Source organism: Cupriavidus sp. 01L415 (assembly GCF_056400065.1).
Genome location: NZ_JBFTSP010000038.1, coordinates 1 through 42,994, shown reverse-complemented (window position 1 = coordinate 42,994; position 42,994 = coordinate 1). Strand labels below are relative to the sequence as shown.

Below are 42,994 nucleotides of genomic sequence, written 5' to 3'. Positions count from 1 at the left end.
GCCGCCCACAGCGACGGATGCTCGCTGCGTTGCTCTTGAACCAGGCGTACGGCTCTCTCTCGGACCTCGGGGGAAAACTTGGTTTGCTTGCTCATGGGCTCCATTCTCTCAAGAATTGGAGCCTCCACTAAACCCGGGGCGGTTCATACCATAGCTGGCCTTTTACAAGAGATGTCTTCAAGACTCAAATTTTAAAGATGCCAACACGATCCCCTGACGATTTCATCGCGCATTTATAGATAAATAGAGGGCTCGTCGCCCCAATTGGAAATTGCTCATCTGGCCTCAATCGTCGCAGGTAGCAACACTCGAAGCTCGTCAATCAGCTTGCTACCAGGGGCAGAGTTCGGTCATCCTCCCCATCAGCGCAGCCCCTATGTTACTTGGAAGTAAATTTCCCTCTACACTGGACCTCCGCCAGCCAATCGCTGTCCCTGTCCGTCTTTCACAGATTTTTATGTTCCTATTAAATCGGGCGATTCGCCGGAACGCAGCGTGTGTGCGGCTTGGCGGCGGGGCAACGATAGTACATATCGGCTTCCCCCGTGCATAACGGACGGACCAAGCCTATTAATTATTCAGTTAGGCCCCAAGGGAGAAGTTGGCATGCCACATATCGTTCCGCCACTTGTGGCCGAGATGGTCGCGGAAGTCTCTGAGTCAGCGGGTTCAGACGTGTCGCCATTCTGGCTGTGTGATAGCGAAGGCATCCCTGAGGAAGGGATGTACCGGCTTGCCATGGAACTCGATGTTGAGAACGCTGATTATCTTCTCGATCGTCTTCCGTTTGGCTATCGCATAGTTCACTCTGTCTTTCTGTGGGAACAGAGTCGCGCAGGCGAAGGTTTCGGAACTGGAACAGTGAACTCCGGCGAGAACTGGGTGCTCGCCGCAGCCGTCGGCTACGAGCGCGTTGGTATGTTTGAAGAGGCAGCGGGGCTCCGGGCAATGCTTGAGCAGTACGCCAAGACGCCAAATGACTACGAGCTCGTAGAAGGCGCATACAACAGCGTGCCAAACCCATACAAGGACGACTGGGATCGAATTCCTCATTTGGTGAGGCTTCTTTGCAAAGACGCCTATGGGTACTTCTGCGTTGAGGCCTAACCCCTCCATCAAGCGGCAGCCCAAAAGCTACGCTTTTGGGCTGCCGCTCATGTCGAATGTTGAGCGACCGCTTACGGGAAGCGTCTACTGCCGACTTGGGTCGTTCTGCGCCCTTCAGTCGACCGCCTGCGGGTGGACGGTAGCGCTCAAGGCTGGCTGCATCGCCCCCTCCTCTGTAGCGTACGAAATAGTACGCCACAGCTTTCGATATCATAACTTCCTGATTTCGTTAGAAATTATGCGAAATATCGCCCCGAACTTGGGCTCGAGCCTTTACCCCATGAGTAGGGCAGACGTCACTCATAGAGCACAAGACAATAGTTCACATCGCGATTGAACCCGCGACTTGCAGTCCCAGCCCGCGTGCACCCCGCCGCGGGCTTTTTTTCCGCCCAGACTTCGCTATACTGTATATCCATACAGTATTCGGATTTCGCCGAGACCATGCTTCCAGAACCAGCGAATTGCCCGTTGTGCGGCGCCGCCGCGGAACGGATTCGGTCGCCCCAGCTCCGCGGGTTCCATTACACCTGCCCGAGCTGCGGCTCGTTCGGGATTGAGTCAGCCGCTCTCCCCGGCCTGATTGCACCCGCCTCGACGCGACAAGACCTCGCGAGACTGCGAGCGTATGGACATCTGCCGCATATCCAGCGCGACAACCAAGGCGTACGCGTTGGGCCTGGCCGTACTTGAAAAATGAAGGCCTACGCCGGCAAATGTCGGCAGGATGAGGAACAGCACATGGGTAACCGCCGCCTGGCAGCAAAATGCCATTTGTCTGGGGACGCTCCAAGCCAGCCATCTGCGCCTGGGGCAAATGGCATTCTTGGACGCATCCAGGGCGAGTACGTGTCAGCAGCGATTTTGGCGCTGCCGCCTGCGGCATCAACTTCGGAGCAACACCGAGAAGTCGATATAGACGCAGGACCGGATGGGCGTGTCCGATTCTTCGCAGAGAGGAAAAAGACCAACCATCACAGGCACTCGCACTACTTCTGGTCGGTGTACCGGGCTGAGCCGGTGCGATCAGACGATATGCTCTGAGTCGAGGGGCAACCAGGAAGCGGAAGCGCGCGGCGATCTACAACGGGGGAGCGTCCACATGATGACGCACGATGATTGGCAAGAGCGATTGGTAGACGCAGGCAACCACGCTAAGCCCGGCTTGCGAATCTGCCAACATCAAATTGGGTGCTTGCGCGATGGACGCCAATCAAAATGGCGTGTGACTACCCTACATCAGGGGCACGCGCGGCATGAAACCGCCTTGTGTATGCTTGCTCGATCCCCTGCACAAGGCCCACACCCTTATACCTCTTGAATCGCTGGACCCGACTTCTCGCTCAGGCTTTTGTTACTACAACCATCATCGTAGTGCTCGCGGTCGTATCGCGTGGAATCTATCTTTTCGTTGCGCAACCGCCCGCAGCAGAAATGGAGGATGTGGGCGACTTCGACCGTCCGGCGCCGGATTGCCCCGCGCCGCGTTGGGAGCAAAAGCCTCAGCTAAATCAAAACTCTGAGCATGGGGTTGCCAAGGCCCCTGGCTGTCTCGAGTCGTAACGAGATTTTTGGCCTCGCTACCGCCCCGGTTGGCGGTGCATTGCGATCGTGCAGCTCATGTGTACGCAGTTGAGCTATACCGAGGATGCAAAGACATCCTCAATTTCAAGCTCAACAAGAAGGCTCGCCTGCTTCCGTCTTCACGGATGCGTTCAAGTTGGCGGTGCTCGGTGATGCCATTTACTGCGACCCGCCGTACGTCAACTTGGACGATGCGCCGTCTTTCACGAAGTACACCTCTGAAGGCTTCCCCCGAGAACGCCAACAGGAATTAGCAGATTTAGCCCGTGCTACCGCCGCACGAGGCATTCCGGTTGTCATCTCTAACCACCTGACCGCCGAGACGCGAGAACTGTATCGCGGAGCCGAATGCCATGAGGTCGCCGTGCGGCGTAGCGTCGCCGCCGCAGCACATAGCAGGCGAATGGTTCCCGAGGGAATCTTCGTGTTCAAAGGCTAGTCCAACGTGCGCCACATGAAGGATGGCTCAAGAGCAACTTCCTCGCCAACTTCAGACTGACCATAGCTGGCGAGGATTTTTCTCATGCCGCAGAGTTCGACTCCTGCTCTCGAATCAAGGTCCTTAGAGCTTGCGCATCAGCCAACAATCAGAGACAGGAAGAACGTTGCAATCCAAACCCAGAAGTATGCGGGGGATTGTTGCAGGGCTGTCTTGCGCTTCCACAGATACACGGGAACGAGAAAGGCGAAACGCTCAATTTGGTTAACATCCGCGCCGGTCTTCTTAAGCTGACGGACATCAAGTAGGCTGAGACCGACATTAAGTACGAGCGTGATCCACCAAAAACGATTGAGCTGGCTCTCGCTAACAAACTCGCCGTATGCGACGCCGGCGACAAACCCTTGTAGGAGGAGCCCAAGAATTGGCGCGATTGCCAGGGTCCACACTAGACCGTTGTTAATGCGGTGGCCGGGTAGGACCGGTGGCGCGCTCACGTTGCCAAGGTGCATCGCAAGCGGCGTCTGGGACAGGGGTTTCCAGTCATGAAATCCGGTCTGCCAGACAAGCGTTTGGCTGTTTATCGCACGATCTCCGACAAGCCTTACGATGTCGGTCTCGGATACGGGGCCGAGGCGCTCGCCGTTTTTTTCATAATGCCACACGGTCATTCATGAACTCCTATTTCGTGGTTATCCGATGATCAAATTTGGAAGAATGTGAAAGCAGGATTTTGTCGGTCAAGATAGCCCTGCTAAAGTCGACCGCCCCGCCCCGGGGCGCGCATCGCTACGCGCCAGCCCCGCAAACACACCTATTGTCGGCAGTTCGTAAGCGTTCAATACCAGACGTCGGAGGGGGTTGCGAAGGGTGCAAGACGACCGGGTGTATATCTCTGGTCGGGCTGTTCGGTAACTTGAAGGGACTATCGAGATCCCGGAAGCGTAGGGGCCCGTTGTACCGCGGAAGCGGCCATTGAAGTCGCATTAGGCCGAAGGGCTGAATCGGGTCGTTCAGCGAGCCTCAGTCACTTTGCAGATCGGCGATGAACCCCAAAAAACAGTTATCCTGAGCTACGGTTTTTCTCAGGCGACGAATATCGAGGCGGCAGGGAGTTCTAGCGTCTGTCCTTGACAGGTGGCTGATTCAGGACTGCGTCGGAGTTTGCCACAAAGAAAAAACGTTCCGCAAACTCCTCGCCCGCGCATGGGTGGCCAAAGTAGTAGCCTTGCTGAATGTCGACATTCAACTCGCTAAGCAAGACGCTTGTCGCTTCATCCTCGACGCCTTCCGCTACCGTGCGGAACGACAAGGCCTTGGCCAGTTGCACAATGGCCTGCAGTATCCGCAACCCATCCGGCGTATGAGCGCGCCGCACGAAAGATATGTCGATCTTCAGCTCTCCGACGGGCAGTGCATGCAATTGCGATAGGGAGGCGTAGCCAGTTCCGAAATCGTCGATGGAAAGCGTGAAGCCGGCGCCGACAAGTCGGTGCAGTTTGTCGTCGGCGCCCTCCACTTCCATCAATGCGATCGATTCAGTGACTTCCAGGACCAGCCTGTTGGTCGGAACCCCGAACGTCACGCAGTCTTCGAGCATTGAGCTGCAGAAATCCGGCGCAACCAACTGACGTTTGGAAATATTCAGGGATAGATGCAGACCGGGACGGTCTGCCATCCATTGCCGGAACTGGGCGAGCGCTTTTCTTCGCACCAGACGGCCAAGTTCACCGATCAGGCCGAGGTTCTCTGCCATCGGGACGAAGCTGCTAGGAGGGATCCAGCCGAAGTCGTCGTCTTTCCAGCGTGCCAGGGCTTCCACCCCTGTCAGGTGATGGTGTTCGCCGAAGGCCACGCCGCGAGCGCTCACCTGAGGCTGGAACCAGACCGTAATGCGTTCGTCTCGGATGGCTTGGGCAAGACGAGCCTGGATGTAAAGCTCCTTCTTCCCAAGCCCTCTTTCGGTCATGTCAGAAAAGAGCTGGAAGTTGTTGCGCCCCTGAGACTTAGCGTAAAACATCGCCCGATCGGCATGCGTCAGCAACGCATCGACGTTGTCTGCGTCGATGGGGTAAAGGGAAACGCCCACGCTGAATGTCGCATTGACACTTTGCCCGTTCGATTTGAAGGACTGACCCATGACGTTGACCAGCCGGCGTGCCACCTCCCGCGCGGCGTCGAGGTCAGCAACGCACGGGAACAGGACGACAAATTCATCACCGCCCCAGCGCGCCACCGTGTCGCCTTCCTCCAGACAAGTCGCCAGCGCGCTGGAAACCTCGCGTAGTAGGCCATCGCCCGTCTTATGCCCATAGGCATCATTGATATTCTTGAAATGATCCAGATCGACAAAGCAAACTGCGACGATCTCGTTGTGACGCTTGGCGGATTGGATGGCCTTGCTGATGCGGTCTTCCAGCAATATCCGGTTGGGTAGCCCGGTAAGTGCATCGTGGTGCGCCATATGGGCAATGTGGCGCTCCTGAAGATACGTCTTGGTGATGTCGCGCAGAACGCCTCGGACACCGAGGATCTGCCCCCGGTCGTTTCGTTCCGCAAGGAAACGGCAGTCCATCCAGCGTTCGTGGCCGGCGTCGGCGATGAAACGGAAGCGTCCGTGGAATTCGTCCTTTTGCCCGGATTGCAGATGTTCAAGGCACTTCAGAAACGCAGGACGGTCCTGGGGCTGGATCGATTCATCCAGAGAGGCGTTGGCAGACAGCGTATCGGCCAGCCGTCGCCACCCCGTGTTGGCATGGATAATGATTCCACCCGGACTAAGCTCCACCACGCCCTCCTCCAGCATGTCCAGAGTCCGCACCAGTGAATGCTGTTCCGCCGCATACTGCCTTTCCTTCAGCAGCGCCGCATTGAGGTCGCGGAACGGCTGACGCACGCTATCGATGAATACGGCACGAAATATCAGCAAGAAGGAAAGGATCTTGAACACATGGCTGGCAATATTGAATGTATCGCCGACTGATCCGTAAAGCGTGGCGCATAATTCTGACAGGCACGTGATGGAAGCGGCGGCGAACAAGTCAGCCCGATTGAAACCGGCCTCCAGGCGAGCCTTGCGATAGAGGGCAACAGCAGCAATGCTGTACATCAGAACTAGCGAATATTCGATCCAGATCTTCAGCGGGGTCATGCCGCTTCCCCGGATGAAGAAATGCGGCACAGCCTCCGGGAAGAACAACTCACCGGTGTAGATCGCCGCAACGTAAGCCAGAACCAGCGCGAGAGCGAGATAGCGCCCGCGCCGACTCAGAACCGGCTGCCAAGGGCGGAAAGCAACGATGAGCAATCCGATTGCTATCAGAAATCGGGCGGCGAACCAAAATGTGATGGCTTTTTGTGGGCTTTCAGGGGTCACGAAATCCGGCATGCCGCCGGACCCCAGCATATGCGCGAAGTCTAATAGCGCCGAACCTAGCAGCACTACGCCAAGAAATATGACGCTACCCGGACGGGACTCCGCGTGGGCATTCCAGGCAATTCCGAAAACTAGCGTAGCCGCAACAATGGCTGCGGTTTCCATCGCAAGGTGCAATGGCACGTAGTTGGCAAGCCCAATATCTACTCTGATGTCCTTAATCCACAGTATCCCGCAGAGAACGAACAGGAAGCCAGCGAGGAGGGTTAGGCGCCTTAGATACGCTTCAACAGTAGGGGCAGGCAGAGGGGATAAGATGTGTTTCATGCCAAAGGATCAGCTCAATACGAGGTCAGGCAACGCCTGGGGACTCCCAGGAGTGTAGTCATACAACGAGTGCGTGGCTTTCCCCGGCACGCATCAAGTTTAGCTGGTGCCGCACCTCGAAAGAGTACCGACGCACTTTTCCCCAAACATCGACATCTACTTGTCGACCCAAATCGGCGCGAGATGTACTCCTTCCTTCGGGGGGGCATAGCCGGATGCCATGCCCTGCCTCTGCGGCTGGTGTCGATCCGGACATCATGGGCGTAGGTCCTATTCCTGCCACGCAAAAGTCGCTTGCACAGGCGTCACGCGATGTCAGCAAAGTGGGTATCGTGGAAATCAATGAAGCCCTCGCATCCCAGGCTATCTCCTGCATTGCGTGACCTGGAACTCGATCCCGCCCGCACGAACCTCGATGGCGGCGGCATCTCCATTGAGCATCTCTGGGTGCAACCGGGCACGGATCACCGCCAAAGCAGCGGCATTGCTGAAACGAAAGGACCGTCGCCTTGCGCTCGTAACGCAGTGCATCGGTGGGGGTTGGGTATCGCCACGATCCTGGAACGGGTCTGAGATCTAACACTTCACGCAGGCTTCCGCCTGTTGCCAGCAGCAACCGTCTAGGCGCTCGGGGATTGGAAGTTGCATCCATGTCAATGTTTTGAGTGCACTACTTGGCGGACTACGATGCGTCCAACTTTTCAGCGGACGCCATGGCGCCCAGGAGACCCCTGAACTCCTGGCCGGCCTGAGCACTCAGCGTCCCGCCCGGGGCGCTGAGCGAAGTTGGAAACCTGGCCGGGTCTGCAATTCATGCGTATCTCACACAAGCCGCCGCAAGGACCATGGATGGCGTCACTCTTCTGCAAGGTCGCTCTAGCCGCCATTGGGGCGAAAGGAGGTTGGAAACATGGAATTGAACGCCACCACCATCCTCGCTACGTTCGCGGGTGTCTTCCTGATCTGCTTCATGAAGGGCGCCTTTGGCGGGGGCTTCGCCATCGTCGGTATTCCCATGCTGTCGCTCGTGATGACCCCGTGGCAGCGGGCGGCCATACTGTGACCGGCAGATAATTTTGCAACGCGACGAAAAATACTAAAGCAATTAGGAAGCATCTCCGATATTCCGGAAAACCCGTGCACCGCCTATTTCCGGTACTTGTTTTAGTAGAACGCCCCCATGAATCACCTGACTCTGCGTAAGAAACTTTGGATACCTCTCGTGCTGGCCTGGCTCGGCCTTTTGCTGCTGACTGTGACGCATGCTTTCCAGACCAGGCAATTGCAGTTGGCCGACCGTCGCGGCGAGCTGGCTAACGTGGTCGACATGTCACTGTCACTAGTCCGCGACTACGCCGAACAGGCGCGCCAAGGCAAGATGAGCGAGGAAGACGCCAAGGCGCAGGCCACGGCCCGCATCGCCGCTCAGCGCTATGGCAAGGATGGCTATATCACCATCGTGGGGGCGGACTCGGTGGTGGCCATGCACCCGACCAATACCAAGCTCAACGGCAAGAACATGCGCGATTTCAAGGATGCCAAGGGCTATCCCTTGTACGTGGAGATCGCCGCCCGCGGCGCCTCGCCCGAGGGCATGGGGCACATGGAATACTGGTGGCCCAAGCCGGGCAGCGACCAGCCCAGTCCCAAGATCGGCTATGTGGCGCGGTTCAAGCCGTGGAACTGGGACCTTGTAGCCGGCACCTACATGGATGACATAGAGGCCCAGTTCCGCAGTTCGCTGTATCAGTCTATCGGTCTGCTAGTACTGCTCGGCATTGCGATCTCGGTCGTGGCCACGCTGGTGATCCGCAGCATTCAGCAATCAGTCGGCGGTGAGCCCCCGGTGGCGGCCGCGCTGGCACTGCGCATGGCAGGCGGCGACCTCACCGTGCGCGCGCAGACGCGGCCCGAAGACCGCACCAGTTTGATGTACGCGATCGGACATATGCGCGACCAGCTCGCCGGCACCGTGGCTGGCATCCAGCAGTCAGCCGACGCCATCAACGCGGCAGCCCAGCAGATCGCGGCGGGCAATACCGACCTGTCAAGCCGTACCGAGCAGCAGGCCGCGTCGCTGCAACAGACCGCCGCCAGCTTAGAACAGATCACCGCCGCCGTGCGTCAGAGTGCTGACAATGCGGCCGAGGCAAACCGATACGTGGCCGACGCAGCGCAGATCGCCGAACGGGGCGGCAGCGTGGCAAGCGAGGTGGTGGACAAGATGCGCGGCATCACCGCCAGCTCCCGCAAGATCAACGATATCATCGGGGTGATCGACGGCATTGCCTTCCAGACCAACATCCTTGCGCTCAACGCGGCTGTGGAAGCGGCCCGCGCCGGCGAGCAGGGCCGCGGCTTCGCCGTAGTGGCCGGCGAGGTGCGTAACCTCGCGCAGCGCAGTGCGGGCGCGGCCAAGGAAATCAAGACGCTGATCGTGGAATCGGTGAACGAGGTAGACAGCGGTTCCTTGCTGGTCGAGCAGGCTGGCCAGACCATGGCCGAGATTGTCAGCGCCGTGGGCCGTGTGACCGCAATTATGGATGGCATTGCCACAGCCACGGCCGAGCAGCGCACCGGCATCGAGGAGGTCAACCGTGCCGTGTCTGCGATGGACCAGATGACCCAGCAGAACGCTGCTCTAGTGGAGGAGGCCAGCGCCGCCGCAGCCTCGCTCGAAGATCAGGCCGGCGCGCTATATCATGCGGTGTCGGTGTTCCGCCTGGCAGCCGCCTGAGCCAGTTCCGCCGCCGGATTCCACAGCCGGACATACCGAAGCTGTTCTGATGCCCTGCGCTTTCCAATGGCTATTCGCCTTCAGCAACAACTGCAAAAAATACCGAGCTCCGAGCGAAAATTTTCGCCTAAGGCATTCACAAATTGATCTTCCAATGGAAGGCGTCCGGAGCCGTGTACCGTGGGAAAGTGCCCGAATCTGCCGGACTGGTCAGGCTGGAATAGGTCGCCTTGTTTATTCCCAGGATTCAACTGGTCGCGACAAGTGATTCAAGGCGATGCATTATTAGTACCACATGTCACGCCGGGCCAACCAGGCGTCGGTTGAAGCCGGCCCAGTCGAGGCTGAGCATGGTCTCGTGGGCGCCGCCGGCAGGATCGTCCACATCGAAATATCGGATCGATGATGCTTCAACCTGCGGCACGCCATCGCGATACTCGATGAAGATGCGAAAAATCGCGGCAAGTTTGCCGTAGCGCAGGAACGCCTTGGCAAGTCCGCGAAAGAACTCCACGTCGGTCTCCGGCAGCGCGGCAAGGGCCGACTCCAGACGCTCGATACGCAGGTTAGGCTGCCGGGCGAAGCCGAATGACGCGGAAGTGGCAGGCGCGAGTACGTAATAACAGAGGCCTGCGTCGTACGGCTTCGGAAACGGGAACGGAATCGTGAAATTGCCTGCGTTGGTATAGGAAGTGCGCGCCTGCATATGCCTGAGCGTGTCTCTCGCTAACTGCCCCGATGCGCGCAAACGCCGGCCCACCTCTTGAGCGGAACGGGCAGTCACGCATGGTGCGCTAATACCTTGACCCTTTGCATTGGGCGATGCATCTTATTTGAACTTGTGCCACTGCCGCGTGCGCTTTTCGCGCGTCATCACGATTATCGGCGACCGTGTATCCACGCTAAGCCCTCGAAGAGAGGGGTGCGTTGCGCGGATTAACTATGGTAGTGATAGTTGGATCGCGCCTATTGCCCTCACCATCCGTTGCGCGCCGCGTCCGCTTCCGGAATGTGGACCAGCGCAGCATACGGAACGCGGTAGTCGAGTCCGACGAACGGTGGGCTGGCGTTAGCCGTTGCCCAGCTCAAACCTGCCGTTCATATTCCGCGTGTTCGGGCAGCCGCTCAGGGTCCGGGCCTTGCTTGGGGCCGTACGCACGAGTCACGCTGTGGGCCTTTCAGCTTCCCGCAGGGCATTAGTGTGGGTCGATACCACATCAGCCCATAGTCGGGTTCGGATGCCGTTCCTTCCGGCTCGTTTGGCTTCGTAAAGAAGCGTATCAGCAGCAGCAAACAATGCGCCTTCCGTTACCTTGGCGTCGCCGGCCGAGAAGTCAACTGCAAGGACGCCAATACTGACCGTCGCGCATATCCTTTTGCCATTAGGTCCGGGCACTTCGCTCTCGGCTACCGCGGCACGCATATCCTCGGCCAGGCGCGCTGCAGTGACGAGGTCCGTCCGTGGCATGATGACCAGGAATTCTTCCCCCCCGTAGCGCACGACACTGTCCCGTCGCTCATGAACGCGTTTCTGGAGCTGCGTAGCCACGTGCACCAATACCGCATCGCCGCTTTGATGACCGTGGTCGTCATTGACACGCTTGAAATGATCGATATCGCAGACCATCAGCGTAAGCCAGCAACGCTCGTCTCGAGCCTCTCGTAGCGCTTCTGGCAGGAGTGTCACATGCAAGTAGCGCCTATTGAAACAGGCGGTGAGGTGATCACGAATGGAAAGCACCCTTAGCGAATAGAGCGCCCGATACTCATCACGCCACAACCGATGATAGCGGCGCGCCGCAGTGATACCGAAGCTGTTGGCTAGCAGCAGTAGCATCGACATCGTGACTTCGTCGGAAAACCGTAGGTCACCTCTCATCACTGCCATAGCGATGAACGCAGCGGTCGCAGCGAGAGCGATGCCGTTCGCAATGATGAGGCGATTGGGGATAAAGACATAGATGACGATCAACATGATGCACAGCGACATTGCGTGCCACGGCAACTCATCTGGACGAAACCAAACGATAAGCATGAAGACTGTCATTCCAACGATCTCCGCCGCACTTGCCACTAACCAGTGTGCGAGCACTGATTCGGTTCTCCGTCGGATAAGGTACAGACCCCCGCAAGCGGTTAGCGCGACAGAAAATCTCCCCGCCAGTAGCGTGAACACGGACGCACCATATCCGAGCGCGGCGAGATCGGTCAAAGCAAAGGCTATGTAGAACAGCGAACAAAACACCAGGGTAATATGCAACGACGCACGGGTATGCCGCAGGTGGTGATGTTGAAACTCCCGTTCAATTCCCGGATCCGAGAACTCGACGCGAACGGGATCAACAGTGAAATTCACTTCGACGTCTGCGTTGGGCATAAGCACGTGCTGGACCTATCGGGCCGGCGATCATTGAATGTGCGCTATTGTCTCTTATTGGCGTCGCGTCCGCCTTCCGTCCGAGACCAATTTCGTACGCTCGATAATCGTCGCCCAATACTGCTCTACCTACTACCAGGCCATCCATCGACGGCATGGGCTGACCTGCTCCATGACCGACGGCTACGACTGTTACCAGAACGCCATGGCCGAGCGTATCAACGGCATCCTCAAGGGCGAATTCCTGCTCAATCGCCCCGCCGACCTGCAGCAAGCCAGTCGTATGGTCAGGGAGTCCGTGCGGATCTATAACCGGGAAAGACCCCATCAGGCCCTGAAATACAAAACGCCCGATGAAGTTCATCGGGCGTCGGTTGCCTTGGCGGGCTAGGCGCCCTTAGGCGCCGTCAAAACCTGTCAACCTATGTCAGGACTTGACAGTCCTTAGCTAGCGACGGGAATCAAGAGCATCCAAGCCAGAGAATGCCAAATGCGAAGGGGGCCGTAGCCCCATTTTTATCACCGGAAGCCGTGCACCTTACAGCGCCGCGTCCTTCAGCTTCTTCAGCGGACGAACCTTGACCTTCACGGATGCCGGCTTGGCGGCAAACCACTGATCCTGGCCAGTGAACGGATTCTTGCCGAAGCGCTTCTTCGTGGCGGGAACCTGGATGGCCGACACCTTGAACAGACCCGGCAGGGTGAATTCGCCAGCGCCCTTCTTGTGAATCGAGCCCACGATGGTGTTCTCGAGGTGAGACAGGACGGTTTGCACCGTTTTCTTGTCCAGCTCAGTCTGGGCAACCAGGTGGGCCAGGAGGCTCGACTTGTTGAACGTGTCCTTCAGCGGCTTTGCTACGGGCGCCGCTGCTGCCTTCTTTGCCGGCGTTGCTACGGCCTTCTTCGCTACGGGCGCAGCCTTCTTTGCCGGCGCAGCCGCTTTCTTTGCCGCAGTCTTCGTGGCAGCCGTCTTCTTCGTTACCATGTGGCTCCTGTTGCAGAACTACTGGCACTATTGCCGGAATTCGCGCAGCATAGCGGAGATTCTTGCGCGTGTGCAATGGGGAACGGTACCCACGTTGTATCGGCTGATTACGCGGCGGAGCCCACGTTGTCGAACGGTTGAATCTGCAACCGCCTACGTACGCGATTGGGGGACAGCCTCAGCAACCTCCGTAGTTTTTCCGGCCGCTTGCAGTAATTGTGTAAGTGCCGCCGCGAGGCCCCGTGTAGCACGTCCGCCCCCCGCCCGCGCGAGGCTGCGCCGCGAACGAATTCACAGCTGTGCTAGGCGACGTCGCGACGAGGCCTTGGCTTGACGAGGGCGCCGACACTCGTCCGCCGCCTCGATGGCAGTGGTACTCCCCGGTCTTGCGGTTCGTGTGACAGCCGTCGGCATCGAGGCTGCCGCCATGTCCGTAAGCCACCCCGGCTACCAGCATTGCCCCGCAGAAGGCCGCACTGCTCCGAATCCGTCCGAAAAATCCTGCCCAATCCGCTTGCACCATGCGACCGTCCCCTGATTGTTCTGATGTGCGATCGGCATTCCGTGCGAGCGAACCGAGCGCTTGTGGTGCGATTGTCAAGCCGCCCAGTACGACTGAAAATACCGCCGGAGGGGTACGCAGTCCTTCGGGGGCGTGAACGACCGGAATGCGGCGTCCGCAATCCCGGTTGCCCTATTCAGTATCAACGTCCTGCTAGTTGGGTTAGCTCTTGCAGGATCACGCCCTTGAAGTTCTCGAACACGAGCCAATTCTTGTATTCGCGCCTCCAGTAACCTCTTCCCCTACAGATCGGCTCGACCAGTTCTCGGACCGGCTCGCAGATTGAATGTTAGACCGTGATGTTGTTTCTCGGCAATTCACGTACGAATACCAGCACGCCGTGAATAGAGAGCGTCCATACTCCGTCTCGCTGAAACATTTGACCTCCTGCTTGAAGGTGAGGCCAGCCTAGGCAGCGGATCGCTGGAGAAACGGTCACCAGCTACCGCCCATCTGGACCGCAGTCCCCTCGCGCCCCGCGGAACCTCCGAACAGATGGGTTGAGCTGATTGACCTTGAATCGAAGCTACGTGAGTTTGCATCCCAGCACGTAGCACATCTTATGGATGTGAAGGCGGTGTTCCTGCCCTGCGAAATTCATGCCAGCCAACTAGCCTAAGTAGGGCGGACCAGGGCGCGCGCGTGCCTGGCTCGATGAGACAATACGACTTTGGTATCCACACCTAGAAACTTTCATCGTGCCTAGCATGTTCACCCCAGTTCGCAGAGCTTGGCTGCGCGTCAAGCAGGCTTTATCTAAATCTTCGCCTCAACCTGGCCCCGGTGTTTCACAACGAAAAATACCGCTAAGTGCGGAAGAAATTCAACGAAATGCCTACCTACACGAGGCAGGTCATGCGATCGTAGCGCTCGAACTGGGCCTTGTCGTGCATAGCGTTGTCTGCGACGGGTATGAGGGCTTTTGCGACGCAGAGCAATCGCAGGCTTGCCAAGCTGCCATACAAGCAATGTATCAGCAGCCGATAACGACGACTGCCGCTCTCAAGAAGATATTGGATGCTTACTTTCCCAAGCTCGCAACGTTGCTCGGCGGAATAGCTGGAGAGAGTCTGGAACTCGGGCGGCCTATTTTTTCCACCCGCAGAGCAGCGGATGACTTTTCATCGTTCTTCGGTGTCATGGCATTGATCTCGAAACGCCTAACACCCCAAGAATCCGATCCAATCTGGATGGCAACCTATAGTAAAGCCCAAGACGACGCATGGCGCGTCGTCTCTGAGCGGGAAGCTGACGTGCGACGGGTCGCAGCAGAGTTGGAGCGGGTCGGCACGATCTCAGGCAGCAGACTGCTCGGCCTAGTACGACGGTCGCCACCAGCCCGTTAGTTGCTGGCAGCGCTGTTTTTGAACCTCATCCCTTGAGGTCTTGTTGCCGCCTAGCGAAATGAGTGGCGGCAGCCGAAATCGGCCTACCGTTCAACGCCGAGCATCCCAGCGGATGGATCTAGCGTCCAGCCACCAAGTTCTTGATGAAGCGCCAGATGCGCTTACCAAGAGACCGTTGTGCGCGGCGTTCCTTTTCACGTGCGGCGAAGTACTTCTCTCGGCGGTGATGCTCGCGGCGTCGGCCCGCTTGAACCTGGGCTTCCGTCCAGTCGCCATGCCATTCGACCTCTCCTCGCCAGATCCAATAGTGAGACCGGCAGGACTGCTGCCAATTGCCCACAGACGGACTCAGACTTGGGCCGTCGTGGGTGTCTTCAAGCCTCCATTCAGTGGGCCCCTAGCGGCGTGCGGATTTTCGCCCCACACCCGCATGCGCACAGGTGTGCCGCCGCCCCAAATTCCTCCGAAGCGTACAGCACGCCGGGGTCGAGGACCTTCGGCATGTAATGAACACGCCCCAGGCGCAACCGCTCAATCTTCGCCATCGGATGCAATTTTAAGGTCGCGGATGTCAAAGAGCAGATTATTGCCTTGGACATCATCCACATAGAACCCGCGCAACTGCTTGAACCGAATGACGGCGATGGCAGCGTTCAGGGCGTTGAGCTCGACGAGTTGGATGTTGGTTCGATACACGTCTTCGGGCGCATCCTGCGTCTCGGCGTGCCCCAGGGCCACGACATCAGCCGCCTTGCCCGGCGGAAAGTATGTGGTGCGCAGCATCCCTTTGATGGCGCCTTGCTTTGATAGCGATGGCCCCATGCCGACATCGATGAAAGGAATGCCTTTCTCCATGAGAGTCTTAAAGATCTCGGCTCGCGCGGAGCCCTTGTCCACACAGACGAATGCAAACGTTACGCCGTCGAAATCACTCCCCGAAGTGCTGTCCAGCATCTTGGACTGGAATGCCAGCCCATGTCGAAAATTGTCGTAGCGATCCGCATACACCTCGGCTTTGGACTTGTCCAGCTCGCTCTCGACAAGTCGGCCCGGCGAGCGAAATGCGTTGTGGACATGAAATGCGTCGAGGTCAAATGCTCGGATCTCTTTGACCGGAGTCTTGACGATGTAGTCCAGCACGAAGCTAGGCTCAACTCTGCAGTCGGCTCTGCGACCGGAGCAAAGCCCGGCGACCCCGACCGAGGAAGGCTAGGTTGGAACTACACTTGATGTGGGGCTCTTCGCCGGGGCAGGACGGAGAACGCAAGGCGGCCCCACAGGACGAATATCTGCCTTGGCTCGTCTTCGGCACATGGCTATAGGTCGGCCAACTGAAGCCCTGAGACTCCATCGCCTAAGGGACCTCCTTCCCCGCCTGGCGAAGTGGCAACTCGGAAAAGGATGCGAGATATGGGAGCAGATTCGTGCAACGCGGCCTTGCGGGCGAGTCCCCGAAAGCACCAGCAAGCCATCTGCGTGAATACATTTCGCAAGCACTTTAATGTTTTGCAAGATCTTTAATGTGCAAGGTCAACATTCCCCCAACCCGACCTATACTGCATCCGTTCCTTCATCAGACAATGAACTATGGAATACGCACCTGGCATCAGCCAGCTGGCCGGACTGCTGGCCGACCCCGGGCGTGCAGCGATGCTGTGGGCTCTCATGGACGGCAGCGCGCGGCCCGCGGGTGAGTTGGCGTTGATCGCTGGCTTGTCGGCATCCTCGACCAGCGGCCACCTCGCGCGCTTGTCCGAAGGCGGTCTGCTGGCCGTGGAAACTCGCGGGCGCAATCGCTACTATCGGCTGTCTGCGCCGGAAATCGGCGTCGCCATCGAGGCACTTGCTTCCGCATCGCTGGCCAGCCAGCCGCCCCGCGTGCGCGCCGTGCCGGTGTCGCGCACTGCGCCGCCCGCCCTGAAACAGGCACGCACCTGCTATGACCACCTGGCCGGGGAACTTGCGGTGGGTCTTTTCGAACGAATGTCGCAGGCGGGCTGGCTGGTGGTGGAAGGCACCGCCGTGGACCTGACCGGAGACGGTGCGCAGGCCATGGCCCAGTTGGGGATCGACCTGGGCGCCGCGCGCCGCAAGCGCAGGCAATTTGCGTGCACGTGCCCGGACTGGAGCGAGCGCAAGCCGCATCTGGGCGGCGCGCTCGGCGCCGCGTTGCTGGAGAATCTGCTGGCACGTGGCTGGATCGAACCCACCGCGACATCGCGCGCACTGCGCGTGACGCCACGGGGACAACGCGAAATCGAGAAGGTGGCGGCATGAGCCGCAAAGGAGGAGCAGATGGCCATTGAACTGGAGGACGACGCGCAGGACGCGGTAAGCCGGCTGTTCGCGCTGATCAATCTTGGTGACGCGGCACAGACGAGCCGCCAGCTTTCCTTGTTCGAGGAAGCGTTGGAAGACGCGGAGGAGGACGAGGCCAGCGCGGCGGAACTACTCTGGCAGATCAAGGACGTGATCGACTGGGAGTCAGGCTTCCATGTCGACTGGAAGGATGCGGAGTCCTTCATCGGCTGCCTGAACCAGCTGTGCGAGCGGATCGACCTGGAGATCGACTGGGGCACCGACGACACGGAGGACGAGGATTTCCTGGAGGGCACGAGCGTGCCCGAGCTAATGGAGATCGCGACCAACCAGCTGCGCGTGGCGGGCTATACGCTGTGGAACTGGGACGCCGGTGACGACGCCTACGCGGGCTGGATCACGCGCAGCGAAGACGATGAAGAGATGATGGAAATCGCCGATACGCTGGGCTTCGACCTGAAGACCGGCGACCAGCCGTTCTGAGCCGCACGCCGCGCCAGGATCTTCTTGAAGCGAGCGCTTAGTCGAGGCTGATGACTGTCGGCGAGCCTTCATCGCCATCGGAATCCGCAGGCGATGTGAGCGATGCAGGCGTCGCGCGCGGGCGCGGCGCCGGACGGCGTGTCTCCGGCACGCCCAGCGTTTCCTCCAGCACGGTCAGCAAGGCGCGCACGCTGGCGGGCATCAGCTTGCGCGCGGGCATCAGCACGTAGACCTTCAGCGGGGACGACGTATAGCCCGGCAGCACGCGTACGAGTTGGCCCTGCACCAGCTGGTCATGCACGAAGCGCGGCGACAGGCGAGCCGCGCCCAGTCCGTCGATGGCGGCCTTGAGCCGGACTTCGGCATTGTGGGTGCAGATGCGTGGCGCCACGTCCATCGCAAACGTCTGCACGCCATCCCGCAGGAATTCCCATTGGACATCGTCGATATTGCCCAGCGTCGGCCAGCCCTGCAGGTCCTGCGGCACGCGCGGCAGGCCGCGCTCGCGAATCAGCGCCGGGGCCGCGTAGAAGGCCCGCTCGATCAGCACCACGCGCTTGCTGGCAAACGAGCTGTCGTGCAGGCTCGTATCGGTCATCACGAATGCCAGGTCGTAACCGTGGCGGATCAGGTCAGGCTGGTCCCAACTGACGTCCAGCTGCACGCGCAGCGAAGGGTGGAGCTTGAGCAGGCGTGACAGCGACGGCGACAGGTGTTGGGAGCCAACTTCATAGGGCGTGGCGATGCGGAGCGTGCCGCCGACCTCCTCGCTGACCGATGCGGCCTCCGCGCTGATCTCGCGCAGTTCGCCGAACAGCGGAGCGACGCGGTCATAGAGTTGCTGGCCGCGCTGCGTGACGCGCACCCGACGCGTGGTGCGCTCGAAGAGGCGCACGCCGAGCTGCCCTTCCAGACGGGCCACCGCCGCGCTGGCGGACGACTTCGGGACCTCGGCCAGTTCGGCGCCTTGTGTGAAGCCGCCCCCTTCCACCACGCGGCAGAAGATTTCCCAGTCCTTCCAGTCGATCGATTTCATGCAATACCTTCAGTCAGCCAGCGCCCGGTGAGCGCGCCGCGATTGTCCCACAGCACGGACAATGATGAAGTCCACGTTTCGCGTGTGGGCAATGCGGAAAGTCGTGACTCGGGTCAACGTTGGGGAAAATCATAGTTGAGAATCGATCTCATTTAAGGCTAGCATTCCGCTGTCGCCCGGAACCGGGCTTTTTGTCGGAGAAGAAGATGCTGAAGATTGCCGTTCTCGTACTCGCTGGTGCGTTCTCCACAGGCGCGCTGGCCAGCGCAAAGTGCGTCGCGCATCCCAAGGCCGAATGGATGTCGGAGGCCGACGCCAAGGCCAAGATCGAAGCGCAGGGCTACACCATCAAGAAGTTCAAGGTGGACGGCAACTGCTACGAGATCTATGGCACCACGAAGGATGGCAAGAAGGCGGAGATCTACTTCGACACCAAGACACTGGACATCGTGAAGTCCGAGATCGGCAAGTAAGCAACAAGCAAGACCATGTCGATTCCCGCGGAAGCGGTACGCGAGACCGGATCGATCCGCGTCTGGGACGCGGTGGTGCGCATCACGCATTGGAGCGTGGCGGCCATCGTGTGCTATGACTTGATCGACGATTCCGGCGACGAGGTCCATCGGCTGCTCGGCTACGTCGCCGCCGGCCTCGTCCTGTTCCGCATCCTGTGGGGCTTCATTGGCAGCGAGCATGCGCGGTTCAGTGCCTGGCTGCCACGCCCGGCCGGTGTTCTGGCATACGCCAGGGCGCTGGCCAGGCGCCGCGCGCCGCGCTTTGTCAGCCACACGCCGCTGGGCGCCGTGATGATGCTGGCGATGTGGGCGCTGATCCTGGCGCTTGCCGTCACCGGATGGATGTCGCGCCTGGACCCGTTCTGGGGCGAGGACTGGCCGATCGACATCCACCGCTGGCTGTCGAATACGCTGCTCGCGCTGATTGTCGCGCACGTGCTGGCGGCCATCCTGTTCAGCGTGGTCGGCCAGGAAAACCTGATCGGCGCCATGGTGACCGGCAGGAAGCGCCGCGAACCACGACCGTAGTCCCCCTTCCGCTCAATCCGTCGCCGCGCCCTGAATAGCCTGCGCGCTGACCACATCCTGTATCTGCTGGCGCAGCCACTGCCGCAACCGGTCCGCATCGGTGCGCGCATGCCAGATCTGCATGACCTCGACCTGCGGCAACGCGAATGGCACCGGCAGCATCACCAGCTCCGGGTCGCGACTGACGGCCTCCTCTGCCACGGAACGCAGGCAGGTCAGCAGCAGGTCCGTGCCACGGATGACGCGCGTCGGCGCGACAAAGCTGGACAGCCCCGCCACGACATTCCGCGCCAGGCCGCGCGCCGCCAGCGCACGGTCGACGATGCCGTTGAGGTCGCCGGTCAGCGTGGTCAGCAAATGCTCGCACGCCAGGAAGGCATCGAGATCCAGCCCCTGCGCCAGACGCTCGTTGGCGCGGGAGGCCAGCACCAGGAAGTCCTCGCTGCGCAGCCGCTGCTGATGGAACGTGTCCGGCAGGTTCTCGTAGAAACCGGCGATCGCCAGGTCGCACGTGCCTTTTTCCAGCTCGTCGCGCGGCAGCACACCACGTGTGTTGTGCGTGACCAGCACCACGCCCGGGGCATGGCGACGCAGCCGGGGCAACAGCTTTGGCAATAGCACCTGCTCCATGTAGTCCGTGGTGTAGATGTGGATGTGTTCGGACCGCGCCAGATAGTCACGGCCATCGCACGCGTCATAGAAGGCATCCAGATCCCCCACCAGCCGTTGTACCTGCGGCGCCAGTTCATGCGCACGCGGCGTGGGCGACAACCCGCGCGGTGCACGCACGAACAATGGATCGCCCAGTTCCTCCCGCAGCCGGTTGAGCTTGTGGCTCAACGCCGGCTGACTCAGGGCCATGCGGGACGCGGCGCGTGACGCATTGCATTCCTGATACAGCACATGGAATACGTAGAGCAGGTTCAGGTCCTTGCTTCCAATATTCATATTTTGGATAGCAGAAATCGAATCTTCGAAGTTTGCGAATCATAGTCCTCTGACTAGGATGTTGCCATCGCCGGGACATGCCCGGTGGGCTCTGACCTGCAACTGGAGATGGATGATGAAGATCCTGATGGTSCTGACCTCTCACGACCAGCTYGGCAATACTGGCAAGAAGACGGGCTTCTGGCTGGAGGAACTTGCGGCACCTTATTACGTGTTCAAGGAGGCTGGCGTGGAATTGACGCTGGCGTCGCCCAAGGGCGGCCAGCCACCGCTCGACCCGAAGAGCGATGACCCCACGATGCAGACCGATCACACGCGCCGCTTCCATGGCGATGCCGCCGCCAAGCAAGTGCTGGCCAACACCCTGACGCTGGATCAGGTGAAGGCAGATGATTTCGACGCCGTCTTCTATCCTGGTGGTCACGGCCCGCTGTGGGACCTGACCGAAGACAAGCGCTCCGTCGCCCTGATCGAGGCGTTCGTCCGGCTCGGCAAGCCCGTGGCCGCCGTCTGCCATGCCCCGGGGGTGCTGCGGGACGTGAAGGGTACCGACGGCCAGCCGCTGGTCAAGGGCAAGCGGGTGACGGGATTCACCAACAGCGAGGAAGAGGCGGTGCAGCTGACCAACGTCGTGCCGTACCTGGTGGAGGACGTTCTGAAAGCCAAGGGCGGCATCTTCTCGCGCGGGGAAGACTGGGCCAGCTATGTATTGACCGATGGGCAACTGGTGACGGGGCAGAACCCGGCATCGTCGGAGGCAGGGGCCCACGCGCTGCTGCAGCTGCTGCGGTAGTCACTTGCGCTGACTGTTCCTTGCGGGGGGTCCTGCCCCGGGTATCCTACCCCCCGGTTGCCGATCCACGTGCGCTGGACGACGCAGGACGCCGCGCACGCATCGGGATGGCCCCAATCGCCATCCCGGTCCGTCATGTGGCATAGTTGGTGCCGCTGTACCCGCTGTACCCGCGATATCGGGAGAGCCTGTTCCTGCCGCCCGGCAGGTGCAGCGCCGAAGGAGCAACCGCCCCGGAAACTCTCAGGCAAAAGGACCGGTATCCGCCATCGAACTCTGAAGAACCCCGGCATCACGTCAGCCGGCGGTACCGAAGGAGCAAGCGATGCGCGCCCATGGCGCGTCGTCGTGAATCTCTCAGGTCAAGGACAGAGGGGGCGTTCGTCGCGCATGGTGCGCCACGGACTCCCACTCACGACGTCCTGAAAGACCTGACATCATGAAGACAATCGCTGTTATCGGCGGTGGCATCACCGGCGTTACCACGGCTTACGCCCTGGCCAAGCGCGGATTCTCCGTCACGCTGTTCGAACGGCACCGCTATGCCGCCATGGAAACGTCGTTCGCCAACGGCGGCCAGCTATCGGCGTCCAACGCCGAAGTCTGGACGCACTGGTCCACGCTGGCCAAGGGCATCAAGTGGATGCTGCGCAGCGACGCGCCATTGCTCGTCAATCCGCGCCCCACGTGGCACAAGCTGAGCTGGTTCGCGGAGTTCATCGCATCCATGCCGCATTACCGCACCAACACGATCGAGACGGCGCGGCTCGCCATCGCCGCGCGCCAGCACCTGTTCGCGTGGGCCGAGGCGGAAGGCATCGACTTCGATCTCAAGAAAAAGGGCATCCTCCACATCTACCGGAACAAGGCGGGCTTCGACCACGCCGGGCAGGTGTCGAAGCTGCTGGCTGCAGGCGGGCTGGATCGCCGCGCCGTGACGCCCGACGAAATCCGCGCGATCGAACCCACGCTGGCCGGGCAGTACTACGGCGGCTACTACACCGAAAGCGATGCCACGGGCGATATCCACAAGTTCACTTCAGGGCTGGCAGCCGCGGTCCGCCGGCTGGGCGTGACCACGCTGTACAACCAGGATGTGAAGTCGGTGACCTCGGATGGCCGGCATGTCACCGTGGTGGCCGCCGACGGCGCCCAGACCGCATCGCGCGTGTTCGACGGCGTGGTGGTCTGCGCAGGCGTGGCCAGCCGCGAGATGGCCCGGCAGCTTGGCGACCGCGTGAACATCTACCCCGTCAAGGGCTACTCGATCACGGTCAACCTGAACGATGCGGAAAGCCAGGCATCGGCGCCGACGGTCAGCCTGCTTGATGACGAGACCAAGCTCGTGACCAGCCGGCTTGGCGCGGACCGGTTTCGCGTCGCGGGCACGGCCGAATTCAATGGCATCGACCGGGACATCCGGTCCGATCGCATCCGTCCGCTGATTGACTGGGTGCATGCATGCTTCCCGGGCGTGAGCACGCGCAGCGTGGTGCCCTGGGCGGGACTGCGGCCGATGATGCCGAACATGATGCCGCGCGTGGGGCGGGGTCATCGGGCCAACGTGTTCTACAACACTGGCCACGGCCATCTCGGATGGACCTTGTCGGCAGTCACGGCGGATATGGTGGGAGAGGTGATACGGCAGGCGGCGGAACCGCACGCGTCGTCGATCGCGGGCGCGAGATTGGAGACCGTCAAGGCCTGACACCAACGACGCGGAGGGCCGCAAAAATGAAGAAAGGCCTGCGAATGCAGGCCTTTCTTTTAATGCTGGTGCCCAGGAGAGGACTCGAACCTCCACAGTGTTGCCACCGCTAGGACCTGAACCTAGTGCGTCTACCAATTCCGCCACCTGGGCAAGGTGAGCGGCGCATTTTACAGAACATTTTGCAGATTGCAAGCCCCTCCCGCATCAAGCCGGAACAGCCATCCCGCATCAGTTCAGGCTGCCCGGATCCTGCGCGGTCTTGCGCTGCTTGGCCTTGGCCACGAAGTAGGCCCCGATCTGCCGCTGCGTGACCGCGCCCGTCTTTTTCGTATCGATCTGGTCGAACTGCTTGGCGACCTCGGGCATGCCCGCCTCCGCCTCTGCACGCGTCAGCTTGCCGTCATGGTCGACATCGGCGGCCTTGAATTTTTCCGCGAACATCGCCTTGGCCTCTTTCGCATTGGCCGGCCGCGGTTCGGCCGGCGCCTGTTGCGCGGCTGCCGTGCCAAACACCAGACATGCCGCCAGCATCAGGCTGGCCCGGATCAGTTGCAGTGGAATCATCATCGTCTCCTCGAACTCTCTTGCGGAAAGCGGCCATGGGGTGCGGCGCTCGCGAAGACATCGCCCCGGCCGGGATTATCAGGAAAAGGGACCTGTGCGAAACGCATCCCCGCGAGATCATCGCCCCGATCCGACCGCTCGGGAATTCAGTTGTTTTGGAGACCCATGTAAATATTTCCATCCAGCACAAAGCGATTCCGTCCCGCTCGCTTGGCGCGGTACATGGCGCTGTCCGCACGGTGCAACAGCGGCTCCAGCCCCGGCGCCTCGGGCACCGCGCACACCGCGCCCACGCTGATCGTCACGAACGGCTGCACCGGCGTGCCATTGTGGGCAATGCCAAGGTCCCGCACCGCAGCAACCATGCGCCGGGCGACGTTGCGGGTTTCGTCCTGGGTCGATGCCGGCAGCAACGCCGCGAATTCCTCCCCGCCCAGCCGCGCACAGAACTGCGCACCGGTCAGCACCTGCGTCAGGGCCAGCGCCACCTCGCGAAGGCACTCGTCGCCGCGCGGGTGGCCATACAGGTCGTTGTATTGCTTGAACAGGTCGACGTCGAGGATCAGCAGGCCCAGTTCCTCGTTTTGTTCAAACGCGCGTGTGACGGCCGCCAGCGACTCCCGCTGGAAGTAGCGCCGGTTGGGAATGCCCGTCAGCGCGTCGATGTCGAGATCGGCCTGCACGCGTGACAGGCGCTCCTCGGTCTGGCCCAGCTGCGCGGTCAGCGCCAGTTCGCGCGACTGGTAGCGGCTGATGTCGCGCATGAACACGAGGGTGCCGATCACCTTGCCATCCAGCCGGCAGACCGACTCCACGGTGAGCTCGTAGTGCGCTCCGGCAGGAATGCGGGGCGTCGGCGCGGCATCGGGCTCGTCGCAGGTCAGCGGGGCCCACAACGCCTCCGCCCACGGCGCCGGTGGCGGATGGCCGCGACGCAGTTCGGGCAACAGGCGAGCCGCCGCCGGATTGAACTCGACGATCTGGCCGTCCCGGCCAAGGATCACGCAGCCCTCCCCGATGGCATCGAACACGCGCAGCCGCGCGTAATGGCCAATATCGTCCAGATGGGTGCGCAGCGCGCAGAACCAGACGAGGACGGTCATCAGGGAAAACGTGGCCGGCGTCAGATCGCCGCCCAGCATGCCGGTCCAGCGTTGCAGGTAGGCGATGTGGGTCAGCAGCGGCAAGGCCAGCCCCCACGCCAGGATATTGCGCCCACGCCGGGACAATGCGGCGTTGGGCACCTCGGCGGTCAACAGGAAGTACAGGCTCAGCCCGAGCAGCAGGTAGGACCAGGCGGCCACCAGCATATAGCCGGCGCCGTGGCGAAAGACCGCTCCGGGCGCCACGCCCGGCGGCATCAGCTCGATTGATGTCCAGATCCAGTGGTGGCGTTCGTTGGTGAAGACCAGTACGACGGTCAGCACCGCCGCCAGGACGGGAACCGACAACATCGACCACGGCACCACGAAGCGGGGCCGGCTCAGGTGCACCATCGCCACCAGCCAGCCGATCGGCACGCCCACGATGCCCACGTACTGGAGCTTGGCCCAGAAGATGCGCCCGGCCAGGTCCGTCGAACTGATCTCCAGCAGCCGGCCGCCGCTCCAGATGATCACGCCGCCGGCCAGGACCAGGAAGGCCTTGACGGTGGGGTCATCGCGGCGCGGCCAGGTGGCGACGGCCATGCCCGCACTGCACACCACGGCGATGGTCAGGCAAAGGACGAAAGGATACGATGGCATGAAAAGGTCGGCCGAACCAGAGCAAGGCCCGTATCAGGCGATGCGGGGCGACCCATTATAGGGCGCGACGGTCCGGCCTGGCGACGCGCCCGAGCGCCGCCATCCCCCACTCACTCACCAGACGCATCGGACACCAACGTGCCACTCATCCTTGCCGGACTGGCGTTGATCGCCGCCTTTGTCTACGGCGTCGTCAAGATGTACCAGAAGGTGGCCGCCGCGTTCGGCGTGGTGGCCGGCGCGGCAGCCGTCATTGCATTGCTGGCCGCGCTGACCGCGCTTGGCATGATGGCCTTGCGACGCTACCAGGCGGTCCACGGCAAGCGGATCCAGCGCGAACGCATCCTTTCACTGTCGGGCGACTGGGGCAGCCTGCGCGTCGATGCCGAGCGCAAGAATGGCGTGCTGGAAATGGACGGGCAACGGATCGTCATGATCTTTGCCGACATCGCGCAAGCGCGGGCCGTCCGGCAGGAGAGTGGATGGACGGTGGCCCTGACACTGGACCATCACGCCCAGGCCGATTGGACCATTCCCGTCAAGGATGCCGGAACAGCCAGGCGATGGGCCAAGATTTTCACGCTGGCGGCGGCGCAAAAACTCTGACATCCGTGATCCGCTCCGTCGGCAAGGACGGCATGGACACGGACGCGTCGCTCATTCCGCCACTTCGACCACCGCCATCGACACCGCCTGTTGCCCGATCACGCGGCTGACATGGCCTTTGCCATGAGTGTCCTCCAGCAACAGCGCGCTGCCCGGCCGCAGGAAGCATCGGTTGCCATCGGACGCCGTGAATTCCATCTCGCCGGTCAACAGGAAGATCCACATGCGGATGGGCGACGGATGCAGGTCGCCGGACCAGTCCGCCGGCAAATGCAGAAACCCCTGACGCGTGGCCGTCGAGAACGCCGAGACGTCAAAGGGCCTGGCAGGTGGCGCGAAGTCGCGCGTCGTCGTGTCGACGGTGAGCGCAGCGAGATGGGATTCACCATCGCCATCCGCAAACAGCCGCTGGAATACGAGTGATGCCGTCATGGGTTGCCTCCCGCTGTCCACAGCACGCTGCAGCCAGTGTAGGCGACCGGCCGGCGTTGCCAAACCCGGTGACGCGCCGCGATTTTCGACTAAGCTGTTTCCACCGTATCCCCTCATGAGGACCCGCATGACCCTGCTCCGACGCCAATCGACCCGTCACCTAGCCGTGCTCCGTTCCGTGTCGCGCCGCATGTCTGGCCACGTCACCGCAAGCGCGCTCGTGTTCTCCACCGTTGTGGCCGGCTGTGCGGCCCAGCCGCCCGCCGCGCCGGTCGCCAACCCGGGACCGCAAGGCAGTCGCGGCACGCCCGAGGGCTGCCAAGCCGACAAGCTTGGCGACGATACGCTGATCGGCAAGACCGAGGCCGACGCCATCGCCCTGCTCAAGGGCTGCGCGTGGCGATTCGGCAACCGCGAGGGCCTGAGCATGCCCGGCACGATGGACTACAACCCGCAACGCCGCACGCTCGATGTGCTGGGGGGCAAGGTCACGGCCGTGCGCCGGGGCTGAGGCGACCGGGGCGGCCGGGCGCGACGACGTCGCACATCGCATCGGCCGTCCATGTTCCGCATCATCATCAGTGTCGTTCACGTCTTCTCAGGCACGTTCAGCACACCTTCAGCCGCTGCAGGCAAACCCCGGATAAATGCGCGGAGCGCTTCGCCAATCTCGTGCGGCGAATCTTCCTGCAGGTAGTGCACGCCACCGACGGTCACCTCCCGCTGGTTCGGCCACGTACGGCTGAACGCCAGCGCGCGCCCGGTGAGCAGCGCGCCCGGCTCCGCGCTGACCAGCAGCTTCGGCAGCTCGCTCGCGGCCAGCCAGTTGCCATACGCCTCGACCACCGCCGCCACGTCTTCCGGATCGCCATCGATCGGCAGGTCGCGCGCCAGCGACAGCGTCGGCAGGCGCGATGCCCGCGTGGCGAACGGCTTGCGGTACACCGCCATTTCCTCGGCCGACAGCGGCCGCAATACACTGCGCGGCAACACGGTCTCCACAAACGCGTTGTCGTCGAGGATCAGGCGTTCGCCGGCATCGCCACGCAACGCCCGGAAGATCTGCTCGCGGGCTGGCGGAAAATCGCTCCAGCGCCGCGGCTGCACCAGCGCCTCCATATAGGCGATGGCGCGTACGCGCGACGGATGCCGGCGCGCCCAGTGAAAGCCGAGCGCGGAACCCCAGTCATGCAGGACCAGCGTGACCTGTCCCGTCGGCAAGACCGCCTCGAACCATGCATCCAGATAGTGCGCGAAGTCGGCAAACCGGCAGGCGCCTCCCGGGGCGTGCGCGGTATCGCCAAAGCCGGGCAGGTCCGGCGCCAGGCAGCGGCCCAGATCGCTCACATGGGGAATGATGTTGCGCCACAGGTAGGTGGACGTCGGATTGCCATGAAGGAAGACGATGGCTTCACCGCTGCCGGTATAGACGTAGCTGAAGTCGATGCCGGCAGCCGTCACGCGCTGGCGCGGGTGGTTATCCAGTGGGGAAATGGCAGATGCGGACATGGCGTTTGACTCACGTTGGCTTGCGATGACCCAATGCTAGAATCCCGACCGGCTCAGTATAAGAACCGGATTCCGGAGATTCCATGGAACCAGTTTTCGCGCTTGAGATTGCCCTGCCCCCACGGGGATCGCGCACGCTGCTGCGCGCCTTGCACGGCCAGTTGCGCGCGGCAATCCTTGACGGGCGCCTGGCGCCGGGGCTGCGCCTGCCATCGAGCCGGGAACTGGCCGGGCACTACACCATCGCGCGCAATACGGTCATTGCCGTCTACGACCTGTTGCTGAGCGAGGGCTACGTCACCACGCAGCCCGGCGGCGGCACCTTCGTGGCTGCGGTGGTATCGCCGGAGCGTTCCCGCAAGGCGGCCTTGCAACAGCCGTCCGACGATGCCCGCCTGCAAGCGCTGATGCGCGATTTGCCGCCCGTCATCCGCATGGCACCGACCCGGTCGTTCGAACACGACTTCGTGCTGGGCCTGCCTGACAAACACGAATTTCCCTTCGACATCTGGCGCCGGCTTTCCGGGCGGGCGCTGCGCGCGCTGTCGAAAGCCCCGGCCAGCTATGCCGAGCCCGAGGGACGCGCCGGCTTGCGTGAAGCCATCGCCAGTCATGTCTCGTTTGCCCGGGCGGTGGCGTGCGGCGCCGACGATATCGTTGTCACCGCCGGAGCCCAGCAGGCTTTCAATCTGATCGCCCGCGTGCTGGTCAGGCCCGGCAAGACCGTGGTGGCCGTGGAGGACCCCGGCTATCCGCCAATGCGCAACGCCTTTCTCGCCGCCGGCGCGACAATGGCGCCGGTGCGCGTGGATGCGGACGGCCTGGTTGTCGATGACATCCCGCGCACGGCGCGCGTGATTTGCGTGACGCCCTCACACCAGTTTCCCCTGGGCGTCACCATGTCGATGCCTCGGCGGCAGGCGCTGCTGGACTTCGCGCGCCAGCATCAGGCCGTGGTGATCGAAGACGACTACGACAGCGAATTCCGGCACGGCGGCCGTACGCTCGACGCGCTGCAGACGCTGGACCAGGACCAGTCGGTCTGGTACGTCGGCACGTTCTCGAAAAGCCTGTTTCCGGAATTGCGACTGGGCTACGTGGTGGTGCCGCCGTGGGCGCATGCGGCCGTCGTCGGCGCGCGGCAATGCATGGACTGGCACAGCCCGCCGCTGGCGCAGGACACGCTGGCCGCCTTCATGGCCGAAGGCCACCTGGCCCGACACATCCGCAAGATGCGCACGATCTACAGCGCACGCCGCGAGGCGTTGCTGCTGGCACTGCGGCGCCATTGCGCGGGACGGATCACCGCCATCCCGCCCGATGCCGGCCTGCATCTTGGTGCGTCGCTGGAGGGATCGCTGCGCGCGGAAGCCGTGGCCGAGGCCGCAGCCCGGGCTGGCATCCGCGTCCATGCGCTGGGCGGATTCGCCATCGGCAAGACCCCGGCCCCCAATGCGTTGGGCTTCGGCTTTGGCATGATCGATGCGGCGCGCATCGAACCGGCTATTCGCAAACTGGCCGGCGCCCTCGGCCAGTCAACGTGAACGGATGTCCGTTGATGTCTTCACTTGGCGCGGCTGCGGTCTCCACCGCGCGCGTCGACGATGATCATGGTGCGATCCAACACCCCGGCATCATCGAAGTAGGCGCTGAAGTGCGCCGGCTGGTAGCCCGCCACATACATGCGATACGACCACGCCTCACGCTTCATCAGCGAGTAGTACTGAACCGGCTCGCGCGGCATGCCGAAGCGCTCGGCAATATCGCGCTTGGTCCACACCCCGGGGCGGGCCTCATAGATCTCCTTTTCGGTCAGCATCTGCCGGAAGCTCGCCAGCTTGCCGCTGGCATCGAAATCCGCCGCGTAAACCTCAAAGCCGTAAGGCTGCTTCGAGTAAATCCAGCGTTGGGTGCCGTTGGCCAGCTGATAGGTTTCCGTGGGCGCGCCGAACGTATCGCGCACGGTACTTTGCGGGCCGCCGATCAACTTCTGCCCGGTCTCCACGGGCTGCAGCGATGCGCAGGCGGCAAGCACCACGGCGGCGATGCCCATCCAGACAGGTAAGCGGTATTGCATGGCCTTCCTCCAGTGTCGACGCAGCGTGCGGGAAGCGCACAGGGTGCCATGCCAAGCATAGCCCACGCACGCCAGACCGGCGCACACCGATCCTGCAACGTAAACACGCGAGGGCCGGGGATTATTCCGTCGACTATCTGCAGAAGGCCAGCAGCGCCGTCCACGCCGCCGCGCTGCCGGGATCGAGCCATGCCGCGCCAGCCACGGCGCACGCCGCGGCGATGACCATGACCGCGACAACCGCGGCAACGATGGCCGAGGCAGGATGACGGCCCGACGGGCGATGCGCTGTCACGTCCGCGCCTCCCGCCAGCCGGCGCGCACGATCTCGCGGTCGTCGATCGGCCAGTGCAACGCGGCGGCCACCACGCCCAGCGCCATCGCGCCCATCCAGACGAGGTCATAGGAGCGCGTCATCTCGAACACCAGGCCGCCCAGCCAGACCCCGAAGAACGATCCCAGCTGGTGGCCGAAGAACACGAATCCGAACAGCGTGGTGATGTAGCGCACGCCGAAGACCTGCGAGAGGATGCCGCTGGTCAGCGGCACGGTGCCCAGCCACAGGAATCCCATCACGGCGGCAAACGCGTAGAGACTCGCCTGGCTCACCGGCAGCAGCACAAACAGCGCCATCGCCGAGGTGCGCGCCAGATAGATGCCAGCCAGCAGGTACTTCTTGGTATGGCGTCCGCCCAGCAGCCCGAACACGGTGGTACCGGCCACATTGGCCAGTGCGATGATGGCCAGCGCGACCATGCCATCGGCCGGCCGCATCCCCTTGTCGAGCAGGTACGCGGGCAGGTGGCTGGCGATGAAGGCAAGCTGGAATCCACAGGCGAGGAACCCGAGGTTCAGCAGCCAGAACCCGGAATGCCCGAAGGCCTCGCGCACCGCGTCCAACAGTGGCAACTCTGTTGCGGTGCCAGCGGCGGCCGCTGTGGCACCGGGCGCTGGCGCGCGGTCCTGGAATGGCAGCGCCAATGGCACAAGGATGGCTGCCGTGACGGCCAGAATCGTCAGCGCGCTGCGCCAGCCCCCGTGGGACAGCAGCGCCTGGGCCGCCGGCACCAGCAGGAACTGTCCGATCCCACCCATCGCGCCGGCCAGGCCGAGCGTCTGGCTGCGCCGCGCCGGTGACACCATGCGGCTCAGGGCGCCGTACACCACGCCGAATGTCGTGCCCGACAGTGCAATGCCGATGCACAGCCCCGCCGACCAGACGAAGGCCGACGGGGTGGACGCCTGCGCCATCAGGAACAGGCCGATGGCGTAGAGCGCGATGCCCGTCACCATCACCCTGGCCGATCCGAAGCGGTCGGCCACCATGCCCGTGAAGGGTTGCGCCAGGCCCCAGGTCAGGTTCTGGACGGCCATCGCAAATCCGAAGGTCTCGCGGGTCCAGCCGCGATCCGTGATGATCGGCAGGAGGAACAGCCCCTGCACGTGGCGCACGCCGAGCGCGAGCCCCATGACCAGCCCGCCGGCCAGCAGCAGGAACCAGGTCTCGCGCCACCAGGGCGCGGACGATGCGGCCACCGATGCGTCGGCGGCATGGGAGGGGAAACGTTGGGTCATGGCAGTGGGGTCGCTGAGTGAATGGGATTTCCGGCCGGGCGATGGCCCTATTTCATGCCACCGGCGCGCGTTGCTCAACCGACTTATCGGTCGTCCAGACATGCGCGATACGCATGGCAAGCGATGGCGATCCCGTGCTGTAATGGGGTTCTCGTCGTTGCCCATGAGGATGTGTCATGTCGGTCCCGCTCGTTCGGCTGTTCTCGCTCGACCTGCTCAAAGGCTTTGTTGCCGTGGGCCGGCGCATGAGCATCACCCTGGCCGCCGATGACCTCTGCCTCACGCAGTCGGCCGTCAGCCGGCAGATCCGCGCGCTGGAGGACCAGCTCCAGGTGCGGCTGTTCGTCCGGCAGCATCGCGGCGTGGCGTTCACCCCCGAGGGCGAACGGCTTTTCCGCAGCGCCGATGGCGCCCTGCAGCAACTGCAGGACGTGGCTGCGGAAGTCCGCAAGCGCGATGGCCGGCAGCCGGTCACGGTGACCGCCAGCATCGGCGTGGCGGGGTTGTGGCTGCTGCCACGGCTCGGCACGCTGCAACGCAGCTATCCGCAACTGGACGTCCGCCTGTCGGCGAGCAACCAGATCAGCGACCTGCGTGCCGACGGCATCGACCTGGCGATTCGCTATTGCCGGCAAGCCGCGGCACCGCCGGACGCAATCCACCTGTTTGACGAGACCATCGCGCCGGTTGCGCATCCGTCGCTGGGCGCGCATCGGGTCCAGTCCGCCGAAGCGCTGGCGCAACTGCCGTTGCTGGAATTCGATGACCCGCGCCCCTGGCTGCACTGGCGTAGCTGGCTGAGCGCGCAGGGCTACCGGCAGGCCAGCAAGCGCGGCATCCTGCGCTTCAACCAGTACGACCAGATGATTCACGCGGCGCTGGCCGGACAAGGTGTGGCGCTGGGCCGGCTGCAACTGATCCAGCCGCTGATCGACGGCGGGCAACTCGCCGTGGTGCCCACGACGGGCGCGACGGTGTCGAGCCCCAACGCGTTCTGGCTGATTCATGCCTCCGGGCAACCGCGGCCTGACGTGCAGCACGTGGCGGCATGGATTCAGTCTGAGGCCGCCAAAGTGACGATCGGCGCCGCGGCGGCGCATCACGAGTGTTGAGTCGCGCCCCAGCGCCACCCCAGGCGCATGCGCGCCGTCTTGTCGACGTCGCCACACGTGATCTGGCACAGGGTCACGTTCGACTTTCCCAATGCGGTCAGGAAGTAGATCGCATCTTCCGTGACGCGATGGCGCTGTCCCGCCTCCAGCACGATATCGGGCGATGCCGTCCGGCGGCGGCCTTCCATCGTCAGCCACAGATCGCCGTGGCGACACATCACCTCCGCGCCGACGCGCAGCGATACCGGCACGCACTCTTGTTCCATCAGCAGCGTCATTGACATGGCGGGCTCCCAGTGATGACTGCATTGTGGAAGCCGGCCGCATCGCCTGCCATGACGAATGCGGCGCGCACGCATGACATGACTGAATGCCTGGATACCGCGACTGTCGACGAAAAATGTGTCGGTCAGCGGGCCTCCGGTGTGAGATTGGCGAAATCCAGTATCTGACGGATCAAGATTCCCCGAGGACATCCGATAAGATGAGCGTCGGCGCATCTGGCGCCCGAAACCTGCCCCGAGATCCGACCCCCGTCACACCCATGGACCCCCTATCGTTCGAGCTCGTCACCGTCGAGGAAGCCAAGAAGATCCTGGATGGGGAGTTGCCCGCCCTCGGCGCGGTGGACTGGAGCGACACCCGGCAACCGGTCGACCCGGCTACCCGGGCGCTCATCCCCGCCGCACTCAAATGGCTCGCCCAGCTGCCCCGGGAAGTGCGGCCGCTGGAGTTGTTCCATGCCTATCCGCGCATCGGCAACCAGCTTGCCGCGCTGGCCGGCAATCCGGCCGCGCTATCGGCATTCCTCGCGGACCTGCTGATCGACAAGCGCGGCAATCGCCAGGGCTTTCCCGGTGGCATCGCGCTGGAACTGTCGCGCCTGCAGGTGCATCTGCTGCGATCCATGCAGCAGCCGACCTGATCCGCGCCGGCCGCGCACTCGCCGCACGCCGGCAGCAACCAGACGGAAACCTGACGGGCACCCATCTGGCAAGCGTCCCTTGCCGGCGGTTACCTGGGCGGCACTGACTCCTTTGGTGCCCCCGCCGCTGCGGGAGGGGAAGGGGCGGGCGCAGGCTCATAGAGATCGCCTGCGGGCACCGACATGCGCGGCGGCGGCGGTGCAGGGGGCAACAGATGGTTCTTCGGCGGCGCATTGCAGGCACTCAACGGAAAACTGGCCAGGACCACCCACCCCACATACGCAAGGAATCGTGTCTTCATGGCTGCGGCGTCCTCACGGAAGTGATGTCTTAAAGGTAGGCGAAACGTCCGCAACGGGTTGCGCGCTGCTTGCGAGACTTTTGAGTTACAGCTGGCTCTCCACCGGCAGCACGCGCAGGATGCCGATACCCATGTGCTGCCACACGCTCATGCCGGGTTCGCTGTCGACGGTCACCAGTTTGCCGTCCTGGCGCGTGGTCCAGGTCAGCGTCTCGGCGCCGTTATCGTCCTTGCGCAACGCCACCTTGTAGGCGACGTCCAGCATGCGATCCTCCATGCCGTCGACCAGGCGCTGGCCCAGCGTCGGGCTGTCCAGCACCACGCCCATTTCCGTATTGAGCTTGATGGAGCGCGGGTCGAGGTTCAGCGAGCCAATAAACAGCAGCCGCCGGTCCACGACATACGCCTTGGCGTGCAGGCTTGCACGGCTGGACGCAAACATCCGGCTCTTGCTGGTCCGGCTGCGCGCCAGTTCCGGATTGGCGGAGGGCTTGAGCTCGTATAGCTCGACGCCGGCCCGCAGCAGGCCCACGCGCCGTGGCGCATACCCGGCGTGGACGGCGGCGACGTCGGTGGCGGCGAAGGAATTGGTCAGCACGCGAATCTTGACCCCGCGGCCAGCAATCCCGAGCAGCCACTTTTCGTTCTCGTCGTCCGGCACGAAGTAGGGCGACACCAGCACGAGCTCGCTCTGCGCCTTTTCCATCAGCGCGCGCAACTTGGGAATGGCGTGGCTGGAGGGATCGTCCGGATCGTCGTCCACCTTGTCCGCCTTGTCGGCAATGATGCGCGCCCCGCCCACGTAGCCGGGCAGCCGTCCGGCCTCGATCCCCTTGGCCAGCCCGGAGTCCAGCAGTTCCTGCACATAGGGGCTGGCAAGCGCCCGGTCTCCGCGCGCCTCGATGCCCTTGCGGAATCGCCGTAATTCCTCTGGCGCCTCCTTGCCCTCCGGCACCAGCGTGGCCACGGCGTAGGCACTCTCGCTGTTCCAGTATTCGTCGAACACGGCGCTGGCCGCCGGCACCACCGGCCCCGCCACCATGACGTCGAGATCGCTGAAATCCATGTCCGGCTTGGCCGAGAAATACGCGTCGCCGATATTGCGACCGCCCACGATGGTCACCAGGTTGTCCACCGTCATCTGCTTGTTGTGCATGCGGCGGTTCAGCCGGCCGAAATCGAAAGCCAGTTCCAGCCAGCGCGCGCTGCGGTTGGCAAACGGGTTGAAGATCCGGACCTCGATATTGGGATGGGAGTCCACCGCCGCCCAGATCTTGTCCTGCTTGCCGGTGTGAATGTCGTCCACCAGGATGCGCACGCGCACGCCACGGTCGGCCGCGTCGATCAGCTCGCCCAGCAGCGCGCTGCCGGTGTTGTCGGCGTCGATGATGTAGTACTGCAGGTCGAGCGTCTTTTGTGCGGCGCGGGCCAGCGCCAGTCGTGCCGTCAGCGCATCGGGCCCCGAGCCGAGCGGGTAGAAGATCGACTGGCCGGGATTCTGCGCCAGACGGGGTGTCAGCGCGCGGGCCAGCAACGTGTTGCCGGCGTCGCTGGTGGCATAGGAGGGCGTGCGCCCGGCGTTGGCCGGCAGGCTGGCGCAGCCGCCCAGCACGCCGAGGCAGACCGACAGGATGAGCAGCGCGGCACAATGCGTCGCCAGTGAGCGGCCGCGCCGCCAGCATGACGCGACGCCATCCGCCGCACCCAGCATCCACCCGCGTTCCTCACGCAACCAGCGGCCGAGTGTTCGCGCCATGGTCCCTCTCCTCGTCCGGTCCTCTCAGTCCCTGTTTTCCGGCAACGCGGGTCGGGTCTGCGCCACGACTCTCCGCACATTACACCCGCAAGCGTGTTCGCGGGCTGTCAGGCTGGCGCCTACGCGCGCGCGAAAGAGATGCCGTCGCGACCCTGGGTTGTTGCTCACACGGGCGGCGCGCCGGCGGGGCTCTCCGTCCGCGAGGCGTTCACCGCCGCGGCCGGCGCCTGCACCCGGGCCAGCTCCTGTGCCAGCTCCCGGTAGTAGCCGCGCAGGATCTGCTGCGCAACCGGTAGTCGCGCGCTGACCGGCACAGGGAACCGCACGATGGCATCCACCCGCTCCGCGTCCACCGGCTCGAACAGCACGCGCGGCTCGAACTGCGACAAGTCGACGAACCGCATGTCGCCATAGCGGCGCAGCGTGCGGCCGGCTTCCTCCATGAACGGCTCGCACGCCTGCCGCGCCACCTGCATCAGTTGCACCTCGACCTGGTCCGGGTCCATGCCCACCGCCAGCGGAATGCGCACCATGTCCAGCGTGTACTTGCCGGCCTGCGAATGATTGCGCACCGCCGTGGTCAGCAACATGGCGTTGGGCACCTGCACCGTGTAGCCCGTGTACTGGCGCGTGGGCGCCACCTCCACCAGCGTGGTGGACATGACGTCCATGTCGATCACCTCGCCACCGAACGGGCCGATCTCCACCAGGTCGCCCAGCTGGAAGGGCCGCGTGATCATCCGCATGAACGCCCCCAGGAAGCACATCACCAGTTCCTTGCCGACCAGCAGCAGGGCCGCCGCAAACGCCGCCAGCGAAATCGCCACGCTCTTCAGTTCGGACACCCAGATGCCCAGTAGCAGCAGGAACATGATGGCTGCGACCAGGTTGCGGGACGCGACCGTCCACGCCCGGTAGCTACCGCGGTTGTCGGCCTGCAACCGCGCCGAGAAGAAGCGGTTGATCAGCTTGACCAGCAGGGTCCCGGCCAGGACCACGACCATGCTGGCGATCACGTTGATCAGGATGCTGTCGTTGGCATTGAAGTGCATGGGGGGATTCGCCCTCGTTGGGTCCGTTCACCGGCGCTGCGGTAACAGTTTGCTGCGATGCGGCAGGATGGGAATACGGATGCAGTCCACGGCGATTCTATCCACACGCCGGTTTGCCGGGACGGACAGCGCCATGCCGGCGGCGAGCAAGTCACTCGAATCGACCCGGCCCGATCAGTTCAGACCTGCCGCGCCATCCGCGCGTTGGGCATCGCCACGCCACGGACGACGACTTCCTGCCGCTGCACCAGCTTGAATCCCGACGCGAAGAAGAACGGTTCGGCGGTCAGGCTCACGCTGGCGAACAAGGCGTCGATGCCGCGCTGGCGTGCCGCGTTGACGATATGGCACATCAGCGCCTGCCCTACCCCGTGCCGGGCATGGGCCGGATGCACGAAGAAGTGATCGATCTCGCCGGAAGCCTGGAGATCGGCATAGCCCACAGGACCAATGCCGGCGATCTCCGCGACATACGGCCGGTTGCGGGCGACCCTGGTCGACCAGGCTTCCGCATCGGCCGATTCGGGTACTGGCGGTGCCCAGGCCAGTCGCTGGGCTTCGGAATAGTCCGGCGCGCAGAGGCCGTGAACCGCTGCGTGGAAGATCGCCCATAGCACGGGGGCATCGCCGGGCTGGAACTCGCGGATCATCAAGGTGGTCATCGTGTCTCGATCGGGCCGCAGGCATTGCGCCTGCCAGCGACGATCGTAACGCGAATCACAGTGGGGGAAACGCGTGGCGAGGACGCGCCGTTCTATGACGCCGATGCCGGTGCTGAGGTCGATGTCGGTGTTGGAAGCTCCGTGCGCCAGCCGAGCCCCAGCGCCTTCTGCAGCGAGACATAGTCCTTCAGCAGATTCGCGTCGCCCGAGATGCGGTCCTGCTGCGCCACGACGCGCGTGCGTTCCACATCGAGCCATTCGAGCATGCTGGCCGTGCCGGCGCGATAGCGCTGCTGCTGCAACGTGGACGCGCGTTCGGCCGAGGCCTCGACGCGCCGCAGTACCACAACGTTCTCGCGCTGGTGGCCGTAGCGGGATAACGCCACGTCGGCGTCACGCAGCGCCTTCAGCACCGTGCTTTCGTAGTTGGCCTCGGCCTCGTCGCGCCCGCCTTCGGCACCATCCACGCTGGCCGCCACGCGGCCGAAGTCGAGGATGTTCCACTGCAGGCGCGGCAGCGTGAGCCACGTCCCGTTTTCCTTGCGCACGAGGTGACCGGGGTCCAGCGCACTGAATCCCAGCGAGCCGAGCAGCGACAGCTTCGGAAACCAGTCGGCCTTGTGCACGCCGATCTGCGCGGTACGCGACGCCAGCCGGCGCTCGGCGGCACGAATATCGGGGCGTGCCTTCAGCAACGTGGCCGGATCGCCGACGGCCACGGTCTCCGGCAGCGTCGGCAGCGGTTGCGCGTCCGCCAGCTCGGTATCGAGCGTGCCCGGCGCGCGGCCCGTCAGCAACGCGAGCTGATCGAACGACTCAGTGATGCCAGCCTCCACCGGGGCGATCCGGGCGCGCGTGTTGTCCAGTTGCGTCAGCAGGCGCTCCACTTCCAGCTGGGAGGCCACGCCGCGTGCGCGGCGCTGTTGCGTGAGGTCGAGCATGTCGGCCTCCAGCTTCTCCGATGCCCGCAGGTGCGCCAGGCTGGCCTGCTGCTCGCGCAGGCCGACGTATGCCTGGGCCACTTCCGCGGCCAGCTGCACGTGCACGTCGGCAAGCCCGGCATCGGCGGCGTCAGCTTCGGCGGATGCCGCTTCGATGGAGCGGCGCGTGCCGCCGAACAGGTCGATCTCCCAACTGGCATCAAACCCGGCGATATACAGCGACAGCGGTCCGCGGCCGCCGCCGGACGATCCATCGCCCGACAGCGCCGACAGGTCCGGCGAACGCGTGCGCAACATCGCCGCGCTGGCGCCCACCTTCGGCAGCAGGTTGGCGGTATTGCCTTGCAGCCCGGCGCGCGCCTGGCGCAGCCGCGCGCGAGCGGCACGGATGTCCGGGCTTTGCTTCAACGCGGTGTCGATCAGGCCGTCCAGCCGGGCGTCGCCCAGCGCGTGCCACCAGTCGGCCACGCGCGGCGAGCCGGCATCGGCCACGGACGGCGCATGCGGAAACGTACCCGCACCGAGGGCGTTGGCCGCCACTTCCGGGGCCTGGCGATAGTCGGGGCCGACGGTGCAGCCGGCGACAATCATCGCCACGGCGATCGTCAGCAGGGCCAGCGCCGTGGTCGGCAATGGGGTGGACGAGGTGGTGGACGGTGTGGCGAACGAAGTAGCCGGGCGTGCGCCGCGAAGGAGAGCGAACATGATCAGTGACCGGTGGAAACGGGCGCGCCCGGACGGGGCGGCTTGAGCAGCAGGGCCAGCGGGATGCAGCAGAGCAATGCAATCCCCAGGGCGAAGAAGGTCTCGGAGAACGTCATCACGGCGGCCTGTCGCGCGATCGTGCCGCTGAGCTGCGCCGCGGCCTGCAGCGTGGCATGCGCGTAGTCGCCGCCCTGGGCCATGAAGCTGGCGATCGAGGACGCCATGTGCTCCTGCCCGATCGCACTGTTGGCGGTCAGCGACTCCCGGATCACCGCGTCGTGGTACGCATTGCGGCGGTCGATCAGCGTGCCCAGCAGCGCCAGGCCGATGGAGCCGCCGAGGTTGCGCGCCATGTTGTACAGCCCGGCGGCATCGCCGGCTTCGTGGGTGGCCACGGCCGCCATCGATGCCTGGTTCAGCGGCATCATCGCCAGGATCTGACCAAAGCCGCGCAGGATCTGCGACACCGTGAAGTCATGGCCCACGCTATCCGTGGTCAGGCCGATGTCGAGCATGCAGCTGCCAAAGAAGCAGGCGAGGCCCGCGATCACCAGCCATCGGCTGTCGAACTTGCCGAGGATGCGCGGCAACACCGGCATCAACAGGAAGGCGGGCAGCCCGGAGAGCAACATGATGCCGCCCGCCTGCTCGGCATTGTAGCCGGCGATGGTGGCCAGGAACTGCGGCAGCAGGTAGGACACGCCATAGAGGCCCGCGCCCACCGTCGACACGATCAGGATCACGCTCGCGTAGCTCTTGTTCATCAGCAGGCGCAGCCGCACGATTGGCGTGCTGGCCGTGAACTGGCCGATGAACATCATCGCCAGCCCCGTCGCCGAGAGCGCCGACAGGTAGATGATCATCGACGATTCGAACCAGCGTTCGCGCTGCCCCTCCTCCAACACCACGGTCAGGGAGCTCAACCCGATGGCCAGTCCAACGATGCCAAGCCAGTCCGCCTTGATAAAGGCGCTCAGGTCCGTGCGCTCGGGCTTGAGCCCGAAATACAGCAGCGGCACCAGCACGGCGGTGATCGGCAGATTCAGGAAGAAGCACCAGCGCCAGTTGGCATTCTCGGCCAGCCAGCCGCCTACCACGGGGCCGAGCAAGGGTCCTAGCAGCACGATCAGGCCGAACATCGACATGCCGATGGGCATCTGGTGGCGCGGCAATCGCGTCCGCACGATGGTCTGCGCGGTGGGAATCATCGCGCCGCCGGCCAGACCTTGTCCGATGCGGCCGATCACCATCTCCGTCAGCGAATGGGACATGCCGCACATCATCGAAAACGCCGTGAACAGCAGCGCATTCCACATCAGGAAGCGCCGCAGCCCGAACACGCGCGTGAGCCATGCGGTCAGCGGAATGATGACGATCTCCGCCATCAGGTAGCCGGTGGATACCCAGGTGCCCTCGGTGCCTGCGGCGCCGATCTGCCCCTGGATCTGCGGCAGCGCCGAGTTGGTGATCGAGATGTCCAGCGTGGCCAGCAGCGCCCCGAGCGATCCGGCGGCCACGGCGATCCAGTCGGCTGCCGTGGCGTTGGGCTGCTGCGCGACCGGCGCCGGGCTGGCGGCCGGCGCGGCGTCAGCCATGGCTGGCTCCGGTGGCGGCCTGCGCGGCGGCGCCCTCCTTGTGGCGCGTATCGACGTCGACCACCACGGACAGGCCCGGCATCAGCACCGCGCGCGCTTCCGGCGTGACATCCACATGGATGCGCACGGGCACGCGTTGCACGATCTTCGTGAAATTGCCGGTGGCATTCTGCGCGGGCAACAGCGCGAATTGCGATCCGGTGCCCGGCGACAGGCTGTCCACCACGCCGTGCAGGTCTTCTCCGGGCAGTGCATCGACATGCAGCGTCACCGGCTGTCCCGCACGCATGCGGCCCACCTGCGTTTCCTTGAAATTGGCCGTCAGGTAGAGATCCTGCACGGGCACCACGGTCAGCAGCCGCGTGCCCGGCTGGGCAAACTGGCCCACGCGCACGCCTTTGTCCGCCACGCGACCCGCCGTGGTGGCGCGCACGACGGCGTCTTCCAGATTGAGCTTTGACTGGCGCGCGCTGGCTTCCGCCACTTCCAGCTGGGCGCGGGCCTGCTGCAACCTGGCCTGGAGCGTCACGGTCTGGCTCTGCTCCACGCGCAGCGCGGCCTCATTTGCGGTCAGCGTGGTGGTGGCGCGCGTCTGCGCGTTGCGCAACTCGGCGGTGCGCTCCTCGGTCTCCGCGCCGGACTTCACGAGCGGCGCATAGCGCTCGACCTGCGACGCCGCATAGCGCGCATTGGCGCGCGCGCCGTCCACTTCCGCGCCGGCCTGCGCAATCCTGGCCTTCTGCTGGGCGAGATCGGCTTCGGCGCGCGCCACATCGGCCTGGCGGGACGCGACATTGGCCTCGGCTTCGTCGTACGCCGCCTGGTACTGGCGGTTGTCGAGGCGCACCAACGCCTGGCCGGCGGCGACCTGCTGGTTGTCGCGCACGAAGACTTCCGCCACGTAGCCGCTGACCTTGGGCGCCACGGTCACGCTGTCGGCCTGGATGTAGGCGTCGTCGGTGCTTTCGATAAACCGCCCGACCCGCCACCAGTGCGTGGCGGCCGCCAGGCTGCCCACGAGCAATACGATGCCGGCCGCCATCAGGATGCGGCGGCGGCGGGAGGGTTTCGTGGCGGATGCGTGACTTGGCGGAAAACCGGCGGCGGGATTCGCGGCCGAAGCTGCAGAGTGGGGAGCGGACATGGGGCGCAAAGCTTCCGAGTGGAGAAGGCCGCGCAATTATTCCACTCGGAAGAAATGTGTCAACTGTTATATTTCCGCCTGGTGAAGAGAGGAGGAAAAAGCAACATGGCGCGACACAAGCCTGCGGCGGAAGGCGGCTACCAGCGTGGCGAGGAAACGCGTGCGCGAATCATCGACGCGGCGCTACGCCTGTTTGGGGAACATGGCTTCGACGGCGCATCGACGCGCGATATTGCCCGCGAGGCCGGCGTCAACGCCCCGGCCCTGCAGTACTACTTCGACAACAAGGAAGGGGTGTACCTGGCCTGCATCGATCACTTTGTCGAAGTCGCCTGGGGCCAGTTGGACGAGGTGGTGAGCGCGGCGGAAGCCGTTATTGCACGGCCGGACGCCACCGACGCGGCGCTGGTCGACAGCTATCTCCAGCTGCAGGCCCGATTTGCGACGTTTCTATATGAATGTCCCGATACTGATCACTGGCGCCAGTTCATGGCCCGGGAGCGCGCGGGGCTCGGGCCGCCCGCCGCGTTCGAGCGGATCGACGCGGGCATCAACCGGCGCCTGTTTGTGCTGACGACGGCCATCATCGGCAGGCTCACGGGCCGGCCCGCCACCGACGAAACCACCCGGATCCGTACGATTGCGCTCGACAGCCAGATCGCCGCGTTCAAGGTCATGCGACGCCATGTGGTGAAGGCGCTGAATTGGGAAGGTTTCGGGGAATCGGAGACCGAACGCATCGCGAAAGTGCTGCAGGACCAGACCCGCACGCTGCTTTGGGGGCTGGTGGCGCAGCGCGATGCGGCGAGCTCCCAAATCTAGAGCAAACACTCTAATCACCGAGCGCGATCGATAGGTTTATCGATTTTTTGCTTATCGATCAACAGGTTAGGCCGCCGCTCACTGCAGGCAGCGGAACGTCTACGCGTTGAATTCTCGTAGTCCTCCTATTGCGCACCGCAAAAAGACCTTGCTTATCTATCTAGTAGTAGATAATATTCGAGCCATGGACAGCGCTGCATCGCCCCGGCAACAGCAACACCCCCCGGCAAGCAGCTCCGCTCCACGCAACACCAGCAGTTTGTCAGTACCGGGAGGCGGTCTTTTTTTTAGCCCTCT

The 42,994-nt window shown here is 63.2% G+C and carries 43 protein-coding genes, 1 tRNA gene, 2 pseudogenes and 1 riboswitch; of the genes and pseudogenes, 20 read left to right on the top strand and 26 right to left on the bottom strand.

Going from position 1 to position 42,994, the window contains the following annotated elements; translation table 11 throughout:
- Positions 1-606: 606 nt before the first annotated feature.
- Both AC1DOX_RS28440 and AC1DOX_RS28435 read left to right on the top strand, forming a co-directional pair.
- Positions 607-1,107 (top strand): hypothetical protein, encoded by a 501-nt coding sequence (locus tag AC1DOX_RS28440; RefSeq protein WP_441623543.1) that lies wholly within the window; start codon positions 607-609, stop codon positions 1,105-1,107.
- A 1,648-nt stretch (positions 1,108-2,755) separates the two neighbouring features.
- Positions 2,756-3,130, top strand: a complete 375-nt coding sequence (locus AC1DOX_RS28435) for a DNA adenine methylase (protein WP_441623541.1) — start codon at positions 2,756-2,758, stop codon at positions 3,128-3,130.
- A gap of 137 nt (positions 3,131-3,267) precedes the next feature.
- On the opposite strand, the gene AC1DOX_RS28430 is transcribed toward AC1DOX_RS28435, so the two are convergent.
- Entirely contained in the window at positions 3,268-3,801 is a 534-nt protein-coding gene (locus tag AC1DOX_RS28430) for a DUF4339 domain-containing protein (protein WP_441623539.1), read from the bottom strand.
- A gap of 446 nt (positions 3,802-4,247) precedes the next feature.
- Positions 4,248-6,833 (bottom strand): bifunctional diguanylate cyclase/phosphodiesterase, encoded by a 2,586-nt coding sequence (locus tag AC1DOX_RS28425; RefSeq protein WP_441623537.1) that lies wholly within the window; start codon positions 6,831-6,833, stop codon positions 4,248-4,250.
- A gap of 215 nt (positions 6,834-7,048) precedes the next feature.
- Between AC1DOX_RS28425 and AC1DOX_RS28420 the strand changes: the two genes are divergently transcribed.
- From AC1DOX_RS28420 to AC1DOX_RS28405, 4 genes are all read left to right on the top strand, one after another.
- Positions 7,049-7,216: a hypothetical protein gene (locus AC1DOX_RS28420; RefSeq protein ID WP_441623535.1), complete on the top strand. Its 168-nt coding sequence runs from the start codon at positions 7,049-7,051 to the stop codon at positions 7,214-7,216.
- Positions 7,176-7,406, top strand: a complete 231-nt coding sequence (locus AC1DOX_RS28415) for a hypothetical protein (protein ID WP_441623555.1) — start codon at positions 7,176-7,178, stop codon at positions 7,404-7,406. Before AC1DOX_RS28420 ends, AC1DOX_RS28415 begins: the two co-directional genes overlap by 41 nt.
- A 337-nt stretch (positions 7,407-7,743) precedes the next feature.
- Entirely contained in the window at positions 7,744-7,896 is a 153-nt protein-coding gene (locus AC1DOX_RS28410) for a hypothetical protein (protein ID WP_441623533.1), read from the top strand.
- 117 nt (positions 7,897-8,013) lie between these two features.
- The gene (locus AC1DOX_RS28405; protein WP_441623531.1) at positions 8,014-9,570 is read left to right on the top strand and encodes a methyl-accepting chemotaxis protein; all 1,557 of its coding nucleotides are present in this window, start codon (positions 8,014-8,016) and stop codon (positions 9,568-9,570) included.
- Between the two features lie 298 nt (positions 9,571-9,868).
- On the opposite strand, the gene AC1DOX_RS28400 is transcribed toward AC1DOX_RS28405, so the two are convergent.
- Positions 9,869-10,354, bottom strand: coding sequence for a hypothetical protein (locus AC1DOX_RS28400; RefSeq protein ID WP_441623529.1), 486 nt, complete (start codon positions 10,352-10,354; stop codon positions 9,869-9,871).
- Positions 10,355-10,732: 378 nt separating this feature from the next.
- Positions 10,733-11,947, bottom strand: a complete 1,215-nt coding sequence (locus AC1DOX_RS28395; protein ID WP_477112654.1) for a GGDEF domain-containing protein — start codon at positions 11,945-11,947, stop codon at positions 10,733-10,735.
- Positions 11,948-12,062: 115 nt separating this feature from the next.
- Here AC1DOX_RS28395 and AC1DOX_RS28390 point away from each other — a divergent pair.
- Positions 12,063-12,338 (top strand): annotated as a pseudogene (locus AC1DOX_RS28390) (integrase core domain-containing protein); the annotation flags it as partial.
- Between the two features lie 147 nt (positions 12,339-12,485).
- Here the strand turns inward: AC1DOX_RS28390 and AC1DOX_RS28385 are convergent.
- Complete coding sequence (locus AC1DOX_RS28385; RefSeq protein WP_441623525.1) at positions 12,486-12,932, bottom strand: HU family DNA-binding protein; 447 nt, start codon at positions 12,930-12,932, stop codon at positions 12,486-12,488.
- Positions 12,933-13,110: 178 nt separating this feature from the next.
- Entirely contained in the window at positions 13,111-13,389 is a 279-nt protein-coding gene (locus AC1DOX_RS28380) for a YHYH domain-containing protein (protein WP_441623553.1), read from the bottom strand.
- A gap of 812 nt (positions 13,390-14,201) precedes the next feature.
- Between AC1DOX_RS28380 and AC1DOX_RS28375 the strand changes: the two genes are divergently transcribed.
- Entirely contained in the window at positions 14,202-14,840 is a 639-nt protein-coding gene (locus tag AC1DOX_RS28375; RefSeq protein WP_441623523.1) for a hypothetical protein, read from the top strand.
- Between the two features lie 118 nt (positions 14,841-14,958).
- On the opposite strand, the pseudogene AC1DOX_RS28370 reads toward AC1DOX_RS28375, so the two are convergent.
- From AC1DOX_RS28370 to AC1DOX_RS28360, 3 genes and pseudogenes are all read right to left on the bottom strand, one after another.
- Positions 14,959-15,216, bottom strand: a pseudogene (locus AC1DOX_RS28370) (ubiquitination-like system serine protease family protein); the annotation flags it as partial.
- A 10-nt stretch (positions 15,217-15,226) separates the two neighbouring features.
- Positions 15,227-15,343, bottom strand: a complete 117-nt coding sequence (locus AC1DOX_RS28365; protein WP_477101629.1) for a ubiquitination-like system serine protease family protein — start codon at positions 15,341-15,343, stop codon at positions 15,227-15,229.
- 28 nt (positions 15,344-15,371) lie between these two features.
- Positions 15,372-15,980 (bottom strand): hypothetical protein, encoded by a 609-nt coding sequence (locus tag AC1DOX_RS28360; protein ID WP_441623521.1) that lies wholly within the window; start codon positions 15,978-15,980, stop codon positions 15,372-15,374.
- 447 nt (positions 15,981-16,427) lie between these two features.
- Between AC1DOX_RS28360 and AC1DOX_RS28355 the strand changes: the two genes are divergently transcribed.
- Together AC1DOX_RS28355 and AC1DOX_RS28350 are read left to right on the top strand one after the other, a co-directional pair.
- A complete protein-coding gene (locus AC1DOX_RS28355) occupies positions 16,428-17,117 on the top strand; it encodes an ArsR/SmtB family transcription factor (RefSeq protein WP_092141854.1) in 690 nt (229 codons plus the stop codon).
- A gap of 18 nt (positions 17,118-17,135) precedes the next feature.
- Positions 17,136-17,642: a DUF6630 family protein gene (locus AC1DOX_RS28350; protein ID WP_441623519.1), complete on the top strand. Its 507-nt coding sequence runs from the start codon at positions 17,136-17,138 to the stop codon at positions 17,640-17,642.
- 37 nt (positions 17,643-17,679) lie between these two features.
- On the opposite strand, the gene AC1DOX_RS28345 is transcribed toward AC1DOX_RS28350, so the two are convergent.
- Entirely contained in the window at positions 17,680-18,678 is a 999-nt protein-coding gene (locus AC1DOX_RS28345; protein ID WP_441623517.1) for a LysR family transcriptional regulator, read from the bottom strand.
- Positions 18,679-18,884: 206 nt separating this feature from the next.
- On the opposite strand from AC1DOX_RS28345, the gene AC1DOX_RS28340 reads away from it, so the two are divergent.
- Both AC1DOX_RS28340 and AC1DOX_RS28335 read left to right on the top strand, forming a co-directional pair.
- Entirely contained in the window at positions 18,885-19,151 is a 267-nt protein-coding gene (locus AC1DOX_RS28340) for a PepSY domain-containing protein (protein WP_092141863.1), read from the top strand.
- A 15-nt stretch (positions 19,152-19,166) separates the two neighbouring features.
- The gene (locus AC1DOX_RS28335) at positions 19,167-19,721 is read left to right on the top strand and encodes a cytochrome b/b6 domain-containing protein (RefSeq protein ID WP_441623514.1); all 555 of its coding nucleotides are present in this window, start codon (positions 19,167-19,169) and stop codon (positions 19,719-19,721) included.
- Between the two features lie 12 nt (positions 19,722-19,733).
- Here the strand turns inward: AC1DOX_RS28335 and AC1DOX_RS28330 are convergent, their stop codons facing one another.
- Complete coding sequence (locus tag AC1DOX_RS28330; protein ID WP_441623512.1) at positions 19,734-20,669, bottom strand: LysR family transcriptional regulator; 936 nt, start codon at positions 20,667-20,669, stop codon at positions 19,734-19,736.
- A gap of 115 nt (positions 20,670-20,784) precedes the next feature.
- Between AC1DOX_RS28330 and AC1DOX_RS28325 the strand changes: the two genes are divergently transcribed.
- Both AC1DOX_RS28325 and AC1DOX_RS28320 read left to right on the top strand, forming a co-directional pair.
- Complete coding sequence (locus tag AC1DOX_RS28325; protein ID WP_441623551.1) at positions 20,785-21,462, top strand: type 1 glutamine amidotransferase domain-containing protein; 678 nt, start codon at positions 20,785-20,787, stop codon at positions 21,460-21,462.
- Positions 21,463-21,631: 169 nt separating this feature from the next.
- Positions 21,632-21,731: riboswitch (glycine riboswitch) on the top strand.
- A gap of 170 nt (positions 21,732-21,901) precedes the next feature.
- The gene (locus AC1DOX_RS28320; RefSeq protein ID WP_441623510.1) at positions 21,902-23,170 is read left to right on the top strand and encodes a D-amino acid dehydrogenase; all 1,269 of its coding nucleotides are present in this window, start codon (positions 21,902-21,904) and stop codon (positions 23,168-23,170) included.
- A gap of 66 nt (positions 23,171-23,236) precedes the next feature.
- On the opposite strand, the gene AC1DOX_RS28315 is transcribed toward AC1DOX_RS28320, so the two are convergent.
- The 3 genes from AC1DOX_RS28315 to AC1DOX_RS28305 all read right to left on the bottom strand — a co-directional run bounded on the left by AC1DOX_RS28315 (position 23,237) and on the right by AC1DOX_RS28305 (position 25,482).
- Positions 23,237-23,323: transfer RNA gene (locus tag AC1DOX_RS28315), tRNA-Leu, on the bottom strand.
- A gap of 78 nt (positions 23,324-23,401) precedes the next feature.
- Positions 23,402-23,737, bottom strand: coding sequence for an EF-hand domain-containing protein (locus AC1DOX_RS28310; protein ID WP_441623549.1), 336 nt, complete (start codon positions 23,735-23,737; stop codon positions 23,402-23,404).
- Between the two features lie 146 nt (positions 23,738-23,883).
- Positions 23,884-25,482, bottom strand: coding sequence for a GGDEF domain-containing protein (locus tag AC1DOX_RS28305; protein WP_441623508.1), 1,599 nt, complete (start codon positions 25,480-25,482; stop codon positions 23,884-23,886).
- A 138-nt stretch (positions 25,483-25,620) separates the two neighbouring features.
- Between AC1DOX_RS28305 and AC1DOX_RS28300 the strand changes: the two genes are divergently transcribed.
- On the top strand, positions 25,621-26,088 hold the full coding sequence (locus AC1DOX_RS28300) for a hypothetical protein (protein ID WP_441623506.1): 468 nt from the start codon (positions 25,621-25,623) through the stop codon (positions 26,086-26,088).
- A gap of 51 nt (positions 26,089-26,139) precedes the next feature.
- On the opposite strand, the gene AC1DOX_RS28295 is transcribed toward AC1DOX_RS28300, so the two are convergent.
- On the bottom strand, positions 26,140-26,520 hold the full coding sequence (locus AC1DOX_RS28295) for a cupin domain-containing protein (protein ID WP_441623504.1): 381 nt from the start codon (positions 26,518-26,520) through the stop codon (positions 26,140-26,142).
- Positions 26,521-26,710: 190 nt separating this feature from the next.
- On the opposite strand from AC1DOX_RS28295, the gene AC1DOX_RS28290 reads away from it, so the two are divergent.
- On the top strand, positions 26,711-27,031 hold the full coding sequence (locus tag AC1DOX_RS28290; RefSeq protein ID WP_441623547.1) for a hypothetical protein: 321 nt from the start codon (positions 26,711-26,713) through the stop codon (positions 27,029-27,031).
- Positions 27,032-27,108: 77 nt separating this feature from the next.
- Here AC1DOX_RS28290 and AC1DOX_RS28285 read toward each other — a convergent pair whose 3' ends face one another.
- On the bottom strand, positions 27,109-28,029 hold the full coding sequence (locus AC1DOX_RS28285; RefSeq protein WP_441623502.1) for a haloalkane dehalogenase: 921 nt from the start codon (positions 28,027-28,029) through the stop codon (positions 27,109-27,111).
- An 83-nt stretch (positions 28,030-28,112) separates the two neighbouring features.
- Here AC1DOX_RS28285 and pdxR point away from each other — a divergent pair, with 83 nt between their 5' ends.
- The gene (gene pdxR, locus AC1DOX_RS28280) at positions 28,113-29,573 is read left to right on the top strand and encodes a MocR-like pyridoxine biosynthesis transcription factor PdxR (RefSeq protein WP_441623500.1); all 1,461 of its coding nucleotides are present in this window, start codon (positions 28,113-28,115) and stop codon (positions 29,571-29,573) included.
- Positions 29,574-29,593: 20 nt separating this feature from the next.
- Here pdxR and AC1DOX_RS28275 read toward each other — a convergent pair whose 3' ends face one another.
- From AC1DOX_RS28275 to AC1DOX_RS28265, 3 genes are all read right to left on the bottom strand, one after another.
- Entirely contained in the window at positions 29,594-30,106 is a 513-nt protein-coding gene (locus AC1DOX_RS28275) for a hypothetical protein (RefSeq protein WP_441623498.1), read from the bottom strand.
- A gap of 133 nt (positions 30,107-30,239) precedes the next feature.
- Positions 30,240-30,401 (bottom strand): hypothetical protein, encoded by a 162-nt coding sequence (locus AC1DOX_RS28270; protein WP_441623496.1) that lies wholly within the window; start codon positions 30,399-30,401, stop codon positions 30,240-30,242.
- Positions 30,398-31,681, bottom strand: a complete 1,284-nt coding sequence (locus AC1DOX_RS28265) for an MFS transporter (RefSeq protein ID WP_441623494.1) — start codon at positions 31,679-31,681, stop codon at positions 30,398-30,400. Before AC1DOX_RS28265 ends, AC1DOX_RS28270 begins: the two co-directional genes overlap by 4 nt.
- A 176-nt stretch (positions 31,682-31,857) precedes the next feature.
- On the opposite strand from AC1DOX_RS28265, the gene AC1DOX_RS28260 reads away from it, so the two are divergent.
- Positions 31,858-32,793 carry a LysR substrate-binding domain-containing protein gene (locus AC1DOX_RS28260; RefSeq protein ID WP_441623492.1) on the top strand — a complete coding sequence of 312 codons (936 nt, stop codon included), beginning with the start codon at positions 31,858-31,860 and terminating at the stop codon, positions 32,791-32,793.
- On the opposite strand, the gene AC1DOX_RS28255 is transcribed toward AC1DOX_RS28260, so the two are convergent.
- Positions 32,781-33,077: a DUF2917 domain-containing protein gene (locus AC1DOX_RS28255; RefSeq protein ID WP_441623490.1), complete on the bottom strand. Its 297-nt coding sequence runs from the start codon at positions 33,075-33,077 to the stop codon at positions 32,781-32,783. The two genes, AC1DOX_RS28260 and AC1DOX_RS28255, sit on opposite strands and share 13 nt — an antisense overlap.
- 260 nt (positions 33,078-33,337) lie before the next feature.
- Between AC1DOX_RS28255 and AC1DOX_RS28250 the strand changes: the two genes are divergently transcribed.
- Entirely contained in the window at positions 33,338-33,718 is a 381-nt protein-coding gene (locus AC1DOX_RS28250) for a hypothetical protein (RefSeq protein ID WP_441623488.1), read from the top strand.
- Positions 33,719-34,105: 387 nt separating this feature from the next.
- On the opposite strand, the gene AC1DOX_RS28245 is transcribed toward AC1DOX_RS28250, so the two are convergent.
- The 6 genes from AC1DOX_RS28245 to AC1DOX_RS28220 form a co-directional block, all read right to left on the bottom strand.
- A complete protein-coding gene (locus AC1DOX_RS28245) occupies positions 34,106-35,776 on the bottom strand; it encodes a phospholipase D family protein (RefSeq protein ID WP_441623486.1) in 1,671 nt (556 codons plus the stop codon).
- Between the two features lie 164 nt (positions 35,777-35,940).
- Positions 35,941-36,828, bottom strand: coding sequence for a mechanosensitive ion channel domain-containing protein (locus AC1DOX_RS28240; protein ID WP_441623484.1), 888 nt, complete (start codon positions 36,826-36,828; stop codon positions 35,941-35,943).
- A gap of 179 nt (positions 36,829-37,007) precedes the next feature.
- Positions 37,008-37,490 carry a GNAT family N-acetyltransferase gene (locus AC1DOX_RS28235; protein ID WP_441623482.1) on the bottom strand — a complete coding sequence of 161 codons (483 nt, stop codon included), beginning with the start codon at positions 37,488-37,490 and terminating at the stop codon, positions 37,008-37,010.
- Between the two features lie 92 nt (positions 37,491-37,582).
- Positions 37,583-39,022, bottom strand: coding sequence for an efflux transporter outer membrane subunit (locus tag AC1DOX_RS28230; protein WP_441623545.1), 1,440 nt, complete (start codon positions 39,020-39,022; stop codon positions 37,583-37,585).
- Positions 39,023-39,138: 116 nt separating this feature from the next.
- Positions 39,139-40,731, bottom strand: a complete 1,593-nt coding sequence (locus AC1DOX_RS28225) for an MDR family MFS transporter (protein WP_441623480.1) — start codon at positions 40,729-40,731, stop codon at positions 39,139-39,141.
- Positions 40,724-41,875, bottom strand: a complete 1,152-nt coding sequence (locus AC1DOX_RS28220) for an HlyD family secretion protein (protein ID WP_441623478.1) — start codon at positions 41,873-41,875, stop codon at positions 40,724-40,726. The genes AC1DOX_RS28225 and AC1DOX_RS28220 overlap by 8 nt, the downstream gene beginning before the upstream one ends.
- 18 nt (positions 41,876-41,893) lie before the next feature.
- Here AC1DOX_RS28220 and AC1DOX_RS28215 point away from each other — a divergent pair, with 18 nt between their 5' ends.
- Positions 41,894-42,697 carry a CerR family C-terminal domain-containing protein gene (locus AC1DOX_RS28215; RefSeq protein WP_477101628.1) on the top strand — a complete coding sequence of 268 codons (804 nt, stop codon included), beginning with the start codon at positions 41,894-41,896 and terminating at the stop codon, positions 42,695-42,697.
- Positions 42,698-42,994: the final 297 nt, after the last annotated feature.

Excerpts from the sequence above, each read along its gene's own strand:
- AC1DOX_RS28285 (WP_441623502.1), bottom strand. The coding sequence starts at position 28,029 with ATGTCCGCATCTGCCATTTCCCCACTGGATAACCACCCGCGCCAGCGC.
- AC1DOX_RS28355 (WP_092141854.1), top strand. The coding sequence starts at position 16,428 with ATGGAATACGCACCTGGCATCAGCCAGCTGGCCGGACTGCTGGCCGAC.
- AC1DOX_RS28330 (WP_441623512.1), bottom strand. The coding sequence starts at position 20,669 with ATGAATATTGGAAGCAAGGACCTGAACCTGCTCTACGTATTCCATGTG.
- AC1DOX_RS28350 (WP_441623519.1), top strand. The coding sequence starts at position 17,136 with ATGGCCATTGAACTGGAGGACGACGCGCAGGACGCGGTAAGCCGGCTG.
- AC1DOX_RS28310 (WP_441623549.1), bottom strand. The coding sequence starts at position 23,737 with ATGATTCCACTGCAACTGATCCGGGCCAGCCTGATGCTGGCGGCATGT.
- AC1DOX_RS28255 (WP_441623490.1), bottom strand. The coding sequence starts at position 33,077 with ATGTCAATGACGCTGCTGATGGAACAAGAGTGCGTGCCGGTATCGCTG.
- AC1DOX_RS28430 (WP_441623539.1), bottom strand. The coding sequence starts at position 3,801 with ATGACCGTGTGGCATTATGAAAAAAACGGCGAGCGCCTCGGCCCCGTA.
- AC1DOX_RS28260 (WP_441623492.1), top strand. The coding sequence starts at position 31,858 with ATGTCGGTCCCGCTCGTTCGGCTGTTCTCGCTCGACCTGCTCAAAGGC.
- AC1DOX_RS28345 (WP_441623517.1), bottom strand. The coding sequence starts at position 18,678 with ATGAAATCGATCGACTGGAAGGACTGGGAAATCTTCTGCCGCGTGGTG.
- pdxR (WP_441623500.1), top strand. The coding sequence starts at position 28,113 with ATGGAACCAGTTTTCGCGCTTGAGATTGCCCTGCCCCCACGGGGATCG.
- AC1DOX_RS28220 (WP_441623478.1), bottom strand. The coding sequence starts at position 41,875 with ATGTCCGCTCCCCACTCTGCAGCTTCGGCCGCGAATCCCGCCGCCGGT.
- AC1DOX_RS28235 (WP_441623482.1), bottom strand. The coding sequence starts at position 37,490 with ATGACCACCTTGATGATCCGCGAGTTCCAGCCCGGCGATGCCCCCGTG.
- AC1DOX_RS28420 (WP_441623535.1), top strand. The coding sequence starts at position 7,049 with ATGCCATGCCCTGCCTCTGCGGCTGGTGTCGATCCGGACATCATGGGC.
- AC1DOX_RS28405 (WP_441623531.1), top strand. The coding sequence starts at position 8,014 with ATGAATCACCTGACTCTGCGTAAGAAACTTTGGATACCTCTCGTGCTG.
- AC1DOX_RS28385 (WP_441623525.1), bottom strand. The coding sequence starts at position 12,932 with ATGGTAACGAAGAAGACGGCTGCCACGAAGACTGCGGCAAAGAAAGCG.
- AC1DOX_RS28395 (WP_477112654.1), bottom strand. The coding sequence starts at position 11,947 with ATGCCCAACGCAGACGTCGAAGTGAATTTCACTGTTGATCCCGTTCGC.
- AC1DOX_RS28380 (WP_441623553.1), bottom strand. The coding sequence starts at position 13,389 with ATGCTGGTAGCCGGGGTGGCTTACGGACATGGCGGCAGCCTCGATGCC.
- AC1DOX_RS28290 (WP_441623547.1), top strand. The coding sequence starts at position 26,711 with ATGTCTGGCCACGTCACCGCAAGCGCGCTCGTGTTCTCCACCGTTGTG.
- AC1DOX_RS28305 (WP_441623508.1), bottom strand. The coding sequence starts at position 25,482 with ATGCCATCGTATCCTTTCGTCCTTTGCCTGACCATCGCCGTGGTGTGC.
- AC1DOX_RS28275 (WP_441623498.1), bottom strand. The coding sequence starts at position 30,106 with ATGCAATACCGCTTACCTGTCTGGATGGGCATCGCCGCCGTGGTGCTT.
- AC1DOX_RS28295 (WP_441623504.1), bottom strand. The coding sequence starts at position 26,520 with ATGACGGCATCACTCGTATTCCAGCGGCTGTTTGCGGATGGCGATGGT.
- AC1DOX_RS28265 (WP_441623494.1), bottom strand. The coding sequence starts at position 31,681 with ATGACCCAACGTTTCCCCTCCCATGCCGCCGACGCATCGGTGGCCGCA.
- AC1DOX_RS28335 (WP_441623514.1), top strand. The coding sequence starts at position 19,167 with ATGTCGATTCCCGCGGAAGCGGTACGCGAGACCGGATCGATCCGCGTC.
- AC1DOX_RS28410 (WP_441623533.1), top strand. The coding sequence starts at position 7,744 with ATGGAATTGAACGCCACCACCATCCTCGCTACGTTCGCGGGTGTCTTC.
- AC1DOX_RS28240 (WP_441623484.1), bottom strand. The coding sequence starts at position 36,828 with ATGCACTTCAATGCCAACGACAGCATCCTGATCAACGTGATCGCCAGC.
- AC1DOX_RS28250 (WP_441623488.1), top strand. The coding sequence starts at position 33,338 with ATGGACCCCCTATCGTTCGAGCTCGTCACCGTCGAGGAAGCCAAGAAG.
- AC1DOX_RS28340 (WP_092141863.1), top strand. The coding sequence starts at position 18,885 with ATGCTGAAGATTGCCGTTCTCGTACTCGCTGGTGCGTTCTCCACAGGC.
- AC1DOX_RS28375 (WP_441623523.1), top strand. The coding sequence starts at position 14,202 with ATGTTCACCCCAGTTCGCAGAGCTTGGCTGCGCGTCAAGCAGGCTTTA.
- AC1DOX_RS28230 (WP_441623545.1), bottom strand. The coding sequence starts at position 39,022 with ATGATTGTCGCCGGCTGCACCGTCGGCCCCGACTATCGCCAGGCCCCG.
- AC1DOX_RS28320 (WP_441623510.1), top strand. The coding sequence starts at position 21,902 with ATGAAGACAATCGCTGTTATCGGCGGTGGCATCACCGGCGTTACCACG.
- AC1DOX_RS28435 (WP_441623541.1), top strand. The coding sequence starts at position 2,756 with ATGCAAAGACATCCTCAATTTCAAGCTCAACAAGAAGGCTCGCCTGCT.
- AC1DOX_RS28225 (WP_441623480.1), bottom strand. The coding sequence starts at position 40,731 with ATGGCTGACGCCGCGCCGGCCGCCAGCCCGGCGCCGGTCGCGCAGCAG.
- AC1DOX_RS28440 (WP_441623543.1), top strand. The coding sequence starts at position 607 with ATGCCACATATCGTTCCGCCACTTGTGGCCGAGATGGTCGCGGAAGTC.
- AC1DOX_RS28425 (WP_441623537.1), bottom strand. The coding sequence starts at position 6,833 with ATGAAACACATCTTATCCCCTCTGCCTGCCCCTACTGTTGAAGCGTAT.
- AC1DOX_RS28415 (WP_441623555.1), top strand. The coding sequence starts at position 7,176 with ATGAAGCCCTCGCATCCCAGGCTATCTCCTGCATTGCGTGACCTGGAA.
- AC1DOX_RS28365 (WP_477101629.1), bottom strand. The coding sequence starts at position 15,343 with ATGCCGAAGGTCCTCGACCCCGGCGTGCTGTACGCTTCGGAGGAATTT.
- AC1DOX_RS28245 (WP_441623486.1), bottom strand. The coding sequence starts at position 35,776 with ATGGCGCGAACACTCGGCCGCTGGTTGCGTGAGGAACGCGGGTGGATG.